This is a genomic window from Streptomyces sp. col6 (assembly GCF_008042035.1).
Taxonomy (GTDB): Bacteria; Actinomycetota; Actinomycetes; order Streptomycetales; family Streptomycetaceae; genus Streptomyces.
On the sequence record NZ_RDBL01000006.1, the window covers coordinates 1484807 to 1541867 of the forward strand.

The following is a 57061-nucleotide window of genomic DNA, read 5'->3' on the forward strand; positions in this document are numbered from 1 at the left end:
CCGCTGCTCGACCCGGGCACCCCCGCCGAACGGCTGGCCGCCGCCGAGCAGCCCGTGCGCATCGTGATGACCTGCTCCGCCAAGGCGTGCCGCACCGCGTTCGTCCCGCCCCACACCGCCGCCCCGCCCCCCGACGAGGGGTACTGCCCGGTGTGCGGGGCGCCCTACTCCTACCGCCCCGAGCTGACCAAGGACGGGCCGCCGCTCCAGGACCAGTACCGCATCCGCGGCCCCATCGCCCACGGCGGCCAGGGCTGGGTCTACCTGGCCGAGGACACCCATCTGGAGGACTTCGTCGCGGTCAAGGGCCTCCTCAACCGCTACGCCGAACGCGGCGCCGCCCAGGCCGGTGAGGAACGCCGCAGCCTGGTCGCCATCCGGCACGAACGCATCGTCCAGATCCGGGACTTCGTCTCCACCACCAACGCCGACGGCACCGTCTCCGGCGGCTACATCGTGATGGAGGACGTCGGCGACCGGACCCTGTCCGCCCTCGTCGAGTCGGTCCGGCGGGGCGCCTTCGTCCTCGACATCGAACACGTCGTCGCCTACGGCTGCCAGATCCTGGAGGCCCTGGCCCATCTGCACGGCATGGGCTTCCTGTACGGGGACATGAAGCCGTCCAACGTCATCCACCACCTCGACGGCATCAAGGTCATCGACCTCGGCGGCGTCCGCAAGGCCGGCAGCACCGACCCGCCGCCCGTGATCACCCCGTACTACGCCGCCCCCGAGACCGACGGCGACCGCCCCCTCACCGTCGCCCACGACGTGCACACGGTCGGCGTCACCCTCGGCGAACTGGCCCGCTGGGCGGTCGGCGACGACGTCCCGGGCCTCGGCATCAGCTCCTTCCGGCTCGTCGTGGCACGCGCCACCGCCGAGGACCCCGAAGAGCGGTTCGGCACCGCCGAGGACATGGCCGGGCAGCTGCGCGGGGTGCTGCGCGAGATCCGGGCCCTGCGCGGCAAGCGCGACCAGCCCGAGCCCTCGGCCGCCTTCACGCCCTCCACCGAACTGCTCGGCGCCCGCCTGGGTTCGGTGCCGGACTACGCCCACTGGCTGGGCCGCCCGCTGCCCGGCCGCCGCGCGACACCGCCCGCGCCCGCCCTCGACCCGGGCACCCCGACGCCCACCGAGATCGCCCGCCGGCTGCCGGTCCCCAGGCCCTACCCGGGCGACCCGCAGGCAGCCCGCTTCGGGGTCAGCAGCTACGACCCCGGCCAGCCGCTCGCCCAGCCGGCCGAGGGGGAGCGGTCGGTCGAGATCTGCCTGCACAACGCCCGGCTGCTGCTCGGCCAGGAGGGCGACGAGGCCCAGGCGGCGGCCCGGGAACAGGTCGAGGCGGCGGCCGCCATCCCCGGTCCGGGACCGGTGCGGCAGTGGCGGCTCAGCTGGCACCGGGGCCTGGTCGCGCTGCGCGCCGCGGATGTGCGCGAGGAGGAGCGGGTGGCGATGCTGGAGGCCGCCCACGGCCACTTCGCCGCCGTGCACCGGGCACTGCCCGGCGAGTACGCGGCGAAGCTGGCGCTCGCGTACTGCGCGGAACAACTCGGCCCGCACCGGCGGCCGGTGGCCGGTCCCTCCGCGTACGAACTCTTCCGCGCGGTGCACGCCCGCAACCCCTCGCACGTCGGCGCCGCCCTGGGCCTGGCCAGGCTCGCCCTCGCCCGCGGCGACCGGGCCGCCGCGACCGGGGTCCTGGACCTGGTCCCCGACGAGTCCCGCGACCACACCGTCGCCCGCGTCGCCGCCCTGCGCATCCGGGCGGCCCGGCTGGCGGCGGGGGAGCACCCCCTCCCCGGCGAGGCGGAGATCGACGCCGCCCTGACCGCCCTGGGCCCGGTCGTCCCCGGCGACGAGGCGGCCTGGCTGCTGCGGACGGAGCTGTACGAGTGGAAGCTCGACGCCGTACGCGCACGGGCGGGCGCCCCGCCACCGCGCCGGGGCCGCCTGCGCATGGGCCTGCCGCCCCCGCCGGTCCCGGGCGAACGGGCGGTGCGCGCGGAACTGGAACAGTGCTACCGCCGGCTGGCCCGGCAGCGCCGGCACCCGGAGGAGTACGAACACCTCATCGACCTGTCCCACGCGGTACGGCCGCAGACGAGGTTCTGACCCGTCCCCAGCCCACCCGGCCCCGCTCGTCCCGCGTCGTCCGCAGCCACGCTGCCGTACCCCTGGAGACCCGACCCATGGCCGCTTCCGCCCCGCCGCCGACCGGGCTCGCCTTCGCCGTGTCCGTCGACGTCCGGCGCGACCAGCAGCCGCACCACGACAGCCGGATCGACGCCCATGTCCGGGTCAGGGCCACCGGCACCGGGCCGCGCGACCTGCGTCCCGCCGACGAACTCGCCGTCGTCATCGCCCTGGACGTCGCCCCCGCACACCTCCGCGCCGCCGCCACCGCGCTCGCCGCCACCCTGCGCGCGCTGCCCGACGGGCTGTCCTTCGCCGTCCTCGGCGGCACGGACGGCACGGGCGACGGGAGCCCCGCCCGGTGCTACCCGCTGCGCGGGGACTGGGCGCTCGCCGGTACGGACGAGAAGCGCCGCGCCGCCTTCAGCGCGGGCCGCGTCGCGCCGACCCCCGACGACCGGCCGCGCCCCGGCTACGGGGCCTGGCTCGTCGCCGCCCGCGCGCTCTTCGCCCGACGCCCCCTGCCCGTACGCCACCTGATCCTCGTCACCGACGGCGGCGGCCACGACCCGGCCGGCGAACCGGACCGGGAGGACACGGCGCTGACGGCCGCGATCGCCGCCTGCGAAGGGGCGTTCGGCGTGGACGTGCTGGCGCTCGGCCGGGACTGGGACCCGGCCCCGCTGCTCGCGCTCACCGAGGGCCTGCACGGCACGGCCGGCACCGCGCCCGACCGGTTCGCCCCGGCCGTCACCGGGGTGCTGCGGCGGCTGCGCCGGGTCCGCAGCCCCGAACTGCCCGTCACCGTCACCGCCCGCCCCACGGTGACCGGGGTCGCGCTCGGCGAGAGCCTGCCCCGGCAGCACTCCCTCGTACCGGTGACCGCCCCGGATCATCCGCACCGCTACGACTTCGCCACCCACCAGTGGGAGCCGGGCGCCCGCGACTACCTGCTCAGCCTGCGGGCCGACGCGAGCACCGACCCGCTCGGGGTCCTGCTCCAGCTCGCCACGGTGTCCGTCGGCGGCGCCACCGCCCCGCTCGTGGTCCGCTGGCTGCCGCCCGGCGTCGCCGTCGGCGCGGGCGGCACCGGCGGCGGGGGCGGCACGCTCGACGCGATGAACGCCGCCACCCGGATGCGGACCGCCCTCGACCGGGGCTACGCCGCCCTGGACCCGATGAGCCGCGACGAGGCCGAGCGGCAGTTCGGCGTCGCGGTCCGCCTCGCCCACGAGATCGGCGCCGCCTGGGTCCTGGACGACGTGCGCAAGGTGGCCGACATCGTCGACGGGGCCAGGGGCCTGGTCCGGGTCGGCCCCACCGTCGACCGGGGGACCGTGCGCGAGGGCCGGCTGCACGTCGCGTCCGGCCACCTGCTCGACCTGCCCGCGCACACCGCGGGGCCGCCGGTGAAGTGCCCCGGCTGCCGCCACCTCGCCGGGCAGGGCGCCCGGTACTGCATCGCCTGCGGGAGGAGCCTGTGATGCCCCGGCCCACCCGGTGGCCGCGCGTCCCGCGGGCGCGGCGGCCGGCCGGCTCGCGCACCAGACGGCTGCTCGAACTGCACCTGGCCGTCATCGTGCTGGCCGCGCTCGTCTCGATGACCGCGCTGCTCGTCTCGTACCGCGAGGTGCAGAACGCGGCCGGCGAGATGCGCGCCCGCGCCGCCCCCGCCGTCCAGGGCGTCGCCGCCACCCAACTCGCCCTGCTGCGCGCCCACAAGGAGGCCGAGGCGTCGGTGAACAGCGGGATCGACGAGGTCGTGGGGGCCGGGGCGCGGTACGAAGCCCAGCTCTCCGCCGCCAACCAGGGCCTGTCCCGGCTCTCCGACGTCCAGATCGACGGCGAACGAGGCCGGGGCGTCCTGCAGACCGTCACCGGCGTGCTGACCTCGTACAGCGGCTCCATCACCCCCGGGACCGTCAAGTACGTCGACGACGAGCTGATGCAGCGTCAGAAGCTGAGCGAGGCCCGGCGCCAGCTCGTCCGGCCGGGCACCGGCGTCGTCCCGCGCCTGGACGTCCTCCAGGGCCACCAGATGCAGAGGATGAGCCGGATCAGCACCCTGGGCCCCCTCCAGCTCACCGGCTGGGCCGTCGCCGAACTGGGCCTGGCCGTCGTCGCCGTGACCACGCTCAGCGCGCTGTGGCTGCTGCGCAGCCGCTGCGGCCGGAGCCTGGACCCGTGGCTGCTGGCGGCGTTCGTGGTGGCCGTCGCCCTGGCCGTCGTACCGCTCTGGGCGACCGCCGCCACCCAGGAACGGCTGGACACCGCACGCGAGCGGCTGGGGACGATCGAACAGACGGCCCGCGAGCACCATCACCTCGCCGACGACCAGCAGGAGGTCACCCGCACCTCCACCGCCCTGCACGGCCGGCTGGAGGCCGAACGCTGGCAGAGCTGGGCCTACTACGGCGCGCTCGGCGGCGGCACGCTCGTCCTCCTGCTGCCGGTCGCCGGCCTCGGCCGCAGGCTCAACGCCGACTACTACGGGAAGGCCGGATGAGACCGCCGCCCCGGGCGCTCCTGCTCGCCCTCGTCCTGCTCCTGACCGCGTCGGGCTGCGGCCTCGCGGCGCCCGGAGGCAGTGGCACCGAACCGAAGGTGACGATTCTCGGCCCCTGGACCGACACGCAGGAACGCCGGTTCAAGGACGTCCTCGACGGCTTCGGCATCCCGTACACCTACCAGGGCACCGCGGCCACCCGCGAGGTACTGCTCGCCGAGGTCCAGGCCGGCAACCCGCCGGACATCGCGATCCTGCCCGGCGTCGGCGAACTCGTCGAGTACGCCGCCGAGGGCCGGCTCAAGTCGCTGACCGGTCTCTACGATCCCGGCGAGTACGGCACCCCCTGGCTGCCGGAGGCGGAGGGCATGAAGAAGGACCTGTGGGTCCCGCTCAAGGTCGACCTCAAGTCCATCGTCTGGTACCGCCGGGGCGAGGCCCCGCGGCCCCGCCCGGCCCCGCTCGACGCCTGGTGCACCGCCATGGGCGACGACGGCTCGTCCGGCTGGCCCGGCAGCGACTGGATCGAGGACCTCATCCTCCAGCAGGCCGGCCCGGTGCAGTACGCGCGCTGGGCGACCGGCCACCTGGACTGGACGGCCGGCCACGTCGTCACCGCCTGGACCACCTGGGCGGGCCTGCTCGCCCAGGGCTCGCGCACCCGGCGCCAGACGATCCTGGAGGGCGACCACCGGGGCCGGCCCGGCGGCCACGGGCTGCTCTTCGGCGGCGGCTGCGCCCTGGAGCACCAGGGCTCCTTCGCCCGCTCCTTCTACGGGGACCACCGGGACCGGGCCGCCCTCACCGACTCGGCGCCGTTGCTGCCCGGGGGCCCGTACACCGTGAAGGCCCACGAGGTCTCGGCCGACTTCGCCGCGCTCTTCGGGGACGGCGACCGGGCGCGTACGCTGATCCGGCGGCTCACGTCCGAGAAGGCCCAGGAGGTGTGGGGCCGCACGGGCGGGGTGTTCTCGGCCGACTCCGCGGTCCCGGCCCGGACGGGCGAGGCCGACCGGGCCATCGGCGGCCGCCTCACGGACCAGCGGGTGCCGCTCTGCCTGGACGCGTCGGACGTCATGCCGGCGGCGGTGCGGGACGCGTTCTACGAGGCGGTGCTGCTGACCGTGGCGCACCCGGACGAGCCGGTGCTCCCGCGCCTGGAGGACATCCAGAAGGTGCAGGACGCCCAGCCCGACACCGTCCGCCGGCTCAACGGCGTGTGCGGGAGGCCACAGTGAGCCTTTGTGGAGTCCTCACAAAGGAAGGCCGGTACCGGCTGGTACTTCGCCTGCATGGAGCGGGGTTTCTGTCAGGCTCCACCAGTAATCCGGGCAGGAGACTGTACGGAGTCGACGGCAGGGTTTTCTTGGCGGGGTTCGTAGGGTCGATACATGACCGTTGTGGACGAAACCCAGGGCGAGCCGAGCGACACCCGCGGCCGTGTGGCCGAACTGCTGGCGCTGCGCGAGCAGGCCCGGCGCGGACCCAGTGACCGGGCGACCGAGGCGCAGCACGCCAAGGGCAAGCTGACCGCCCGCGAGCGCATCGAGCTGCTCCTGGACCCGGATTCGTTCCACGAGGTCGAACAGCTGCGCCGGCACCGGGCGACGGGTTTCGGTCTGGAGGCGAAGAAGCCGTACACGGACGGTGTGATCACCGGCTGGGGCACGGTCGAGGGCCGGACGGTCTTCGTGTACGCGCACGACTTCCGGATCTTCGGCGGGGCGCTGGGTGAGGCCCATGCGACGAAGATCCACAAGATCATGGACATGGCCATCTCGGCCGGTGCGCCGCTGGTGTCGCTAAACGACGGCGCGGGCGCCCGTATCCAGGAGGGTGTCTCGGCGCTCGCGGGTTACGGCGGCATCTTCCAGCGCAACACCCGCGCCTCCGGTGTCATCCCGCAGATCAGCGTGATGCTCGGCCCGTGCGCGGGCGGCGCGGCCTACAGCCCCGCCCTCACCGACTTCGTGTTCATGGTCCGCGAGACCTCCCAGATGTTCATCACCGGTCCGGACGTCGTGAAGGCGGTCACAGGCGAGGAGATCACCCAGAACGGCCTGGGCGGCGCGGACGTCCACGCCGAGACCTCGGGCGTCGCGCACTTCGCGTACGACGACGAGGAGACCTGCATCGCCGAGGTCCGCTACCTCATCGGGATGCTGCCCTCCAACAACCGGGAGAACCCGCCCACCGCGGAGAGCGACGACCCGGCCGACCGGCGCGGCGAGGCCCTGCTGGACCTGGTGCCCGCCGACGGCAACCGCCCATACGACATGCACAAGGTCATCGAGGAGCTCGTCGACGACGGCGACTACCTGGAAGTCCACGAACGCTGGGCCCGCAACATCATCTGCGCGCTGGCCCGCATGGACGGCCAGGTCGTCGGCATCGTGGCCAACCAGCCGCAGGCCCTGGCCGGGGTGCTGGACATCGAGGCCTCCGAGAAGGCCGCGCGATTCGTCCAGATGTGTGACGCCTTCAACATTCCCATCATCACTCTTCTGGACGTACCCGGCTTCCTGCCCGGCGTGGATCAGGAGCACGGTGGGATCATCCGGCACGGCGCGAAGCTGCTCTACGCGTACTGCAACGCGACGGTGCCGAGGATCTCGCTGATCCTGCGCAAGGCCTACGGCGGCGCCTACATCGTCATGGACAGCCAGTCCATCGGTGCGGACCTCACCTACGCCTGGCCCACCAACGAGATCGCGGTCATGGGCGCGGAAGGTGCCGCCAACGTCATCTTCCGCCGGCAGATCGCGGAGGCCGAGGACCCCGAGGCCATGCGGACCCGCATGGTCAAGGAGTACAAGACCGAGCTGATGCACCCCTACTACGCCGCCGAGCGCGGTCTGGTCGACGACGTCATCGACCCGGCCGAGACCCGCGAGGTCCTGATCGCCTCGCTCGCCATGCTCCGCTCCAAGCACGCCGACCTGCCGGCCCGCAAGCACGGCAACCCCCCGCAGTAGAAGACGGAGACACTCATGACCACCGCCACCGCCGAGTCCGTGCTGCGCGTCGAGAAGGGCCTCGCCGACCCCGAGGAGCTGGCCGCCATCACCGCGGTCCTCCTCGCCCGCGCCGCCGCCCAGCCGACCACCGCCCCCACCCGGGTCCGCGACACCGCCGCCTGGCGCCGCCTGGAGCGGACCCCGGGCTTCCGCGCCCCGCACAGCTGGCAGGGCTGAGCACGGGCGGAATCAAGCCCGTCCGGCGATTGAGGACAAGCAAGGCCGCCAGGCCGAGCGGCAGAACGCCGAGGGCCCCGCACTCCCAGGAGTGCGGGGCCCTCGGCGTACCGGAAGCTCCTACCGCAGGCGGGCCATCAGCGCGTGCTCCACGAGCGTGATGAGCGCACTCTTCGCATCCGCGCGGTGCCGCGCGTCCGTCGTCAGAATCGGCGTGTCGGGGCCGATCTGCAGCGCCTCGCGCACCTCGTCCGGCGTGTACGGCTGGTGCCCGTCGAAGCCGTTGAGGGCGATGACGAAGGGGAGCCCGCTGTTCTCGAAGTAGTCGACCGCCGGGAAGCAGTCCGCGAGACGGCGGGTGTCGACCAGTACGACAGCGCCGATCGCGCCGCGCACCAGGTCGTCCCACATGAACCAGAAGCGGTCCTGGCCCGGCGTACCGAAGAGGTACAGGATCAGGTCCTGGTCGAGCGTGATGCGGCCGAAGTCCATCGCCACCGTCGTGGTGGTCTTGTCCCCCGTGTGCGTCAGGTCGTCGATGCCCGCCGAAGCGGACGTCATCACGGCTTCGGTGCGCAGCGGATTGATCTCCGAGACGGCACCGACAAACGTGGTCTTACCCACGCCGAAGCCCCCTGCCACCACGATCTTCGCCGAGGTAGTGGAGCGGGCCGCTCCGCCGCTAGAGCTTGCGAAGTCCACTGAGCACCCTTTCGAGCAGTGTCACATCTGGCTGGCCGCCGGCGGACTCGTCGCCGCCGGGCTGGTGGATAGCGACGAGTCCCGCCTCGGCCAGGTCGGCTACGAGGATCCGGGCCACGCCGAGGGGGATCGAGAGGAGGGCCGAGATCTCGGCCACCGACTTGATCTCGAAGCACAGCCGGCAGATCCGCTGGTGCTCGGGCAACTGCCCTTGCAGCCGGGACGGATCAGCCGTGGTACTGACCAACGCCTCAATGGCGAGTTGGTAGCGCGGTCGGGTCCGGCCACCTGTCATGGCGTACGGACGGACCAGCGGATTGTGCGCGGCAGGGGCCGCCGGCTCGGGAGCGCGCCGCGGCTGCACCGGCTGGATGCGGGGCTGTTGCGGCCCGTCGAGGCGGTGGGGACGCCGGGGGTGGTGCGGCTGCTGAGCGGGCTGCTGGGGCTCCTGCTGCGGCCAGCCGGGCCCCGACTGGCCGTACTGGCCCTGCCCGTACGGCTGATAGGGCTGCTGAGGCTGCTGAGCGCCCTGTCTGCCGGGTGTGGAGGGGAAGTTGAAACGTTCGTCCCCGTGCTCACCCGATACGTGCCGGTCACCGTCGTAATGGTGACCGCCTGGGGGTGTACCCACGATTCCTCCTCCGCCTGCCGGTCCCGATACCAGTGGGACCGCGCCACCGCACCCTATGGCGCGGTGACGCGAAACGCACTGTCTGGTTACTGGATAAGACTAGTTAAGAAGACTTCCCTGGAGCTCGGCACGGAGGTCCGGCGTCAGCACGCTGCCCGCACGGTCGACCAGAAGGGCCATTTCGTACCCGATCAGGCCGATGTCGGCGTCCGGGTGTGCGAGAACGGCCAAGGACGATCCATCGGAAACGGACATGATGAAGAGGAATCCACGCTCCATCTCCACAACCGTCTGATTCACCGCGCCGCCCTCGAAGATCCGCGAGGCACCGGCCGTCAGCGAGGTCAGCCCGGAGGCGACCGCCGCCAGCTGGTCGGCACGGTCACGCGGAAATCCCTCGGACATCGCCAGCAGGAGTCCGTCGGCGGAGACCACCACCGTGTGCGACACCCCGGGGGTGTTGTCCACGAAGTTGGTGATCAACCAGTTCAGATTCTGCGCCGCCTGGCTCATCGGGCTCACACTAACGCTCCTGGTTGTAGGTATTACTTGTGTCCGAACCCGCGTTGCGTCCCCTGAGGACACCGCGCCGCAGGTTGCTCAGCCTGCCACGCACGTCCTCCGGGGCGCGGGAGACCTGGGGGCCGCCCTGCTGGGTCTGTTCGGCGGTGCCCTCGACCAGGTTGGCCTTGGGCACGCGCCGGGGAAGACCGGAGGGGGTTATCCCGCCCGCCTTCGGCTCCCGGAGCTTCTCGGCCCGCTCCCAGCGCTCGTCGTTGGCCGAGCGCCAGTCGTCGGTGCCTTCGTCCCCGTTGTTTCCGGAGTCTTTGGCGTTCCCGTCGGGGGCCTGCTGCGCCGGGGTCGGCCGCTGCGGCAGTTCGTGCTGCTGCGGGCGCTCCTGCGCGGCGTCGGGCCGGCTGTTCCCGCGGCCCGTGGGCTGCCAGTGCTGCTGGCCGCCCCGGCGCGGGAGACCGGCTTCGGTCAGGTCGTGGCCGGCGTTCGGGACGGGGCCCGAACGGTCGAAGCCTACGCGCTCCTGCGGCTCGGCGGGAGCGCTCACGGCAGATTCCGGTTCCGGCTGCGCGACCGGCTCGAAGCCACCCTGGTACGCGCTCTGATCTGCCCACTCTCCCTGCTGGGGCGGGACGCCGTACTGCGCGTCGTAGCCCTGCTGCGGCGCCTCGGGGGCCGCGTACGCAGCCTCCGGATAGCCGCCCTGGGCGCCGTCGTAGCCGGGCTGCCCGTCGAAACCGGCGCCGGTGGCGTACGGGTCGTAGCCGCCCTCGTACCGGTTCGCGGCGTAGCCGTCCTGACCGTTTCCGGCGAACGCGTCCTGGCCGCTTCCGGCATAGGCGCCCTGGCCGTTCCCGGCGTACCCGTCCTGCCCGTACGCGCCCTCGGCGTAGGCCTGCTCAGGCTGTCCCTGCTCCGGCTGCTCCTGCTGCGGGAACTGCTGGCGCTCGCCGCCCGCCTGGGCCTCCAGCGCCGCGCGGCGCTCCTCGCGCATCAGCGAGCGGCCCACCGGGTCGAGCTGGGCGGAGTCCGCGGACGGCTCCTCGTAGCGCGAGTCGTCGAAGCCGAGTTCGGCCGCGGTACGCAGCTGCGGCTGGTGCGGCTGGGCGGCGAAGGCCTGCTGCTGCGGGATGATCGAGGAGACGGTGAAGTCGTCCTGCTCCGGGGCCTCGCCGCCGCCACCGTGGGTGATCGCGTCCGGGAGCATGACCAGCGAGGTTGTGCCGGCCTGCTCGCCCGAGGGGCGCAGCTGGACCCGGATGCCGTGCCGGTCGGAGAGCCGGCCGACCACGAACAGGCCCATGCGCTGCGAGACCGCGGCGTCCACCGTCGGCGGGTTGGCCAGCTTGTGGTTGATGTCGGCGAAGTCCTCGGCGGTGAGGCCGATGCCCTTGTCGTGGATCTCGATCATCACGCGGCCGTCGGGCAGCCGGGTCGCGGTGACGCGCACCTTGGTCTGCGGCGAGGAGAACGTCGTGGCGTTCTCCAGCAGCTCGGCCAGCAGGTGCACGAGGTCGGTGACGGACTGGCCGTGGATCTCGGTCTCCGGGACGCCGGAGAGCTCGATGCGCTCGTACGACTCCACCTCGGAGGAGGCGGCGCGCAACACGTCCACCAGCGGCACCGGCTGGTTCCAGCGGCGGCCGGGCTCCTCGCCGGCGAGGACGAGGAGGTTCTCGCCGTTGCGCCGCATACGGGTCGCCAGGTGGTCCAGCCGGAACAGGCTCTCCAGCTGGTCCGGGTCGGCCTCGTTGTTCTCCAGGTCGGTGATCAGGGTCAGCTGGCCCTCGATGAGCGACTGGTTGCGGCGCGAGAGGTTGGTGAAGATCGCGTTGACGTTGCCCCGGAGCATGGCCTGCTCGGCCGCGAGCCGCACCGCCTCCTGGTGGACCTGGTCGAAGGCGCGGGCGACCTCGCCGATCTCGTCCTGGGAGGTGATCGGGATGGGCTGGACGCGGGTGTCGACGCGGCCGGGGTCGGTGCGCGAGAGCTGGTCGACCAGCGAGGGCAGCCGCTGCTCGGCGATGGAGAAGGCGGCGGTGCGCAGCCGGCGCATCGAGCGGCTCATCTGGCGGGCCATGAGCCCGGCCAGGATGAACGCGGCCAGCAGAGCGACGATCACGATCGTGGCGTTGACGATGGCGTCGGTGCGGGCGTCGGACGAGATCTCCGCTGCCTCGGTCACGGCCTTGTCGACGAGCTCGTCCTCGACCGTGGTGTAGCCGTCGAACTTGGCGGTCGCGGCGGCCATCCAGGTGTCGGGGGTGATCCCCTTCGCCTTCAGCTGGGCGGGGCTCCGGCCGAGGCCGATCTCCTGCGCCATGCCGTCGTAGACCGAGCCGTCGATGGTGGGCGGCGCCACGAACGGCACCCCGGCCGCGTCGGCCTTCTCCTTGGCCGCCTTCAGCTCGGCGGCGCCGGCGGTGGCCTTGGCGGTCATCACCTTCCGCAGCCGGGCCGCGTCGGCCTCCGTACCGCCGGAGGTGAACTCACCGAGGGCGATCTGCTCCAGGTAGTTGTACGAGCCGAAGGCCTTGACCTGGTCGTTGAACTTGCCGTCCTCCTTGCTGGGACGGACCAGGAGGTGCATGCCGATCGAGCGCTGAAGCGATTCTGCAGCCTTGGCCAGCTCGATCGCGTAGACGGTACGGCCGTAGCTGGTGATGTTGCCGGTGCCGAGGCCCAGTTCGTTGCAGAACTCCATCAGGGAGTGCTGGACCTGGACGTAGCCCTCCTCGGTCTTCACCGGGTCCATGGCCGCGGTGTAGGCCGCCTTGCGCAGCTGCGGGAGCTTGGGCTCCTCCAGCTTGAACAGCTTGAGGCGGCGCTGGAGGCCCTGCTTGGCCGGCATGTCCTTGACGGCCTGGTCAAACTTCTCCGCGGCCGCGTCGGTGGTGGCCCGGGTCTGCGTGACGACCTCGTCGTCCCGCTTGTTCGACAGCAGCGGCTGCGCGGTGAGGTCGCGCTCGTTGAGCAGCGCCTGCCCGTACTCCGCGGCCGCGCGCACGATCAGCGCGGTCTTCTCCGCGTCCTGGGCTTCCTGCCAGGTGTCGATCGAGCCCTTCACCTGGAAGCCGCCCATGACCAGGCCGACCAGCACCGGGATCAGGAGGATCGCGTTCAGCCGGGTGGGCACCCGCCAGTTGCGCGGGGCCAGCCGGCTGGTGCTGCCACCGGCCTGTGTCCCTTCGGACACGTCGGCGGACGGCGCCGCGGCACGCGACGGCGGGGTGAAGTTGCCCCGCTCCGCCTGCGCCGTGGAGCCCTCGTTGTTACGCCTCACTCGACCAACAACCTCTCGGCGTCGGCACCTACGCTGTGCCGTGTTTGTTCAGGGCCGTACTACTCGGGAGTTGGTCGAATTGCAGCACGGCTAGCGGTCGCGTTCCAAACAGTCGGAATGAGCGATTCCGAGTGGCTCACGCCTCAGATAAATCGGGCATAAAGAGCGAGCCCCGCCAAAAGGCGAGGCTCATGTGAGCGCAGCGACACCGCGCGTGCGCATCCGGTGTCGATGGCGGGGTAATTCTCTGTCGAAACGTTATGAATGCGGGGGCGGATCGTGTCAAAGGACACAGCCCGCCCCCGTGTGACTACTGTAACTGCCGTACGCCACTTCCGACTTGCGGCTACTTGAGCCGGGCCATCAAAGCGTGCTCCACGAGCGTGATCAGACCGCTCTTCGCGTCCGCGCGGTGCCGCGCGTCCGTGGTGATGATCGGCGTGTCGGGGCCGATCTGCAGCGCCTCGCGCACCTCGTCCGGCGTGTACGGCTGGTGCCCGTCGAAGCCGTTGAGGGCGATGACGAAGGGGAGCCCGCTGTTCTCGAAGTAGTCGACCGCCGGGAAGCAGTCCGCGAGACGGCGGGTGTCGACCAGTACGACGGCGCCGATCGCGCCGCGCACCAGGTCGTCCCACATGAACCAGAAGCGGTCCTGGCCCGGCGTACCGAAGAGGTACAGGATCAGGTCCTGGTCGAGCGTGATGCGGCCGAAGTCCATCGCCACCGTGGTGGTGGTCTTGCCACCAGTGTGGGTCAGGTCGTCGATGCCCGCCGATGCGGAGGTCATCACGGCTTCGGTGCGCAGCGGATTGATCTCCGAGACGGCACCGACGAACGTGGTCTTGCCCACGCCGAACCCACCGGCCACGACGATCTTCGCCGAGGTGGTGGCCCGGGTCGCCGCACCGCCGTTAGAGCTTGCGAAGTCCACTGAGCACCCTTTCGAGCAGTGTCACATCCGGCGCGCCGCCGGCCTCTCCATTGCCCGGCTGGTGGATGGCCACCATGCCGGCTTCCGCCAGGTCCGCGACGAGAATCCGTGCCACACCGAGGGGCATCGACAGCAGGGCCGAGACCTCGGCCACGGACTTGACCTCGCGGCACAGATGGCAGATCCGCTGATGCTCGGGGAGCAGGGTCCCCAGATGCGCGGGATCGGCCGTGGTACTGACCAACGCCTCAATGGCGAGTTGGTAGCGCGGCCGGGTGCGTCCGCCTGTCATGGCGTACGGACGGACCAGCGGCTGGTCGCCCTCACCTTCGTACGACGCGTGACTGGACGCGCCGTACGGATCGGGTGAGGCGGGTGGCGGGGTCATGAGTCCTCCGGGCGTGACAGCAGGGTGTCGGCTTGCCGTCTGAAGGGGCCGGTGGGGGGCTGTAAGCGGCCGGACGGGCGAGGGTTGGGTGCGGTTCCTGGGTTGATCGTCTGTGTCACTGGTTCACGGCCGCCTAGTGGAGCAGGCTGCCCTGGAGCTCCGCACGGAGGTCCGGGGTCAGGACGGTGCCCGCCCGGTCCACCAGCAGGGCCATCTCGTAGCCGACCAGACCGATGTCGGCGTCCGGGTGGGCCAGTACGGCCAGCGAGGAGCCGTCGGAGATGGACATGAGGAACAGGAAACCCCGTTCCATCTCCACCACGGTCTGGCTGACGGCGCCGCCCTCGAAGATCCGGGAGGCACCTGCCGTCAGCGAGGTCAGTCCGGACGCGACGGCCGCCAGCTGGTCGGCGCGGTCGCGGGGGAAACCTTCGGACATCGCCAGCAGCAGGCCGTCCGCCGAGACCACCACCGTGTGCGACACCCCTGGGGTGTTGTCCACGAAGTTGGTGATCAGCCAGTTCAGATTCTGTGCGGCCTGACTCATCGGGCTCAACTAACGCTCCTGCTGGTGAGTGGGGCCGAGGGGGAAACTGCCGGTCTGACCGTTGCCCGCCTGGCGTCCCTGCTGGATGCCGCGGCGGAGGTTGGTCAGACGCCCGCGGACATCATCGGGCGCTCGGGAGACCTGCGGACCGGACTGGTTGTTCTGCTGCTGGGCGGTACCCGGCACCAGGTTGGCGCGCGGGACCCGGCGAGGCAGACCGGACGTGGTGATTCCGCCCGCTGCGGGCTTCTTCACCCGCTCCGCCTGCCGGACGATCTCGTCGTTCGGCGAGGCGCGCCAGGCGCTCGACGCACCGGTGTCGCCGAGGCTCCGCTGCGGCGCGGGAGCCACGGGCTCCTGCGCGGGCTGCTGCTGCGGGAAGCCCTGCGGCTGCGCCGGCGCGGCGGGAGGCTGCTGCGGGCCGCCCTGCTGCGGACCGTGGAACCAGTTGGTCTCCAGCGTGTCGTACAGCGGGGTACGGCCGTCGCCGGGCCCGGAGGCCGGCGGCAGCGCCTCGGGCTGCTGCGGACGGTACGGGGCCTCGGGGGCCGGGGCCGCCATGGGCGGACGCGGCGCGCCGAAGTCCTGGTTGTCGCGCCGCGGCGCCGGCTGCTGCGGGGCACCGAAGTCCGGCCGGGCGAACTGCGAGGTGCTCGTCACGTCCGGGTTCTGCGGGCCGTTGCCGTACGGGCCGTTCTGCTGGGGCCCGTTGTGCTGCGGCCCGTTCTGCTGGGGGCCGTTGCCGTACGGGCCGGTGTGACGCGGTCCGTTCTGCGCGCCGGGCGCGGGCGCCGAGAAGTCCGGGCGGGCGAACTCCGCCGTGGAGCCCGGCCCCTGACGGTCGTCCGCCGGAAGCCGCGGGACCGGCGGCTGCTGGAAGCGGCCCGTGGTCTCGGACTCCTCGTGACCGCGCGGCGCGTCGAGCGGCGAGCGCCGGGGCGCGGACGGCTCGTCGGTGCCCCAGCTCGTCGTCTGCGGACGCTGCGGGGCGGGGAAGCCGCCGTTCGGCGCCGGCGAGGCGCCGGGCAGCTCGGCACGCGGACCGCCGACGGGCGGCAGCTGACGCTCGTTGCGGGCGGGACCGCGCGGCGGCTCGAAGGCGCTGCGGCCGTCCTGACCGCCCTGGCCCTGACCCTGGCCCTGGTCGAACCGGGCCTGCTGGGGCTGCGGGACCTGCCGGGCGGGGCCGTTCTGCTCGGGGCGCCGCTGGTCGAACAGGCTGGGCCGGTTCGCGTCCGCGCCGCCGTCCTGGTCACCGCGGGCGCCGAGCCGGGCACCGCCGAACGCACCGGCCAGGCCGCCGCCGCCCTGACGCGGGGGCTCCTGCCGGGCACCGTCCTGCGGGCGGCCCTGCGGGTTCTGGAACGCCGAGTCCTGCGCGCCGGGTCCGCCCTGCGGGTTCTGCGCCCGGTTGCCGTCGCGGGCGGGCAGCGCGGCCCGGGGAGTGGAGCCGGCACCGACCTGGCCGCGCTGGGCACCGGGTCCGCCCGGAAGCCGTCCGGGCTGGCCCTGAGCGCCGCTGTTGCCGGCGAGCAGACCGCCGGGGGACTGCTGACCGGGCGCCTGCTTGGGGGCCGGCTGCTTGCCGCCGTGGGCGACGTCGACCGGGAGCATGACCAGCGCGGTCGTGCCGCCCGAGTCGGAGGGGCGCAGCTGGATGCGGATGCCGTGACGCAGGGACAGCCGGCCGACCACGAACAGGCCCATGCGGCGGGAGACCGAGACGTCCACGGTGGGCGGCGAGGCCAGCCGCTCGTTGATCGCCGCCAGGTCCTCGGGGGAGAGCCCGATGCCGGTGTCGTGGATCTCGACGAGCACCCGGCCGTCGGGCAGCGCGTGACCGGTGACCCGGACCTTCGTCTGCGGCGAGGAGAACGACGTGGCGTTCTCCAGCAGCTCGGCGAGCAGGTGCACGAGGTCGTTGACGACCCGGCCGGCGACCTCGGTGGCGGGCACGGCGGCCAGTTCGATGCGCTCGTACTGCTCCACCTCGGACGCGGCGGCGCGGAGCACGTCGACGAGCGGCACGGGGCGGGTCCACCGGCGGCCCGGCTCCTCGCCCGCGAGGACGAGGAGGTTCTCGCCGTTCCGGCGCATTCGGGTCGCGAGGTGGTCGAGCTTGAAGAGCGAGGAGAGCTGGTCCGGGTCGGCCTCGCGCGACTCCAGTTCGGAGATGAGCGAGAGCTGACGCTGGATGAGGCCCTGCGAACGGCGCGAGAGGTTGGTGAACATCGCGTTGACGTTGCCCCGCAGAAGGGCCTGCTCGGCGGCGAGACGGACCGCCTCGCGGTGCACGTCGTCGAAGGCCGCGGCCACCTTGCCGATCTCGTCGCGGGAGTGCACACCGACGGACTCGACCGAGGTGTCGACGTCCTGCGGGTCCGACTCGGAGAGCTGCTTGACCAGCTCGGGCAGACGGTCCTGCGCGACGCGCGTCGCGGTGTCCTGGAGCCGGCGCAGCGAGCGGATCATGGACCGGGCGACGACGAACGCGCCGACCAGCGAGACGCCGAGCACGAGCAGGATCAGCGCACCGGAGATGATCGCCTCGCGCTGGGACTCGTCGCGCAGCTCGCGCGCCTTGCCCTCCATGTCGCTGAGCAGGGTCTCCTCGACCCGCTTCATGGCGTTGATCTTGATGGTGTCCTGGTCGTACCAGTTCATGTACGACCGGCGGGAGGAGGAGCCGCTCATCGAGAGCGGGTTCTCCAGCATCTTCCTGGCGTACGTGTCCGCGGACTTGATGTCCGGGTGGCCCTCGTCGAGCGTCGAGGTCAGTTCCTCGGCGCTCTTGCCGGTGGTGGTGTAGATCGCCTCGAACGAGTTGCGGGCCGCGGCCTCCTTGCGCTGCGCGGCCAGACCGAACTGCTGGTCGTTACGGTTGAGGTCGGGCTTCTCGTCGTCGCTGTTGGGCAGCGCGGCGGCGATGATCGCGCGCTGGATCGACGCGTACTCCTTGGCGGAGGAGAACGCCGCGAGCGCACGGGTCCGCTTGATCATCTCGGGGCTGCTGGTCGCCTGCGCCATGTCCTGGGAAAGGCTCAGCAGCGAGGTGATCAGCTGGCTGTAGGCGTCGACCGTCTGGAGACTCGGGCTGCCCTTGACGTACGCCTGCTTGCGGATGTCACGGATGGAGCCGAGCTGCGTGGCGATCTGCTGGACACTGGCGTGGATGCTCTCCAGCGTCTCGTCGCCGGTGGTGTCGCCGATGTCCGCCGTGCCGGTGAGGAACGCCTTCTTGGCCCGGTCGGTCTTGTCCCGAGGCGTGGTGACCTTGAAGTCGCTGGCGGGCACGCCGTTGGAGAGCGGTCCGGCCGACTGGTCGCGCTCCTCCTGGAGCGCCTGCGCCAGCGAGGTCGCCTGCTTCGTCATCTCCGTCAGCAGCTGCATGTGCTCCAGCTGTTGGATGTCGTTCATGGAGTCGTTGATGCGCAGACCGCCCAGGGTGGTCGCGGCGACCACGGGGAGGGCGAGCAGGGAGACCAGTCGCGTGCTGATGCGCCAGTTGCGGAGCGCTACGCGCGAGCCCGTGTTGACGGGGCCGCGCGGCCTCGGCGCGGAGGCCTGCTCGGAATCGCCACCGGCCGGTGCGGCACCGGGGCGCCGGTCGCGGTCGCCGTGGTCACCGGCAGCGGCCGGCCCGGGGTTCTGGGCGTGCTGGGGCGAGGAACCGCGGTCGGTCCCGCCGCGCGGCTCCTGTTCCGCCGCAGCGCTGCCATCCCTCTTGAAACGTCCCTGCACTAGCGTCGCAACCTCTGGACCAGGCGTTCCTCCGTCGTGAACGGAGAAAACGGTGTCGGCGTGGTGGGGCGTTGTCGCGCCCCATGGTGGTCGTGAGTGACCGGCGCTCTTCCCCTTCCCGCCGCCACTCGGCGCTGCGTTGCGCCCCCTGCGCGCCGGCTTGAAACCCGCGGCGGTGCGTGGAATTTCAGCACAGTGCCGGATCTCCAACAAGGGCCAGGTACCGGGCTGTGACCTGCGTGACACCGTGTGATGACTGCGTAACAAGCGGTGCGGGGTGTTCAGTGACATAACGGACGATTGGGTGTGAGTCCGATCGGGATGGAGGGTGTCCCAGTCGCGATGATCAGGAGCGGAATGGCTGATTCAGGGATGACATGTCCGTTTCCGGGGTGCGGATCGCCCGCCCGGATTGGGGTGATTGTCCGGCTCTTCGTGAGCAAACTCACATGAAGATCGCCGTCTCTTCCGGGTCCCCGGGGGGAATCGCATGTTTAGCCTGACGCTTTACTGGGATGGCAGAACCGACAGCCGGCGCCCCCTCGCACGGGCGGCGCCCCGACGACAGGGCCCGTACGGCAGATGAACACCACGACGTCCCGCAACATCGCCAACCCCCGCCGCACCACGCTGGCGCACCTCGAGGACGCCGCGGCGCTGGGGACCGCGGAACTCCCGGAGCACGCGCTCCAGCTGCCGACGCAGACCGCCAACCCGCGCCGCACGATCCTCATGACGGTCCCCGCCGCCGCGGAGTGAACCCGCGCGAAGGCGCCCCTCACCCGCGCTAGCCTGGAGTGTCAGTCTTCATCCAGGCACCCAGCAAGCAGTGAGGGGCGACAGCAACCCGTGCGCATCGCCAGGTTCTCCATCGACGGCAATGTCGCCTTCGGCGCGGTCGAGGGCGACGGGCCCGACGGTCTCGTCCTCGACATCATCAAGGGCATCCCGTACGCCGAGTTCGAGCTCTCCGGGACCAAGGTCCCGCTGAACAAGGTGCGGCTGCTGCCGCCCGTGCTCCCCAACAAGGTCGTGGCCATCGGCCGCAACTACGCGGAGCACGCCGCCGAACTCGGCAACGAGGTCCCCGACGTCCCCGTCGCCTTCTTCAAGCCCACCACCTCGGTGATCGGCTCCGGCGACGCCATCGAGTACCCCTCCTTCTCCGACGAGGTCCACCACGAGGCCGAGCTGGCCGTAGTCATCGGCCGGATGTGCCGCGAAGTGCCGCGCGAGCGGGTCAAGGACGTCATCTTCGGCTACACCTGCGCCAACGACGTCACCGCACGCGACGCCCAGAAGCGGGAGAAGCAGTGGGCGCGGGCCAAGGGCTTCGACACCTCCTGCCCCCTCGGCCCCTGGGTGGAGACCGACCTGGACCCCAGTGACCTCGCCATCCAGGCCACGGTCAACGGCGAGCAACGCCAGCTCGGCCGGACGAGCGACATGATCCGGTCCATCGAGGACCTGGTCGTGCACATCACGGAAGCCATGACGCTGCTTCCGGGCGACGTGATCCTCACCGGCACTCCCGCAGGGGTCGGACCCCTCCATGTCGGCGACGAGGTCGCCGTCACCATCGAAGGCATCGGCACTCTCACCAACAAGGTGATCAAGCGTGGCTAACGCACCAGTACGTGTACGTTTCTGTCCCTCCCCGACCGGCAACCCGCACGTCGGCCTGGTCCGGACGGCCCTCTTCAACTGGGCCTTCGCCCGGCACCACCAGGGCACCCTGGTCTTCCGCATCGAGGACACCGACGCGGCGCGCGACTCCGAGGAGTCCTACGAGCAGCTCCTCGACGCGATGCGCTGGCTCGGCCTGGACTGGGACGAGGGCCCCGAGGTCGGCGGCCCGCACGCCCCGTACCGCCAGTCGCAGCGGATGGACATCTACAAGGACGTCGCCGAGAAGCTCCTCGCCGGCGGCTACGCGTACCCCTGCTACTGCACCACGGAGGAGCTGGACACCCGCCGCGACGCCGCCCGCGCCGCCGGCCGCCCGTCCGGCTACGACGGCCACTGCCGCGAGCTGACCGACGAGCAGAAGGCCGCGTACGAGGCCGAGGGGCGCGCGTCGATCGTCCGCTTCCGGATGCCCGACGAGGCGATCACCTTCACCGACCTGGTCCGCGGCGACATCACCGTCCAGCCGGAGAACGTCCCGGACTACGGCATCGTCCGCGCCAACGGCGCCCCGCTCTACACGCTGGTCAACCCGGTGGACGACGCGCTGATGGAGATCACCCACGTCCTGCGCGGCGAGGACCTGCTCTCCTCCACCCCGCGCCAGATCGCCCTGTACCGGGCGCTCATCGAGCTGGGCATCGCCAAGGACACCCCCGCCTTCGGGCACCTGCCATACGTGATGGGCGAGGGCAACAAGAAGCTCTCCAAGCGCGACCCGCAGTCCTCGCTCAACCTCTACCGCGAGCGCGGCTTCCTCCGCGAGGGGCTGCTCAACTACCTCTCGCTGCTGGGCTGGTCGATCGCCGAGGACCGGGACATCTTCGACATCGACGAGATGGTCGCCGCGTTCGACATCAAGGATGTCAACGCCAACCCGGCCCGCTTCGACCTCAAGAAGTGCGAGCACGTCAACGCGGAGCACATCCGCCGCCTCGACGTGAAGACGTTCACCGAGGCGTGCGGCCCGTGGCTCCAGGCTCCGTTCGCCCCCTGGGCCCCGGAGTCCTTCGACGCGGAGGTCTTCGCCGAGATCGCCCCGCACGCCCAGACCCGGGTCACGGTGCTCTCCGAGATCACCGCCAACGTGGACTTCCTGTTCCTGGACGAGCCGGTGCACGACGAGGCGTCCTGGGCCAAGGCGATGAAGGAGGGCTCCGACGCCCTCCTCGTCACCGCCCGCGCCGAGCTGATCGCCGCCGATTGGAACGCCGAGGCTCTCAAGGCCGCCGTCCTCGCCGCCGGCGAGCAGCACGGCCTCAAGCTCGGCAAGGCCCAGGCGCCGGTCCGCGTGGCCGTCACCGGCCGCACGATCGGCCTTCCGCTCTTCGAGTCCCTGGAGATCCTGGGCCGCGAGAAGACGATCGCCCGCATCGACGCGGCCCTGGCCAGGCTGACCGCGTAACGCGACGCACCACCACGGGCCCGGCAGCCGCACCGCGCGGCCGCCGGGCCCGTCCGTCTGTGCGGTGGCGCACTACAGTCGGAGACATGCCCATCAGAGCCGTCCTCTGGGACATCGACGACACGCTCTTCGATCACACGGCGGCCGCCGCCACCGGTATGGCCCGGCACATCGCGGCGGAGGGGCTGCCCCCGGGGCACGCCACGGCCGAGGAGGCCGTCGGGACGTGGCAGCGGCTCACGCGGCGGCACTGGGCGCGCTTCTCCGCCGGGGAGACCGACTGGCAGGGGCAGCGGCGGGACCGGGCCAGGGAGTTCCTGGGCCAGGCGCTGGACGACGCCGAGGCCGACGCCTGGTTCGAGCGCCACATCTCCCACTACGAGTCCGCCTGGGCGCTCTTCCCGGACGCCGTGCCCGTACTCGACGCGCTGGCGGGGACGTACCGGCACGCCGTGCTGTCCAACTCGGCCCTCGAACAGCAGCACCGCAAGCTGACGGTGCTCGGCGTGCGCGACCGGTTCGAATCCCTGCTCTGCGCGGCCGAGCTGGGCGTCTCCAAGCCCGCCGCCGGCGCCTTCCTGGCCTCCTGCGAGGCGCTGGGGCTCGATACGCGTGAGGTGCTGTACGTCGGGGACGAACCCGACATCGACGCCGCGGGTGCCACGGCCGCCGGTCTGGCCGGCGTCTGGCTGGACCGGCGCGACCGCGGCGGGCGGCCCGAGCTCGTCCGGATCACGGACCTCGGCCAGCTCCCCGGGCTGCTCGCGGGCGATACCCGTTTTGGAGCGTCGGACACCTTCGGGTAATGTTCTTCCTGCGCCGCCCGAGCGGGCCGAGAGATCCGGCCGGGAAGCGCAGACAGGAACAAGGCCCCCAGGGGTTGCGTTTCAGTGGGCTATGGTGTAATTGGCAACACTACGGTTTCTGGTACCGTCATTCTAGGTTCGAGTCCTGGTAGCCCAGCGCAGTACAGAGCACGTCGAAGTAACAAGCCCCCGTTGTGTAGCGGCCTAGCACGCTGCCCTCTCACGGCAGTAGCGCCGGTTCGAATCCGGTCGGGGGTACAGATCCTTCCCGCGAGATCACCTGGGTCGCACCCACGGTCTCGATGCAGGATCGCTAGGGCCCCCGTTGTGTAGCGGCCTAGCACGCTGCCCTCTCACGGCAGTAGCGCCGGTTCGAATCCGGTCGGGGGTACTTGCAACACCATGGGCTATGGTGTAATTGGCAACACTACGGTTTCTGGTACCGTCATTCTAGGTTCGAGTCCTGGTAGCCCAGCGCAGTACAGAGCACGTCGAAGTAACAAGCCCCCGTTGTGTAGCGGCCTAGCACGCTGCCCTCTCACGGCAGTAGCGCCGGTTCGAATCCGGTCGGGGGTACAACAGAGCGCGAAACGAAGGCCCTTCACTCCGGTGAGGGGCCTTTCGTCCGTACGCGGTGAGGTCGCCCGCTTCGCGCTCAGTACCCGTACCGCCGGGCCGACTCCTCCTCCTGGGCCAGTCTCCGCAGGGACGTCAGCAGCGGCTCGTACAGCACCGCCGAGGCCACCGCCATCTCCACCTGCTGGGAGGGGGCCGGATAGGTCTCCATCTGGTCCAGGTCGCGGACGGCGACCTGGTGCATCAGCCGTGCATGCTCCTCCAGATGGACACTCTCGTACGGGTAGCCGAGGCGGACGAGCGTGGCCAGGGCGGCGACGAGGGAGCGGTGCACCGGGGAGAGCGCGCCGATCTCCCGCGCGTGCGTCCAGCCCAACCGGTCGAGAAGGGCGTCGACTTCCGCCCGCGCCGTCACCGTCTCCGGGGCCTCCTCGTCCGGCTCCGGCCCGTGCGGAAGCGCCCAGAGCGCCGCGCCCAGCCGGATCGTACGGCCCAGTGAGTCGTCGTCGACATGGGCCAGCACCTCGCGGGCCGTGGCCACGGGCAGGCGGCCGACCTGGAGCAGCGCCCGGACGAGGCGCAGCCGGCGCAGATGGCTCTCGTCGTACTCGGCCTGCGTCGCGCTCACCCGCTCGCCCGGCGGCAACAGCCCCTCGCGCAGGTAGTACTTGATCGTCGCGGTCGCGATGCCGCTGCGCTCGCTCAGTTCCGAGAGTCGCATGCCGTCCTTCCCTTGCGCCCACCCTTGGGCAGTGCCACTATCCAACCATTGGATAGCGACACTCTCCAACAACGCCAGGGGGCCCGTATGTTCGCGAAAGTCACGCCGGGGCGGACGACCGCCGCAGCCGAGGGCGATGTCGTCGTCCTGCTGATCGGCATGCGCATCAACCACTTCAGGGGCGTGCACCACTGGCTCCCGGTCATGCTGGCGATGCTGCGCATGCTGCGGGAGTTGGGGGCGGACAGGTCCAGGGGGCTGCTCGGCCACACGCTGCTGTCCGGCTCACCGAGGACGTACTACGTCGTCCAGTACTGGGAGTCGAAGGAGAAGCTGTACGCGTACGCCTCGGCGCCCGACATGTTCCACCGCAAGGCGTGGGCGCTGCTCAACCGAAAGGAGAAGAAGTCCCGGCAGCACGTGGGGCTGTGGCACGAGACCTACATCGTGCCCGAGGGCGGCTACGAGTCCATCTACGCCGACATGCCGGCGTACGGACTGGCCGCGGCGACGGGGTCGCTGCCGATCGAGGGGCGGGGCCGCCGGGCGGCGGACCGGCTCGCGCATCGTTCCGGCGCGAAGTGAAGCGGTGAGGGGCTGAGATGGGGGCCGCCACGACGCTGGGGCGGCCACGGGGGAGAGGAAGGCGCGTCCGGGGGCTCAGCCGGTGCGGCGCAGCGCCTCGCTCAGCCGTGCGGCCGAGTCGATGACGGCCTGGGCGTGCATCCGGCCCGGGTGGCGGGTCAGCCGCTCGATCGGTCCGGAGACCGAGACGGCGGCGACCACGCGGTTCGACGGGCCGCGCACCGGGGCGGAGACCGAGGCCACGCCCGGCTCGCGCTCGCCGATCGACTGGGCCCAGCCGCGCCGCCGTACGCCGGAGAGCGCCGTCGCCGTGAAGCGGGCGCCCTGGAGCCCCCGGTGCAGGCGCTCCGGCTCCTCCCAGGCCATCAGGATCTGTGCCGAGGAGCCCGCCTTCATGGTGAGCGTCGAGCCGACCGGCACGGTGTCCCGCAGACCGGACAGCCGCTCCGCCGCCGCCACGCAGATACGCATGTCGCCCTGGCGCCGGTAGAGCTGCGCGCTCTCCCCGGTGATGTCACGCAGATGCGTGAGCACCGGTCCGGCCGTGGCCAGCAGGCGGTCCTCGCCGGCCGCGGCGGCCAGCTCGGAGAGCCGGGGGCCGAGAATGAACCGGCCCTGCATGTCCCTCGCCACCATCCGGTGGTGTTCCAGTGCCACGGCCAGCCGGTGGGCCGTGGGTCGTGCGAGCCCGGTCGCCGCGACCAGCCCGGCGAGGGTGGCCGGCCCGGACTCCAGGGCGCTCAATACCAGAGCCGCCTTGTCGAGAACGCCGACGCCGCTAGAGTTGTCCATACGACGATACTCGCGTCTCACTCTGTGAAACGCAAGTTCAATTTTCCCAGGAAGTTGCGAACCTGTACCAGCGGCCCCACAACGGCCCGTAGCCACCGCCCCGCTCGGGGGTCCGGACGGGGGCGCACCGAATCTCTAGTTGGGCCGGCGATGACGCCGGCCGGAGGGAAAGCGATGGGTAGGACACTCGCGGAGAAGGTTTGGGACGACCATGTCGTCCGGCGCGCCGAGGGCGAGCCCGACCTCCTCTTCATCGATCTGCACCTGCTGCACGAGGTGACCAGCCCGCAGGCCTTCGACGGTCTGCGGCAGGCCGGACGCCCGGTGCGGCGCCTCGACCTCACCATCGCCACCGAGGACCACAACACCCCGACCCTCGACATCGACAAGCCGATCGCCGACCCCGTCTCGCGCGCCCAGCTGGAGACGCTGCGCAAGAACTGCGCGGAGTTCGGCGTCCGGCTGCACCCGCTGGGCGACGTCGAGCAGGGCGTCGTGCACGTGGTGGGCCCCCAGCTGGGCCTGACCCAGCCCGGCACCACCGTGGTCTGCGGCGACTCCCACACCTCCACGCACGGTGCGTTCGGCGCCCTCGCGTTCGGCATCGGCACCAGCCAGGTCGAGCACGTGCTGGCCACCCAGACGCTGCCGATGGCCCGCCCGAAGACGATGGCGATCACCGTCGACGGCGAACTGCCCGACGGCGTCACCGCCAAGGACCTGATCCTGGCGATCATCGCCCGGATCGGCACCGGCGGCGGCCAGGGCTACATCCTCGAATACCGCGGTTCCGCCATCGAGAAGCTCTCGATGGAGGCCCGGATGACCATCTGCAACATGTCGATCGAGGCCGGCGCGCGGGCGGGCATGATCGCCCCCGACGAGACCACCTTCGACTACCTCAAGGGCCGCGACCACGCCCCGCAGGGCGAGGACTGGGACGCCGCCGTCGCGTACTGGAAGACGCTGCGCACCGACGACGACGCGGTCTTCGACGCCGAGGTGGTCATCGAAGCCGCCGAGCTGGCGCCGTTCGTCACCTGGGGCACCAACCCCGGCCAAGGCGCGCCCCTGTCGGCCAACGTCCCCGATCCCGCTTCGTACGAGGACGCCTCGGAGCGCAACGCCGCCGAAAAGGCCCTGGAGTACATGGGGTTGACCGCCGGGCAGCCGCTGCGCGAGATCAGCGTGGACACCGTCTTCGTAGGCTCCTGCACCAACGGCCGCATCGAGGACCTGCGCAACGCCGCCGCGATCCTGGACGGCCGCAAAGTCGCCGACGGCGTACGGATGCTGGTCGTCCCGGGCTCCGTCCGGGTCGCCCTCCAGGCCGTCGACGAGGGCCTGGACAAGGTCTTCACCGCCGCCGGCGCCGAATGGCGGCACGCGGGCTGCTCGATGTGCCTCGGTATGAACCCCGACCAGCTGGCCCCCGGCGAGCGCTCCGCCTCCACCTCGAACCGCAACTTCGAGGGTCGGCAGGGCAAGGGCGGCCGTACGCACCTGGTCTCCCCGCAGGTCGCCGCCGCCACCGCCGTGCTGGGCCATCTGGCCTCGCCCGCCGACCTGTCCGACGACCGCACGCCCGCCGGAGTCTGAGAATCATGGAAGCTTTCACCACGCACACCGGCCGGGCCGTCCCGCTGCGCCGCAGCAACGTCGACACCGACCAGATCATCCCCGCCCACTGGCTGAAGAAGGTCACCCGGGACGGCTTCGAGGACGGGCTCTTCGAGGCCTGGCGCAAGGACGAGACCTTCGTCCTCAACCGCCCCGAGCGCGAGGGCGCCTCGGTCCTGGTGGCCGGCCCCGACTTCGGCACCGGCTCCTCCCGCGAGCACGCCGTCTGGGCGCTGCAGAACTACGGGTTCAAGGCCGTCGTCTCCTCCCGGTTCGCCGACATCTTCCGCGGCAACTCGCTGAAGAACGGTCTGCTGACCGTGGTCCTGGACCAGAAGACCGTCGACGCCCTCTGGGAGCTGACGGAGGCCGACCCGACGGCCGAGGTGACCGTCGACCTGGAGGCCCGGCAGGTCCGCGCCGAGGGCATCACGGCCGACTTCGAGCTCGACGAGAACGCCCGCTGGCGGCTGCTGAACGGCCTGGACGACATCAGCCTCACCCTTCAGAACGAAGCCGACATCGCGGCTTACGAGGCGGCCCGGCCGGCCTACAAGCCACGCACAATTCACGCCTGATCAGCGCGTTTTCAGGACTGCGCCCCCTGCCTTCTGGTAGGGGGCGCAGTCGTTTGTTGGGACCCCGTCGGGCGACAACTCGCCCCAGATGGCACAATCGGTGCATGGAACGCGACAGCCAACTCAAGCTTTACGGCCAAGTCGCCGACCAATTGAAGGAAGCGCACTCCCGGGTGCGCGCACTGCAAGTCCCGGACGGCGTAAGGATGGCGTTGAACCGGAAGCTGATGGTCGTGACGGCCACGGCGAAGCACGATCTCCCGGGCGCGGCAAGGCGTCTGGACCGGTTGATGAAGGACCTCGACGAGGGCCGATTCCCCGAAGGTGACTGACTCCGCAGAACTGCGCAGCGGTCGACTTCGTTGCGGCACTAGGGTGATTAGCCCGTTTCGTGTTTGATTTGCGGTATATATCTGCCTAACGTGCGAAAAAGCCTGAACAGATTCGTTCCGGCAATGTCTCCGAAGGGGAAGACGTGAACAAGGCGCAGCTCGTAGAAGCGATTGCCGACAAGGTCGGCGGCCGGCAGCAGGCCGCGGACGCCGTCGACGCGGTGCTCGACGCGATCGTCCGTGCGGTTGTCGCGGGGGACCGGGTCTCGGTCACCGGCTTCGGCTCGTTCGAGAAGGTCGACCGCCCCGCCCGCTACGCCCGCAACCCGCAGACGGGTGAGCGCGTGCGGGTCAAGAAGACCTCGGTGCCCCGTTTCCGCGCGGGCCAGGGCTTCAAGGACCTGGTCAGCGGCTCCAAGAAGCTCCCCAAGAACGACGTGGCCGTGAAGAAGGCCCCCAAGGGCAGCCTCTCGGGCGGTTCTTCCACCCGTACGACGGCCAAGGCCGCCGCCAAGAAGGCCACCGCGAAGAAGGCCGTGGCGAAGAAGGCCACCGCCAAGAAGGCGACCCCGGCGAAGAAGACCACCGCCGCCGCCAAGAAGACCACCGCGAAGAAGACGTCGCCGGCGAAGAAGACGACGACGGCCGCCGCGAAGAAGGCCACCCCGGCGGCGTCGAAGTCGGCGGCGAAGAAGACCACCGCCGCCAAGACCGCGCCCGCCAAGAAGACCACGGCGAAGAAGGCGCCCGCGAAGAAGACCACCGCGCGCAAGACCACGGCCAAGAAGGCCACCGCGCGCAAGAAGTGAGACCGGGCCACAGGGCCCCCACACGCGCCGGGCCGGGCTCCCCTCGGGGAGCCCGGCCCGCGGGCTGTCCGGGGGCATCCCCCTCGGACGGGCTCAGAACGTCTGCAGCGTCACCAGGGTGATCCGCAGCGCGGCCCCCTCGCCCTCGCCCTCGATCCGCACCCGTTGACCCGGACGCAGCAGCCGCAGGCCGCCGGCGTCGAAGGCCGCCGCGCCGAAGTCCACCGGGGTGCCGTCGTCGAGCAGCACACTGCCGCTGCGGGTCACGGGGTCGTACGTGTACGAGGTCGCCTGCATGGAGGCAGACTATCGGTCCCGGGAGGAGGCCCCGGCGGCCCAGCGGCCCGCCGTGAACGGGCCGACGCCCAGCACCAGCGCCGCCCGCAGATCCTCGCCGGTGTCCACGTCCCGGCGCACCGAATCGATCCCCGGCAGCGTGATTTCCACCGCCCCCGACGCCAGGTGCCGCGCCCGCGACGGGCCACCGAAAGCGGGCCGCAATTCCACCCCCGGACCGGCCGACAGAAATGTCGTCCCGATTCCCGCCGCATCGGGAACAAATGCGCGGGGAAAAGCGGCAGAGAATTCGAGGACCCGGGACAATTCCGCCGGGCGCAGTGCGGGCAGATCCGCGTTGAGCGCGGCGACCGGCGCCCCCGGCCGGGCCGTCCGGGCCACGCGCTCACCGTGCGCGAGGGCCGCGTTGAGCCCCGCCGCCGGCGAGTCGGGCACGACCAGGGCGCCGAGCGCGGCCAGCGCCGCCCCCGCCGCCGTGTCGTCCGTGACGACCACCACATCCGCCACGTCCGGGCAGGACAGCGCGGCGGCCACCGTGTCACGGGCGAAGGCGAGGGCCAGCCGGGGCCGCAACAGGGCGCCGGAGGCGGGCGCCAGCCTGCTCTTGGCCCGCGCCAGGGGCTTCAACGGGACGACCAGCGACCAGCGGCCGGCCGGTCCGGTGTTCGTGGCGGTCCCTGACTCGATACGCATCGCCGCCTATTCTCGCCTGCCGGTGCGCCGACCCGGAGGGGCGCTCCCGGGGGCGAGGCGTACGGTGTTCTCGACAGAGCAGGGGCCTGGGGCGAGACTTGACCCTCGGTAGTCAGGCAGCACAACAGCTCCATAGTCCCGTTCACAGAGGAAAGGTGTCCGAGTGTCCCGCCGCAGAATCGGCTTCTGGTACCGCCTGGCGGCGGTCATCGCGAAACCGCCGCTGGTGGTTCTGTTCAAGCGCGACTGGCGGGGAATGGACCACATTCCGGCCGAGGGCGGATTCATCACCGCGGTCAACCACAACTCGTACCTGGACCCGCTCTCGTACGGGCACTTCCAGTACAACACCGGCCGCGTGCCGCGGTTCCTGGCCAAGGCGGGGCTCTTCAAGGCCCCCTTCGTCGGCATGATGCTGCGCGGCACCGGCCAGATCCCCGTCTACCGCGAGACCACCAACGCGCTGGACGCCTTCCGGGCCGCCGTGAACGCCATCGAGAGCGGCGAGTGCGTCTGCTTCTACCCCGAGGGCACCCTCACCCGGGACCCCGGCATGTGGCCGATGGCAGGCAAGACCGGCGCCGCCCGCGTCGCGTTGATGACCAGGGCCCCCGTCATCCCGGTCGCGCAGTGGGGCGCCAACGAGGCGATGCCCCCCTACGCCACGGAGAAGAAGGTGCGCCTCCTGCCCCGCAAGACCCTCCGGGTCCAGGCGGGGCCGGCCGTCGACCTCTCCCGGTTCTACGACAAGGAACCGACGCCCGAGCTGCTGCGCGAGGCCACCGAGGTGATCATGCGGGCGGTCACCGCGCAACTGGAGGAGATCCGGGGGCAGCAGGCACCCGCCGAGCCCTACGATCACCGCAAGGCCCGCGCCGAACAGCGGCGCAGGGCCCAAGGAGAGGGACTCACGTGACGCACCCCGCGAAGGCCGCCGTCTTCGGAACCGGCTCATGGGGTACGGCCTTCGCCATCGTCCTCGCGGACGCCGGCTGCGAGGTGACGCTCTGGGGCCGCCGGGCCGAGGTCGCCGAGGCCGTCAACACCACCCGCACCAACCCCGACTACCTGCCGGGCATCGAGCTGCCCGCCTCGGTCCGGGCCACCACGGACGCCGCCGAGGCGCTGCGCGGCGCCGACTTCGCGGTCCTCGTGGTGCCCTCCCAGACCCTGCGCGCCAACCTCGCCGACTGGGCCCCGCACCTGGAGCCGCAGACGGTGCTGGTCTCCCTGATGAAGGGCGTCGAACTCGGCACCGCCAAGCGGATGAGCGAGGTCATCGAGGACGTCACCGGGGTGTCCCCGGACCGCGTCGCCGTCGTCACCGGCCCCAACCTCGCCAAGGAGATCGCCGAACGCCGCCCCGCCGCGGCCGTCGTCGCCTGCCGGGACGAGTCCGTCGCCCAGCGCCTCCAGGCCGCCTGCCACACCCCGTACTTCCGCCCGTACACCAGCACCGACGTGGTCGGCTGCGAGCTCGGCGGGGCCGTCAAGAACGTCATCGGTCTCGCCGTCGGCATCGCGGACGGCATGGGGCTCGGCGACAACGCCAAGGGCTCGCTCATCACCCGGGGCCTCGCCGAGACGATCCGGCTGGGCGCGGCCATGGGCGCCGACCCGCTGACCTTCTCCGGACTCGCCGGTCTCGGCGACCTGGTGGCCACCTGCTCCTCGCCGCTCTCGCGCAACCACACCTTCGGCACCAACCTCGGCCGGGGCATGACGCTCCAGGAGACCATCGCGGTCACCAAGCAGACCGCCGAGGGCGTCAAGTCCTGCGAGTCGGTGCTCGACCTGGCCCGCAGGCACGGCGTCGAGATGCCGCTGACCGAGACGGTCGTCGGCATCGTCCACGAGGGCAAGCCGCCGATGGTCGCCCTCAAGGAGCTGATGTCGCGCAGCGCCAAGGCCGAACGGCACTGACCCCGTTCGGCCCCGGGCGGCCCGTGCCACGCTGACGCGACCGGTACCAGCAGGTACGCTCATCGCGATATGAGCAGCGAGAACCTCCCCCAGAGCACGGAGCAGCAGCTCCGCAAGCCGCGCGTGGCCGTCGTGTTCGGCGGCCGCAGCTCCGAACACGGCATTTCGGTGGTCACGGCCGGTGCCGTCCTGAACGCCATCGACCGGACCACGTACGACGTCCTGCCGATCGGCATCACGACGGACGGCCGCTGGGCGCTCACCGCCGACGAACCGGACCGCATGGCCATCGCGGACCGGCGGATGCCGGACGTGGACCAGCTGGCCGAGTCCGACGAGGGCGGCGTCGTACTCTCCGTCGACCCCGGCAGCCGCGAAGTGGTCTATACCGAGCCCGGGGCGGTACCCAAGGCGCTCGGCGAGGTCGACGTCGTCTTCCCCGTCCTGCACGGCCCGTACGGCGAGGACGGCACCCTCCAGGGCCTCCTGGAGCTGTCCGGCGTGCCCTACGTGGGCGCCGGCGTCCTCGCCTCGGCGGTCGGCCAGGACAAGGAGTACATGAAGCGGGTCTTCACCTCCTTCGGCCTCCCCGTCGGCCCGTACGTGGTGGTGCGCCCCCGCGAGTGGGACAACGACCCCGCCGGCGCCCGCGAGCGCATCACCGGCTTCGCCGCCGAGCACGGCTGGCCGCTCTTCATCAAGCCCGCACGGGCCGGCTCGTCCATCGGCATCACCAAGGTCGACGACGTCTCCGGCCTGGACGCGGCCATCGAGGAGGCCCGCCGCCACGACCCCAAGTTCCTCGTCGAGTCGCTGCTGCGGGGCCGCGAGATCGAGTGCGGCGTCCTGGAGTTCGAGGACGGGCCGCGCGCCAGCGTGCCCGCCGAGATCCCGCCCGTCACCGCGCACGACTTCTACGACTTCGAGGCCAAGTACATCGACGCGGCCTCCGGGATCGTGCCGGCGCCTCTCACCGAGGAGCAGACCGCGGAGGTCCAGCGGCTCGCCGTCGAGGCCTTCGAGGCGTGCTCGTGCGAGGGCCTGGTGCGCGCCGACTTCTTCCTCACCGAGGACGGCACCTTCGTCATCAACGAGATCAACACCCTGCCGGGCTTCACCCCGATCTCCATGTACCCGCGCATGTGGCAGGAGAGCGGCGTCAGCTACCCGCAGCTGGTGGACCGCCTCCTGCAGGCGGCGCTGACCCGGCCGACCGGGCTGCGCTGACCCACCGCACACGGCGTAGGGCGTGCGCTCGCAGCGAGCGCACGCCCTACAGCCGGTTCGGCACCGTCTTCTTCACCGCCGGGGCGAAAGCCGCGAGCGGGGTCGTGTCGTGTGCGTACGCCTCCGAGAGCGAGACCTCGACGTACGCCTTGCGCGAGGTGGTCGTCAGCCGGGGGCCGTCGTCCTCCCGCTGCTCCAGCATCCAGTTCACACCGTCCGCGGTGATCCCCTTCGACTGGTCGTCGTCCATCTCGGCGGGGCGCTCCACACCGCAGCGCAGTACGATCGCCCCGTCCCCCCACCCGGCGGTCAGCTCCGAACCGGGTTCCGGATCACCGCGCTCCAGACCGGCGACGGTATCCGGCAGTTCCCTGTCCAGCGCGCGGCAGTAGGCTGCGGCTTCCGGGGGCGGGGAGGGCACCGCGACCGACGCCGTCGCGTCGCCCGCGGAACAGCCCGCCGCGGCCAGCAACAGCAGGGCGGCGGACGGACCGAGGAGCACGGGGTGGGGGAGCCGGCGGCTGGAGGACGTCACCGGCCCAGCGTAGACGGGGGCTACAGGTGAACGACCGGGCAGGTCAGGGTTCGGGTGATGCCGTCCACTTGCTGGACCCGTGCCACCACCATGCGTCCGAGTTCGTCGACCGTGTCGGCCTGGGCGCGCACGATCACGTCGTAGGGGCCGGTGACGTCTTCTGCCTGGATCACTCCCGGGATCTTGGAGATGGTCTCGGCGACGATCGACGCCTTGCCCACCTCGGTCTGAATGAGGATGTACGCCTGTACCACGGAACCTCCAGGGCGGCCACGAGGATCATGTGGGGGAAAGGGACGCCACGTTATCGCGTCGCCACGCGCAGCGGGGAGACCCACGGGCCGGATGACGTCCTCAGCGTGGCGTACAGAACGCACAAGTTGACGTATCTCTTGACAGTACCGACAGCAGTGACGGCACGCGACCGCGAGTGGGGCGGCGCGGACGGGGGACAGGCCGGAGCGTCCGGCCCGACAGATGAGAGGTGACACTCGGTGAAGGCAACCGTGGGCGAGTTGGGGGAGTTCGGGCTCATCAGAGAGCTCACGTCCCGGCTCACCACCACTCCGGCGGTCCGGCTCGGACCGGGCGACGACGCCGCGGTCGTGACCGCCCCCGACCGCAGGGTCGTGGCCAGCACGGACATCCTGCTGGAGGGACGGCACTTCCGGCGCGACTGGTCGACGGCGTACGACGTGGGCCGCAAGGCCGCCGCGCAGAACCTCGCCGACATCGCCGCCATGGGCGCCGTGCCCACCGCGCTGCTCCTCGGGCTCGTCGTCCCCGCCGAACTCCCGGTCACCTGGGCCGCGGAGCTGATGGACGGCCTGCGCGACGAGTGCCAGGTCGCGGGGGCGGCCGTGGTCGGCGGCGACGTGGTGCGCGGTGACATCATCACCGTCTCGATCACCGCGCTCGGCGACCTGCGCAACCACGAACCCGTCACCCGGGCCGGCGCCCAGCCCGGGGACGTCGTCGCGGTCACCGGCTGGCTCGGCTGGTCCGCCGCCGGGTACGCCGTGCTCTCCCGGGGCTTCCGCTCGCCGCGCGCCTTCGTGGAGGCGCACCGCCGCCCCGAACCGCCGTACCACGCGGGCCCCGCGGCCGCCGGGCTCGGCGCCACCGCCATGACCGACGTCAGCGACGGGCTCGTCGCCGACCTCGGGCACATCGCCGAGGCCAGCAAGGTCCGCATCGACCTGCGCTCCGGGCTCATCGACGTACCGTCCCAGATGTCGGACATCGGGCAGGCCGTCGGCGTCGACCCGCTCCAGTGGGTCCTCACCGGGGGCGAGGACCACGCGATCGTCGCCACCTTCCCGGCCGATGTGAAGCTGCCGGCCCGCTGGAAGGTGATCGGCGAGGTCCTCAACCCCTCGGCGCTGCCCCAGGTGACGGTCGACGGGGCGCCCTGGACCAGCAAGAACGGCTGGGACCACTTCGGCGACATCGAGGACGCCCAGTAGATTGCGGCGTATGCCGACAACCGACTCCGTACCTCCCCGTGTGCTCACCGTCGCCGGATCCGACTCCGGCGGCGGTGCGGGCATCCAGGCCGACCTCAAGACGATGCTGGCGCTCGGCACGCACGGAATGAGCGTGCTGACCGCCGTCACCGCGCAGAACTCCCTCGGCGTCCAGGGATCCTGGGAACTGCCCGCCGAAGCGGTCCGCGCCCAGTACCGCAGCGTCGTCGACGACATAGGCGTCGACGCGGTCAAGACCGGGATGCTCGCGTCCGCGCCCCTCGTGGAGACCGTCGCGGAACTCCTGGCGGGGACCGGGGCGCCCGTCGTCGTCGACCCGGTCGGCGTCTCCAAGCACGGCGACCCGCTCCTGGCCGCCGACGCCCTGGAATCGGTCCGCACGAAGCTGCTGCCCGTGGCGACCGTGGCGACCCCGAACCTCGACGAGGTGGCACAGCTCACGGGGATCACCGTCACCGACGAGGCCGGGATGCTCCGGGCCGCCGCCGCACTGCTCGGATTCGGGCCCCGCTGGGTCGTGGTCAAGGGCGGCCACCTGCCCGGCGAGCCCGTCGACCTGCTCACCGACGGCAGCGAGGAGCACTGGCTGCGCGCCCCCCGTCACGACAACCGCCACACCCACGGCACCGGCTGCACCCTCGCCTCGGCCATCGCGAGCCACCTGGCGCTCGGCGCCGAGGTGCCGGCGGCGGTCCGGGCCGCGAAGGCGTACGTCACCGGGGCGATCGAGGCGGGCTTCGCGCTGGGCACGGGCATCGGCCCGGTCCGCCACGGCTGGCGGCTGCGCGACGCGGGCTGACCGCACGGCCCGGCCGGGGAGCGGGCGACCGCCCCCGGCGTCCGGGCCCCCGTCCGGGCACAGCAAAAAGCCGGTCCACCGAGATGGACCGGCTTTTTGGGCAACCGGTAGGGCTGCGCTACGACGGGAACGTCAGCGCGCGACCTTGCCGGCCTTGATGCACGAGGTGCAGACGTTGAGCCGCTTCGGCGTCCGACCGACCACGGCACGCACGCGCTGGATGTTGGGGTTCCAGCGTCGGGACGTACGGCGGTGCGAGTGCGAAATGCTGTTGCCGAAGCTCGGCCCCTTGCCGCAAACGTCGCAGTTGGCAGCCACGGGTCACTCCAAAGACTTCAGGTGCACTTACAGTGAATTCCGGTACGCCGGATTCAAGGACTGAAGTGGCGGTACCGGGGGAATGTCCCGACTCTCGTCGGGCAACCGAAGCAGCATACAACGCCTGCTCCGGAGATACGAAACTACCATGGCTTCCACCCCCGCCCGCCCCGCCCCCGGACGTATGTGACCGGCCCGCCGCCCGCCAGGGCTACGCCGCGCCGGTCACATACGCCCGCACCGACTCCGCCTCCGCCCGCCGCGCGTCCGCCGTCTCGTCCGTCCCCTCCGGCACCCCCTCGTACGCGTCGAGCACCGAACGCGCCCGCGACAACGCCCCCGGCCCCCGCCCGAGGTCCGCCTCCAGCCACGCGCCCATCAGCATCGCGGCCGTGCCGAGGGCGAGATGGCCGGCCTCGCGGAACGTCTCCGCCGCCCGGTCCGCGTACCCGAGCGCCTCCTCGTACGCCACCCGCACCGGCTCGTCCGCCGCCTCGCCCGGCTCGCCCTCGCAGGCCTGGACGATCAGGTCGGCCGTCTGCCGGTACGTGCTCGCCAGCTCCGCGCCCAGCTCCGGACGCGCCGCGCACTCCCGCTCCGCCTCGGCCATGAACGTCCGGGCCTCGGGCAGCCGTTCCTCCCGCAGCGCGATCCAGGCCCGTACGCGCAGCGTCCGTACCAGACCCGACGTCTCGTCCAGCGAGCGCCACAGCTCCCCGGCCCGTGCGTAGGCCCGCTCGGCCTCCGCGTTCAGTTCGGCCCGGTACAGGGCCTCACCGGCGAGCTGGGCGAGCATCGCGTGATCGTGCTGCTCCGGCCACTCGCGCGCGAGGTCCGCCGCCCGCAGCCGGTGCTCCGCCGCGGCCCTCGGCTCGTCGAGCGCCATCAGCCCGTCGCCGAGCCACCACAGCGTCTGGACGAGCATGCCGTCGCCGTGGTGCTCGGCCGAGATGTCGGGCAGGACGGCCTCCAGCACGGCCGCCGCCTCCGCCGCCCGGCCCAGCCGCAGCAGCCAGCCGCCGAGCTGGTGCCGGGCGTAGACGCCCAGCGTGTCGCCCTCGCCGGACTCGTCCGCCCAGTGCGAGGCGTCCAGGCCCCGGTCCGCCGCCTCGGCCAGCTGCCCGGTCGCCGCCAGCACCTCGGCCAGCCGCAGATGCAGCCGGGCCAGCCCCGACGGGCCGACGAACGACTCCCCGTGCTCCAGCGCCGCCCGCGCGGCCCGCTCCGCCGTCGCGAAATCCTCCAGACCGGCCGCGATCCGCGCCGTCCCGGACTCGTACTCCACCGCCGCCCAGGGCAGCCCGGCCTCGTACACCTCGGCACAGGCCCGCTCGTACAGCCCGAGGGCGGCCGGGCCGTCGCCCCGGTGCGCGGCGACGTCCCCGAGGAAGGCCAGCGCCTCGGCGGTCCGGGTGGCGATCCGGTCCTCGCCGCACCGGGGCTCGGTGAACGCCAGCACCTCGCGGGCCGCCTCTTCGAGGTCCGCGAGGGCGGCCTCATGACCCTTCTCGTCCTGGGCCCGCAGCATCCGCTGTTCGGTGATCCGGGCCCGGCAGACCAGGACCCCGGACGCCTGCCGGGCGGTGGCCCCGCCGTCGGCGTGCAGCGCGAGGCCCTGCTCCACGAGCGGCGCGATCAGGGCCGCGGCCTCATCGGTCTCCCCGTCCAGCGACCGTGCGAACGCGCTCCTGGCCCGCGCCGCGACGGCCTCGCCCGCGTCGCCCCCGGCCTCGTACAGCCCGGCCGCCCTCGCGAACGCCTCCGCGGCCTCGGCGGGCGGCAGACTGCCGTCCATCGCGAGGTGGTCCTCCAGGTTCGCCCGGTCCAGCGGCGCGAGCTCCGTCCCCTCGTCCGCCGCCCGCTCGGCCACCGCCCGCCAGGCGTCGCGGGCCCCGGGCCGCTGGGCCTCGGACAGCCGGTACGCCTCCGCGAGCAGCGCGGCCAGGTCCGGCGCCTCCGCCTCGGGGGCCACGGCCGCCGGACGTACGGGGGCGGGCGCCGCGCTCACCGGCCGCACCGCCCGTACACCCAGCGGCAGCCGGTCGAGCAGCGGAACCCGGGCCAGGCGTTCGCGCACCTCCTGGCTCACGTACGCGTTGCCGTTGCGCTCGTCGAAGCGGGCGGCCAGGGCGAAGGCCTGGGTCCGGGCCTCGGCGGCCAGCGCCGCGGCCGTCCACTCCGTGCCGGCCGGGCCGGGCACGGACTGCCCGCCGTGGCCGAGCGCGACGAGCCGGTCCATCAGCAGAGCGGTCACGGTCAGGAAGCTCATCAGGCTGCCCGGGTTCCCGCTGTCGGTGAAGTACGCCGGCCGCTCCGCCAGGATCTCCAGACCCCGGGCCTCGTTACCGGTCAGCGCGCAGAACTCGATGTGCAGGGCGGCCGAGTAGCGCATGCTCTCCATCGGCCGGACCATCCGGTACCCGCGCAGATGATGCGCCCGCGCCTGCTCCGCGCGGCCCGTCCGCAGCAGCGGCAGCAGGGAGCCCGCCAGCACGGCGTGCGGCTCGTGCGCACAGACGTGCTCGCCCTCCAGCACCGGCGCCCAGGTCTTCAGCGCCTCCTCGTCCCGGCCGTTCCATACGTGCCAGGAACCCTGCCCGTGCAGCTCGCAGGCGTGGCAGTTGGCCATCCGGTCCCGGTCGGCGGCCAGCCAGGCGGTGAACGCCCGCTCGCCCCGCTCCCGGTCGCCCAGGTGCCGGGCGATCTCCAGCTCGCCCTGGCGCACGGCCCGCTCCGAGTGGCCGGCGAGCCGGTAGCGGTGCGCCATCTCCGCCTGCCACTTCTCGATCGAGGCGAGCGGGATGTGCGGCTGGTCGGTCATCGAGCTGGAGACCCACTTGAACATCCAGAACAGATGGTGGGTCATGAAGTCGCTGAACTCGCCCGGCTGTTCCTCCCACATGCGCAGCAGCCGCGCGAAGGGGACGAACATCTTGTCCTTCTCGGAGCTGTAGTTGTAGACCTGCAGCTGATGGACGAGGGCCTCGATCAGCAGCCCGGTGTCCCCGGTCTGCTCCGCCTCGGTCAGCAGCCGCTCCGAGCGGGCGTTGCGCGCGGGCCCCTCCGGCTCGTCCTGGTTCTCCCGCAGGGCCTGGCGGATCGTCGCGGCGTCGGCGCTCATCGGCCGTCCTCCTCGGGGTTCACGGGCGGGGTACGGTCGGTGCCGGGCGGTGCGGACGGCGGTGCGGACGGCGGTGCGGCCGGGGGCGCGGCCCACTCCAGGAGCCCCAGGAACGCGCGGTTCAGCAGCGCCGAGTCGGCGGGCCGCAGTGGCCGCTGGGCCATCAGCAGCGCCTGCCCGTACAGCGCCTCCGTCGCGGTGGCGGCCAGCTCGGGGGTGTCCAGCGCACCGATGCGGCGGATCAGCGGGTTGAGCTGGTTCAGGACCAGCCGGGCGCGCGGCGCGCTGCCGCGCAACGAGCCCAGGATGCCCGCCCACAGGTCGTCCGCCTGCTCCTCGGCCTCCGCCCTGGCCTGCTCGTGGCGGACCGACCGGTCGTCCAGGTGCAGCGCGGGCGTGGTCACCGGGTGGTAGGCGCGCAGCACCACGTCGCAGCCCAGCGCGTCGAGCCGGGCGCGCGCCGCCGCGAGGAACGGGCCGAGCGCCAGCTCCTCGCGCGGGTCCGCGGCGTCCAGATGCGCGGTCACCGTGTCCGCGTCCAGCTCCGCGACCACCGTCCCCGGCCGGGCCGCGGGCAGCCGCTCGACCAGCTCGGTGTCGTACGTGTAGCCGCCGTTGACCACCCCGATGCCCTGCGCGGACGCGATCGGCGCGACCTGCCGGAACTCCTCCACGGACCGGGTGAAGTGCACGACGGGGTGACGCCGGGCGAACTCCTCCAGCGACAGCCGCCCGTCCGTCGTCTCGAACGGCAGCCACGGCAGCATCGTGCGCCACATCGCGTCGTCGTGCCGGGCCAGCGACTTCACGCCCAGGTGGTGCACCGCCAGGAACTGCGCCAGCCGCTCCGGATCGCCCGCCGCGAGCCCTGTCAGCCACTCCCTGATCCGGTCGCCGAGCGCGTCGCGTACGGCGGCCAGCGTCTCGTCCGCGTACAGCGCCTCCCGCGAGGCCGTGGGCCGCAGGCTGTCCGTGTCGATCACGCACCGCACGAAGAACGCCCACTCGGGCAGCAGTTCCTCCGCCCGGTCCGTCAGCAGCATGCCCTTGAGATGGACCCGGTGGCCCGCCCGCTGCGCCGGGCTGACCGCAGACGGCAGGACGTGCGCCACCCCGCGTATCCCGGCGAGCGGCAGCGCGAGGTCGATCGTGTCGAGCGGGGTGAAGCCGAACTGCTCGTGGCAGTGGCGCGCCAGCGCCACCCGCCGCGCGGCCGGGCTCGGATACGCCCGGTCCCACGGGGCCGGCAGCGAGGTGACGGCCGCCTCGCCGACCCGGACGTCGTACGGCAGCAACGAACCGAAGTCACGGGCCAGCGACAGCACCCGCTCCTCCTCCAGCCACTCGGCGCTCCCCGGCCGGGCCGTCAGATGCACGGTGGTCCCGGGCTCCGGGCGCGCGCTGTCGGGCAGCGTACGGACGGTGTACGAACCGTCGTCCCGCGCGCACCACTCCACGGGCGGCTGTCCGGGCGTCCGGGCGGACCGGCTCACCACCCGGATCTCGGCCGCCACCACGAAGCACGCCAGCAGCCCGATCCCGAACTGGCCGAGGAACCCGGCGCGTGCCGATGCGAGGCCGTCGGCTCCGTCCCGCTTGGAGCTGCGGCCGATCGTGGCGAGGAGGTTGTGCACATCGGCCTCGGTCAGACCGATGCCGCTGTCCTCCACTCGCAGCCGGCCGTCCTCCACGGACAGCCGCACCAGCGCGGGCGCGTCCGGCTGTTCGGCCCGGCGGGCGGTGATGGCGTCGACGGCGTTCTGCAGCAGCTCGCGCAGATAGACGCGCGGCGAGGAGTAGAGGTGGTGGGAGAGGAGGTCGACCAGTCCGCGCAGATCCACCTGGAAGGTGTGCGGTTCCCTGGCGGCGGGGTCGGGTGCTGAAGTCTCAGATGTCATCGTCGCAGCGCCGGTGGGGGGTCTTGCGACAGCGCGGGTCGGGCGATCCCGGGAGGTGATCGCGGAGGGGAGGCGTGGGGAGCCGATCCTAGGGTCGCATCACGATTCCCACCAGGAGTTTCCGGGGTCCGGCGGCGCCCGGCGGACAACTGTCACTGCCGTGGTGTGCAATGGATCGCGTGTCTGCGTTCGACGAACCCCTGAAGAAGCTGCTCGGCGGTCCCACCGCGAAGGTGATGGCCGAGCACCTCGACCTGCACACGGTCGGTGATCTCCTGCATCACTACCCGCGCCGGTACGAGGAGCGCGGCCGGCTCACGGCGCTGACCGACCTCCCGCTCGACGAGCACGTCACCGTCGTCGCCCAGGTCGCCGACGCCCGCGTGCTCACGTTCAACGGCGGACGCGGCAAGCGCCTCGAAGTGACCCTCACCGACGGCCACGGCAGGCTCCAGCTCGTCTTCTTCGGCCACGGCGTCCACAAACCGCACAAGGACCTGCTGCCCGGCCGGCGCGCCATGTTCGCCGGCAAGGTCTCCGTCTTCAACCGGAAGATGCAGCTCGCCCACCCGACCTACCAGCTGCTCGACGCCGCGGACACCGACGAGGCGAGCGAGGCCGTCGACGCCTTCGCGGGCAAGCTGCTGCCGATCTACCCCGCCTGCAAGCAGCTCGACTCCTGGCGGATCGCCAAGGCGGTCGACGCGGTGCTGCCCAGCGCCCAGGAGGCCGTCGATCCCCTGCCCGAGGCCCTGCGCGAGGGCCGCGGTTTCACCTCGCTGCCCGAGGCCCTGCTGAAGATCCACCGCCCGGCCACCAAGGCCGACGTGGCGGCGGCCCGCGACCGGCTCAAGTGGGACGAGGCCTTCGTCCTCCAGGTCGCCCTGGCCCGCCGCAGGTACGCCGACACCCAGCTCCCGGCCGTCGCCCGCAGGCCCGCCCCGGGCGGTCTCCTCGACGCGTTCGACGCGAAGCTGCCGTTCACGCTCACCGACGGCCAGCAGAAGGTCTCCAAGGAGATCTTCGACGACCTCGCCACCGAGCACCCGATGCACCGCCTCCTCCAGGGCGAAGTCGGTTCCGGGAAGACCATGGTGGCCCTGCGCGCCATGCTCGCCGTGGTCGACGCGGGCGGCCAGGCCGCCATGCTCGCGCCCACCGAGGTCCTCGCCCAGCAGCACCACCGCTCCATCACCGAGATGATGGGGGAGCTGGCCGAGGGCGGCATGCTCGGTGGGTCCGACCAGGGCACCAAGGTCGTCCTGCTCACCGGGTCCATGGGCACCGCCGCCCGCCGGCAGGCCCTGCTCGACCTGGTCACCGGTGAGGCCGGCGTCGTCATCGGGACGCACGCCCTGATCGAGGACAAGGTCAAGTTCCACGACCTGGGCCTGGTCGTCGTGGACGAGCAGCACCGCTTCGGGGTCGAGCAGCGCGACGCCCTCAGGTCGAAGGCGAACTCCCAGGGGGAAAAGAGGTCGCCGCACCTGCTCGTCATGACCGCCACCCCCATCCCGCGCACGGTCGCCATGACCGTCTTCGGCGACCTGGAGACCTCCGTCCTCGACCAGCTCCCGGCCGGCCGCTCGCCCATCGCCAGCCACGTCGTCCCCGCCAAGGACAAGCCGCACTTCCTCAGCCGCGCCTGGGAACGGGTCCGCGAGGAGGTGGAGAACGGCCACCAGGCGTACGTCGTCTGCCCCCGCATCGGGGACGACGAGGACGACCCCGGCAAGAAGAAGGGGAAGAAGAAGACCGCCGAGGAGGAGGCGACGGCCGACAAGCGCCCGCCTCTCGCCGTCCTGGAGATCGCCGAACAGCTCGCCAAGGGCCCCCTGAACGGTCTGCGTGTCGAGGTGCTGCACGGCAGGATGCAGCCCGACGACAAGGACGACGTGATGCGCCGCTTCGCCGCCGGCGACGTGGACGTCCTGGTCGCCACCACCGTCATCGAGGTCGGCGTCAACGTCCCCAACGCCACCGCCATGGTCATCATGGACGCCGACCGCTTCGGCGTCTCCCAGCTGCACCAGCTGCGCGGCCGGGTCGGCCGTGGTTCCGCCCCCGGCCTCTGCCTGCTCGTCACCGAGGCCCACGAGGCGAGCCCCGCCCGCGCCCGCCTCGGCGCCGTCGCCGCCACGCTGGACGGCTTCGAGCTCTCCCGTATCGACCTCGAACAGCGCCGCGAGGGCGATGTGCTCGGCCAGGCCCAGTCCGGGGTCCGCTCCTCGCTGCGGGTCCTGAACGTCATCGACGACGAGGAGGTCATCGCCGCCGCCCGCCAGGAGGCCGTCGCCGTCGTCGCCGCCGACCCCGAGCTGGAACACCTGCCCGAGCTGCGCACCGCCCTGGACGCCCTGCTCGACAAGGAGCGCGAGGAGTACCTGGACAAGGGATGAGCCGGCCGGGCCGCCCGCGCCCGCCCCGGGGAGCCCGGCCCTCCCCGACGCCATATCGTGGGAGGTACGGCGCTTACGGCACCCCGCGCGCCGCCCCGACCCGAGGACCAGTCACCCATGACCCGCGTGATCGCAGGCGTGGCCGGCGGACGCCGCCTGGCCGTCCCGCCCGGCACCGGCACCCGGCCCACATCCGACCGCGCGCGCGAGGGCCTGTTCTCCACCTGGCAGGCGCTCCTCGGCACCCTGGACGGCATCCGCGTCGCCGACCTCTACGCCGGATCCGGCGCCGTCGGCCTCGAAGCGCTGTCCCGGGGCGCGGCCCACGCCCTGCTCGTGGAGGCCGAGGCCAAGGCCCTGCGCACCGTCAAGGACAACGCCCGCACCCTCGGCCTGCCCGGCGCCGAGGTCCGTGGCGGCAAAGCCGAACAGATCGTGACAGGTCCGGCGCCGGCCGAGCCGTACGACGTGGTCTTCCTGGACCCGCCGTACGCCGTCACCGACGACGATCTTGCCGAGATACTGCTCACACTCCGTGCCCAGGGGTGGCTCACGGACGAAGCACTCGTCACCGTGGAACGCAGCACCAGAGGCGGAGAATTCAGCTGGCCCAAGGGTTTCGAGCCATTGCGGGCCCGTCGCTACGGCGAGGGAACGCTTTGGTACGGTCGCGCCGCCGCTACGTGCGAAGACGCACGATGACCGGACCGGAGAGCGAGGGAATCAAGTTGCGCCGCGCCGTATGCCCGGGGTCGTTCGACCCCATCACCAACGGACATCTCGACATCATCGGCCGAGCCTCGAAGCTGTACGACGTCGTGCACGTCGCGGTGATGATCAACCAGTCCAAGAAGGGCCTGTTCACGGTCGACGAGCGGATCGACCTCATCCGCCAGGTCACCGCCGAGTTCGGCAACGTCGAGGTCGAGGCCTTCCACGGCCTCCTCGTCGACTTCTGCAAGCAGCGCGACATCCCGGCGATCGTGAAGGGCCTGCGGGCCGTCAGCGACTTCGACTACGAACTCCAGATGGCCCAGATGAACAACGGGCTCTCCGGCGTCGAAACGCTCTTCGTGCCGACCAACCCCACCTACAGCTTCCTGTCGTCCTCCCTGGTCAAGGAGGTCGCGACCTGGGGCGGCGACGTCTCCCACCTGCTGCCGCCGGTGGTCCAGGAGGCCCTGGCCGAACGCCTCGCGCAGTCCTGAGCCACTGACTGCACGTCAGCCCTGCGCACCGCAGGTGTCGGACGGGAGCCGACTGGCCGTACAGTCGTCCCGTCCGTCTCCAACCGGCAGTAGAGAGTGGCGAGCACACGGTGGACGTGCAGAAGAAGCTCGACGAGATCGTCGAGACGGTCGGGAACGCCCGGTCCATGCCCATGTCGGCGTCCTGCGTGGTCAACCGCGCCGAACTGCTCGCCATGCTCGAAGAGGTGCGCGAGGCCCTGCCCGGCTCGCTCGCCCAGGCCGCGGAGGTCATCGGCGGCCACGAGCAGCTCGTCGAACAGGCCCGCCAGGAGGCCGGCCGCATCATCGAGAGCGCCCACGCCGAGCGCACCGCCCTGGTCTCCGGCACCGAGATCGCCCAGCGCTCCCAGGCCGAGGCCGACCGGATCCTCACCGAGGCCCGCAAGGAGGCCGACGAGGTCCGCGCCGAGGCCGACGAGTACGTCGACAGCAAGCTCGCCAACTTCGAGGTCGTCCTCACCAAGACCATCGGCTCCGTCGACCGGGGCCGCGAGAAGCTCCTCGGGCGCGGCCAGGGCTTCGACGAGCAGGGCTACGAGGACCCGGACTTCGCCGAGGCCCCCGAGCGCAGCACCGACCCGGCCACGCTCCAGCGCCGGGCCGACGAGTACGTGGACACCAAGCTCGGCGCCTTCGAGGCGGTGCTCGCCAAGACCCTGGAGGCGGTCGGCCGGGGCCGGCAGAAGCTGCACGGCCGGGTCGCCACGGACGAGCTGGGCGCGCACATCGCCGCCCAGGACGCGGCCGGCGACCAGGGCCACACCAGCGACGAGGACCACTGGGCCGGACTGGCCGAGGTCGCCACCCCGCAGCCGCTCCGGATCCCGCACCAGGCCGAGCCGCAGTACGGCCAGCCGGAACCGCAGTACGCCCAGGGCTACGGCTACCAGGACCAGCAGGTCCAGCAGCAGGACGGCTACCAGGACCAGCCGCAGCAGGACGCGTACCAGGACCAGCACGCCCAGCACCCCCAGCAGGACGTCTACGGCTACCAGCAGCAGCCCGACCCGTACGCCGCCTACCAACAGCAGGGCTACGACCAGGGCCAGGCGCAGAACGGGATGCAGGCGCAGGGCGGCTACGACGCCTGGCAGCAGCCGGTCCAGCCCCCGCAGCCCCACCAGCAGCACGGCGAGGGCGCCCTGGACGAGACCAGCCTGTTCGACACCAGCATGATCGACCTGGAGCAGCTGCGCCGCTACGAACAGGAACGCTGACCGGCCGGCCGGGGGTCCGCCCGGGGCCGGATTGGGAGCTGGGCGGTGTGTCCAGTATCCTGGCTCTTCGGTCGCGCGTATGTCCGCGATCCCGGCTGCCCGCTTCGACTCCGGACCGGTCGGCCCTTCCCCACCACGCGTGACGCGTTCGATCCGAAAGCAGGAAAAGCCCTGAACGGCCACCTCGACCACCGAAACCCCCTCGTGTTCGACACGCACGAGCTGGGCCGGCGTCCGGGTGCCATGAAGCGGCTGACCCGCACGGCGGACGCTCCCGCCGACCTCGGTATCGGCGACGTCATCGGAGTGCCGCAGGGCGCGCCGGTGAAGCTGGACCTCCGTCTCGAATCCGTCATGGAGGGCGTGCTCGTGACCGGGACCGCCCGTGCGACGGTCGAGGGGGAGTGCGTAAGGTGTCTGGAGCCGCTGAGCCGCGAGGTCGAGGCGGACTTCCAGGAGATGTTCTCGTACCCTGACGCCGATGACCGGAACCACGGCAAGCCCGCGGACCCGGTCGACGACGCCGAGGACGACGAGGACAGGCTTTTTCTCGAGGACGGCCTGTTCGACCTCGAGCCGGTGCTGCGTGATGCGGTGGTGCTCGCACTGCCGATGCAGCCGGTGTGCAAGGAATCCTGTGCCGGTCTGTGCTCCGAGTGCGGAGTCAGGCTGGACGAGAATCCCGGCCACCACCACGATGCCGTCGACGCTCGTTGGGCGGCACTGCAAGGACTCGCCGAGACCATTCAGGACGGCGAGAAGGACAACATGGGCGGCGCCGCACCCGGCGTCGACAAGAAGCAGGAGAAGTAGCCGTGGCTGTTCCGAAGCGGAAGATGTCGCGCAGCAACACGCGCCACCGCCGGTCGCAGTGGAAGGCTGCGGTCCCCACCCTGGTTTCGTGCGAGCGCTGCCAGGAGCCGAAGCTGCAGCACATCGCGTGCCCCAGCTGCGGCACGTACAACAAGCGCCAGGTCCTCGAGGTCTGAGCGGCTGGTGAGAGGCCCGATGTCTGAGTTGTCCCACGCCAAGAAGCAGGCAGACAACGTCAACACAGCCTCGTCCCACACGCTTCTGGAAGGGCGGCTCGGGTACCAACTCGAGTCCGCCCTTCTGGTGCGTGCGCTGACCCACCGTTCGTACGCGTACGAGAACGGCGGTCTGCCCACCAACGAGCGGCTGGAGTTCCTCGGGGACTCCGTGCTCGGCCTGGTGGTCACGGACACGCTGTACCGCACCCACCCCGACCTGCCCGAAGGCCAGCTGGCCAAGCTGCGGGCCGCGGTGGTCAACTCGCGTGCGCTTGCGGAAGTGGGCCGCGGCCTCGAACTCGGCTCCTTCATCCGGCTCGGCCGCGGTGAAGAGGGCACGGGTGGCCGGGACAAGGCCTCCATCCTCGCCGACACCCTGGAAGCGGTGATCGGCGCGGTCTATCTCGATCAGGGCCTCGACGCGGCGTCCGAGCTGGTCCACCGGCTCTTCGACCCGCTGATCGACAGGTCCTCGAACCTCGGCGCCGGCCTGGACTGGAAGACCAGCCTCCAGGAGCTCACCGCGAGCGAGAGCCTCGGAGTCCCCGAGTATCTCGTCACGGAGACCGGCCCGGACCACGAGAAGACCTTCACTGCTGCCGCCCGCGTCGGTGGTGTCTCGTACGGCACCGGCACCGGCCGTAGCAAGAAGGAAGCGGAGCAACAGGCGGCCGAGTCCGCCTGGCGCGAGATCAGCGCCGCCGCGGAGGCGCGGGAGGCAGCGGCGAAGGCCGGTGCCGACGGAGGGGCCGCCGACACCCCTGCCGACCCGTCGCCGTCCACGGACGTCGCTCCGGCCTGACCTGCGAGAACCCCTCGGTGCCGCCGTGCACCGGGGGGTTCTCCGTGTCCGTGTACCCCGTCGCGTCCCCCCAGGAGCCGTCCATGCCCGAACTGCCCGAGGTCGAAGTCGTCCGCCGCGGACTGGAGCGCTGGGTCGCCGGGCGGACCGCCGGTGAGGTCGAGGTCCTGCACCCGCGCGCGGTCCGCCGCCATCTCGCGGGCGGCGTGGACTTCGCGGCCCGGCTCACGGGGACGCGGTTCGGGACCGCGATGCGCCGGGGCAAGTACCTGTGGGTGCCGCTCGACGACGCGGCCGGCTCGCTCCTCGGCCACCTCGGCATGAGCGGCCAGCTGCTCGTCCAGCCCGAGGGGGCGCCCGACGAGAAGCATCTGCGGATCAGGGTCAGGTTCGCCGACGCGGTGGGCACCGAACTCCGCTTCGTGGACCAGCGCACCTTCGGCGGGCTCTCGCTCCACGAGAACACCCTCGACGGGCTGCCCGACGTCATCGCGCACATCGCCCGCGACCCCCTGGACCCGGCCTTCGACGACGCCGCCTTCCACACGGCGCTGCGGCTGCGCCGCACCACGGTCAAGCGCGCCCTGCTCGACCAGTCGCTGATCAGCGGGGTCGGCAACATCTACGCGGACGAGGCGCTCTGGCGTGCCCGGCTGCACTACGACCGCCCGACCGCGACCCTGACCCGCCCCAAGTCGGCCGAGCTGCTCGGCCACATCCGCGACGTGATGAACGCGGCGCTGGCCCAGGGCGGCACGAGCTTCGACAGCCTGTATGTGAACGTGAACGGCGAGTCGGGCTACTTCGACCGGTCACTGGACGCCTACGGCCGCGAGGGCGAGCCCTGCCACCGCTGCGGTACGGCGATGGCGCGGCGCCCCTGGATGAACCGGTCCAGCTACTACTGCCCCCGCTGCCAGCGTCCGCCGCGCGTCAGACCTTAGGGCCTGTCCGCGCGCGCCTCGTCGTAACGGGCCCTGGCCTCCAGGACGTCGGGCATCCGGCCCTCGACGAAGTGGATCAGGGAGAGCAGCCGCTCCGCGACCTCGCGGCCGAGCGGGGTCAGCTCGTAGTCGACGCGCGGCGGATTGACGAGCTGGGCCTCGCGGTGCACCAGTCCGTCCCGCTCCAGGGCGTGCAGGGTCTGGGACAGCATCTTCTCGCTCACCCCGTCGACCCGGCGGCGCAGCGCGTTGAAGCGCAGGCTCTCCTCGTACAGCGCGCCGAGCGTGAGGGCACCCCAGCGGCCGGTGGCGTGTTCCAGCAGGCCGCGCGAGGGGCACTGCTTGGAGAACACGTCGAAGGGCAGGTCGTCCGTCGCCGACGTCTCCGGTGCGGTGCTCTGGTCCATGAAACCAGCGTACGCCCGCACAGCGCTTTCCCTGAGTCAGTGCGATCCGGGGGAGAGCGAGTGGGGCGTACGAGGGGTGTGTGCCGCGGTGAGACGGGTCAGAAACCGAAGTCCTGGGTCCACCAGGGGCCGCCGGCCCCGAAGTGGACGCCCACGCCGAGCGTCTTGTAATCGCAATTGAGAATGTTTGCCCGGTGGCCGTCGCTGTTCATCCAGGCGTCCATCACGGCCTCCGCGTCGGCCTGGCCGCGGGCGATGTTCTCGCCGCCGAGCCCGGAGACACCGGCCGCGTCCGCCCGGTCCCAGGGGCTCTTGCCATCGGGGTCCGTGTGGTCGAAGAAGCCGCGCGCCGCCATGTCGTCGCTGAAGTTCTGGGCGAGCGAGGTCAGCGACGAGCTCGCCGTGACCGGGCTGCAGCCGACCTTGCCGCGCTCCTCGTTGACGAGGGCCAGGATCGCGGCCTGGGCCGAGGCGGCGGTGGCGCTCGGGGTGCTGCTCTTCGACGGGGCCGGCGCGGAGGACGAGGACTTCGGGGCGGCGGGCGCCGAGCTCCTGGCGGCCTGGCTGGCCGGGGCCTTCGAGGAGGAGGAGGGCTTGGCCTTCTCCTTCTTCTTGGGCGGCGTCGTCTTCGCGGCGGTGGACTTCTTGCCGGCCGGGGACTTGGACGGCGTGGCGGTCTTCGAGGGCGAGGCGGAAGCGGAAGCCGACGGGGACGCCGAGTCCGAGGCGCTGGGGGAGGCCGACTTCGACCGGTCCGGCGTGGCGGAATGCGACTTCTTCGGAGCCGCCGGGCGGTCGGTGCCACGGCTGGCGGTGGCCGAAGCGGAGGAGCGGTCGGCGGACGGGGTGGTGGCGCCGCCCTGGGTGAGCAGGTCCGGCGCCGCGTGCGAGCGCACCTGGTCGGCGACCGGACCGCCGCCGACGGTGTAGCTGTCGCCGCCGGGCAACAGCCCCGAGGCCACGGCGACGGCTCCGACGGCCAGGGCCGCCGAGACGCCTATCAGTCCGGTGCGCACAGGGATCGCGGACCGCTTTCTGCGGCCCGCCTCCCGGTGCCGGCCCGCGGCCCCGTCCACCTGTTCCTCAGCGGCGGGAGCTGCGGCGCTGCGTCGATGGCGTCCCATCTGCTGTGCCCTTCTGACGACCAGGACGTCGTTTTCGACGCCACCATGCTCACCCGAACGGGTGAAGCTTTTGCGAGGGGACTGTACGCCATGGTGTTTCGCCGACAAGTACGACGAATGCAATTGGCCGGTTAGCGTTCGGGCATGAACGAAGATGTACGACTCACCGCTTGGGTACGCGGCCGAGTACAGCAAGTAGGGTTCCGCTGGTTCACCAGGGCAAACGCTTTGGAGATCGGGGGCCTCACCGGTTTCGCCCTCAATCTCGACGACGGCAGGGTGCAGGTCGTGGCCGAGGGCCGGCGTGAGAATTGCCACCGTCTTCTGGACTGGCTGCGGTCCGACGACACTCCCGGCCGCGTCGACGGTGTCACTGAGATCTGGGACACGCCGCGCGGGGGATACGAGGGATTCGCGATCCGCTGAGACCGCCCGTGAAGGGGCTCTCGAAAAGGTTCGTGTTCGGGCCGTGTTCGATGTGCGGCGGGGGGTGACGGTCCGCGCTCCCGTCGCACGTACACATGAAATGACCTGCGGAATGTTCTGATGGTTGCCAAGATTCGGCCGGCATGCGAGGCTTCGGCCCTGAGGATGATCTCGGTACCCCGAGGGGCCCGTTGGAGAGTCGCGCCGCATGATCGTTCTGCCGCGCGCCCCCGGGACGCCCGCGACTGCGGGGTGTGATCGTGTTGACCGTCAAACTTTTTGGTGAGACTCTGAAATCCCCGCGCACCTTAGCTGTTCGGCAGAGCTGGTAGGCAGCAGGACGCAGTGACACAGAGGCACTGCCGAGCACCGCGGGTGCGATCCCTCACGACCCACACCGCATCGGTCGGTCACTCATTGTGGAGGACCATCCATCATGGCAAAGGCGCTTCTCGGTTACGTCGGCGGTTCCGACCCGCGACTCCTCGCCGAGATGCGACGGCTCCAGCAGCGCGTCCAGGACCTGGAATCCGAGCTCGTACGGATCCAGGACGAGAACGACGCGCTCAACGCCGCCGCCCAGCACCAAGAGTCGCTGCTCGACAGCATCGACATCGACGTACCCCAGGCGGAGCCGGCGCTCACCTGACCCGGCCTGAAGGCCCTCAGGGGCCGGTCGGGCCCACGCGCCAACCGCACGGGCACATCGACGGATCATCACCGGATCATTGAGGATCAGGACCGCAGGCCGGGTCATTGCCGGATTGCGTCGATCCGCTTCTCCTCGGCCTCGTCATTGATCCGGTCACGCATGTCCGCACGAGCACCTGTGCGCGACATCCGATGATCCGCAGAATTACAGGGGACGCTTCGGCGTCCCTTCTTTCTTTTCCCCCGCCTCGCGCAGGTCCCGCCCCCGGCGTACACCTCTTCCCTTACCGTCTGATGTGCCCTGCACCTTCATCAGCGAAACCGAGAGCGAAAGGTAGAGTCCGGCGGCGTGCACCTCAAGGCCCTGACCCTGCGCGGTTTCAAATCGTTCGCCTCCGCCACGACGCTGCGGTTCGAACCCGGTATCACCTGTGTCGTCGGCCCCAACGGGTCAGGCAAGTCCAATGTGGTGGACGCGCTTTCCTGGGTCATGGGCGAACAGGGCGCGAAATCCCTGCGCGGCGGCAAGATGGAGGACGTGATCTTCGCCGGGACCACCGGCCGGCCGCCGCTGGGCCGGGCCGAGGTCTCGCTGACCATCGACAATTCCGACGGCGCCCTGCCCATCGAGTACGCCGAAGTCACGATCACGCGGATCATGTTCCGCAACGGCGGCAGCGAATACCAGATCAACGGCGACACCTGCCGGCTGCTCGACATCCAGGAACTCCTCTCCGACTCCGGCATCGGCCGCGAGATGCACGTCATCGTCGGCCAGGGCCAGCTGGACTCCGTGCTCCACGCCGATCCGATGGGGCGCCGCGCCTTCATCGAGGAGGCGGCGGGGGTCCTCAAGCACCGCAAGCGCAAGGAGAAGGCGCTGCGGAAGCTGGACGCGATGGGGACGAACCTGGCCAGGGTCCAGGACCTCACCGACGAGCTGCGGCGGCAGCTGAAACCGCTCGGCCGGCAGGCGGCAGTGGCCCGCCGTGCCGCCGTCATCCAGGCCGACCTGCGCGACGCCCGGCTGCGGCTCCTCGCCGACGACCTGGTGACGCTGCGCACCGCCCTGCGCAGCGAGATCGCCGACGAGGCCGCGCTCCGGCAGCGCCGGGAGGCGGCCGAGGCCGAACTCAAGGCAGCCCTCGCCCGCGAGGCCGAACTGGAGGACGAGGTACGCCGGCTGACCCCCCGGCTCCAGCGCGCCCAGCAGACCTGGCACGAGCTGTCGCAGCTGGCCGAACGGGTACGCGGCACGATCTCGCTGGCCGACGCCCGGGTGAAGAGCGCCACCGCGCCGCCCGAGGAGGAGCGCCGGGGCCGAGACCCCGAGGACATGGAGCGCGAGGCCGCCCGCATCCGCGAGCAGGAGGCCGAGCTGACCGCCGCCCTGGAGGCGGCCGAGCACGCGCTCGACGACACCGCCTCCCACCGCCACGAGCTGGAGCGCGAGTTGGCCGCCGAGGAGCGCCGGCTCAAGGACGCCGCCCGCGCCCTGGCCGACCGCCGCGAAGGGCTCGCCCGGCTGCACGGCCAGGTCAACGCCGCCCGCAGCCGCGCGGGTTCGGCCCAGGCGGAGATCGACCGGCTGTCCGCCTCGCGCGACGAGGCGCGGGAGCGGGCCGTCGCGGCCCAGGAGGAGTACGAGGAGCTGAAGGCCGAGGTCGACGGTCTGGACGCCGGCGACACGGAACTCGGTGAGCGGCACGACACCGCCCGGCGCGAGCTGAGGGAGGCCGAGGCCGCGCTCTCCCGGGCCCGCGAGGAGGCCACCGCCGCCGAGCGGCAGCGCGCCGCCGTCGCGGCCCGGCACGACGCGCTGGCCCTCGGGCTGCGGCGCAAGGACGGTACGGGAGCACTGCTCGGGGCCCGCGACCGGCTCACCGGCCTCCTCGGCCCCGCCGCCGAACTGTTGACGGTGGCCCCGGGCCACGAGATCGCGGTGGCGGCGGCACTGGGCGCGGCGGCGGACGCGGTCGCGGTCACGGACCCGGCCACGGCGGCGGAGGCGATCCGGCTGCTGCGCAAACAGGACGCGGGGCGTGCGGCCCTGCTGCTGGGGGCCGCCGGGCACGTACCGGGACAGGGCGGTCCGGCGCACCCGCCGCACCCCGAAGGCGCCGCCCATGTGGCGCTTCCCGGCCAGAGCACGGAGCCCGTACACGGGGCGGTGGCACCCGAGCCCGCCGCACAGGTGCTGGCCCCGGCCACCGGCCGGCAGACCCCCGTCGCCGATCTCGTCAGCGGACCCGTCGAACTGGTGGCCGCCGTCCGCAGGCTGGTGCGGGACATGGTCGTCGTCGCCACCCTGGAGGACGCCGAGGACCTGGTCGCCGCGCATCCCGTGCTGACGGCGGTGACCGGCGAGGGCGATCTGCTCTCCGCCCACTTCGCGCACGGCGGTTCCGCCGGCGCGCCCAGCCTGCTCGAAGTGCAGGCGTCCGTGGACGAGGCCGCCGCCGAGCTCGCCGGACTCGCAGTGCGGTGTGCCGAACTGGCCGAGGCGCAGCGGGTGGCGGCCGAGCGGCGGACCGCTTCGGCGGCGCTCGTCGAGGAGCTGGGGGAGCGGCGGCGGGCCGTCGAGCGGGAGCGGTCCGGGGTCGCCCAGCAGCTCGGCCGGCTGGCCGGCCAGGCGCGGGGCGCCGCAGGGGAGGCCGAGCGCATGGACGCCTCCGCCGCGCGGGCCCAGGAGGCGCTGGAACGGGCCACCGAGGAGGCCGAGGAGCTGGCCGAGCGGCTGCTCGTCGCCGAGGAGGCGGCCGGTGACGGAGCCGACGACGAGCCGGACACCGGGGTGCGCGACCGGCTCGCGGCCGACGGCGCCAACGCCCGGCAGACCGAGATGGAGGCCCGCCTCCAGGTCCGTACGCACGAGGAGCGCGTCAAGGCGCTCGCCGGGCGCGCCGACTCGCTGGACCGGGCAGCCCGGACCGAGCGCGAGGCGCGGGACCGGGCCGAGCGGCGTCGCGCCCGGCTGCGCCACGAGGCGGAGGTGGCCGCGGCCGTGGCCTCGGGCGCCCGGCAGCTGCTGGCCCACGTCGAGGTGTCCGTCGTACGGGCGGAGCAGGAGCGGGTGGCGGCCGAGGCGTCGAAGGGTGAGCGGGAGCGGGAGCTCGGGGCCGAGCGGCTGCGGGGCCGCGACCTCAAGGGGGAGCTCGACAAGCTGACGGACTCGGTTCACCGGGGCGAGGTCCTGGGTGCCGAGAAGCGCCTGCGGATGGAGCAGCTGGAGACGAAGGCGCTGGAGGAGCTGGGCGTCGAGCCGGCCGGTCTGACGGCGGAGTACGGCCCCGACCAGCCGGTGCCGCCGTCCCCGCCCGCCGAGGGCGAGGAGCTTCCGGAGGACCCGGAGCATCCGCGTAACCAGCCCCGGCCGTTCGTCAGGGCCGAGCAGGAGAAGCGGCTCAGGTCGGCCGAACGGGCGTACCAGCAACTCGGGAAGGTGAATCCGCTCGCCCTTGAGGAGTTCTCCGCGCTGGAGGAGCGGCACAAGTTCCTCTCCGAGCAGCTGGAGGACCTGAAGAAGACCCGGGCCGATCTGCTCCAGGTCGTCAAGGAGGTCGACGAGCGGGTGGAGCAGGTGTTCACGGAGGCGTACCGGGACACCGCGCGCGAGTTCGAGGGCGTCTTCTCGCGGCTCTTCCCGGGCGGCGAGGGGCGGCTGATCCTGACCGATCCGGACAACATGCTGGCCACCGGCGTGGACGTCGAGGCCCGGCCGCCGGGCAAGAAGGTGAAGCGGCTCTCCCTGCTCTCCGGCGGGGAAAGGTCCCTGACGGCAGTGGCGTTGCTGGTCTCGATCTTCAAGGCCCGGCCGAGCCCGTTCTATGTGATGGACGAGGTCGAGGCGGCCCTGGACGACACCAATCTCCAGCGGCTGATCCGGATCATGGAGGAGCTCCAGGAGAGTTCTCAGCTCATCGTGATCACGCATCAGAAGCGGACGATGGAGGTCGCCGACGCGCTGTACGGCGTCTCGATGCAGGGCGACGGCGTCTCCAAGGTGATCAGTCAGCGTCTTCGCTGAACGCGGGGGTACCCGAGTGGTGGCGGGGCCGAAGATGTGCGCCACTTGAGACCAGCTCACCCATGTCCGATGCCGCGGCCCCGCCCCAGGGAGGCCTTACGTGACCAGTCCATCGCCAGGATCCGGACCGGAGTCCGGGGCCCGTTCGGCCCACCCGGACCACCTCGGCCATGTCATCTTCATCACCGCCGCGGCCGCGATGGGCGGCTTCCTGTTCGGCTACGACAGCTCCGTGATCAACGGGGCCGTCGAGGCGATCCGCCACCGCTACGACATCGGCTCCGGCACGCTCGCCCAGGTGATCGCCATCGCGCTGATCGGCTGCGCGATCGGCGCCGCCACGGCCGGCCGCATCGCCGACCGCATCGGGCGCATCCGCTGCATGCAGATCGCCGCCGTCCTGTTCACCGTCAGCGCCGTGGGCTCCGCGCTCCCGTTCGCGCTCTGGGACCTGGCGATGTGGCGCATCATCGGCGGTTTCGCGATCGGCATGGCCTCGGTGATCGGCCCCGCCTACATCGCCGAGGTCTCGCCGCCCGCCTACCGCGGCCGGCTCGGCTCGTTCCAGCAGGCCGCGATCGTCATCGGCATCGCCATCTCCCAGCTCGTCAACTACGGCATCCTGCAGATCGCCGACGGCGACCAGCGCGGCAAGATCGGCGGGCTGGAGGCCTGGCAGTGGATGCTCGGCGTGATGGTCGTGCCCGCGGTGCTCTACGGGCTGCTCTCGTTCGCGATCCCGGAGTCGCCGCGCTTCCTGCTCTCCATCGGCAAGCGGGAGCGGGCCCGGAAGATCCTCGAAGAGGTCGAGGGCAAGAACGTCGACCTCGACGCGCGCGTCGACGAGATCGAGACAGCGATGCGCCGCGAGCACAAGTCGTCCTTCAGGGATCTGCTCGGCAGCCGCTTCGGCTTCCTGCCGATCGTCTGGGTCGGCATCGGCCTCTCGGTGTTCCAGCAGCTCGTCGGTATCAACGTGGCGTTCTACTACTCCGCGACGCTGTGGCAGTCCGTCGGCATCGACCCGACCGACTCCTTCTTCTGGTCGTTCACCACATCGATCGTCAACATCATCGGTACCGTCATCGCGATGATCCTGGTGGACCGGGTCGGCCGCCGTCCGCTCGCCCTCGTCGGCTCCTGCGGTATGGCCGTCGCCCTGGCCTTCGAGGCGTGGGCCTTCTCCGCCGACCTGGTCAACGGCAAGCTGCCGACCGCCCAGGGCGCGGTCGCGCTCGCCGCCGCCCACATCTTCGTGCTCTTCTTCGCCCTGTCGTGGGGTGTCGTGGTCTGGGTCTTCCTCGGCGAGATGTTCCCGAACCGCATCCGTGCCGCCGCGCTCGGTGTCGCCGCCTCGGCGCAGTGGATCGCCAACTGGGCGATCACCGCGAGCTTCCCGAGCCTCGCCGACTGGAACCTCTCGGGCACGTACATCATCTACGCCTGCTTCGCCACGCTCTCGATCCCCTTCGTCATCAAGTTCGTGAAGGAGACCAAGGGCAAGGCGCTGGAGGAGATGGGCTGACTCCCGCCGGCCCTTCTCGAAACCGTACGGCCCCGTTCGCGCCCGCGAGCGGGGCCGTACGCGGTTCGGCCCGCGGATCGTCAGAAGTGGGCGGCCGGGTCCCGGCGTCCCGGGCGCGGCAGCACCGCGTACAGACCGCCCGAGACGAGCACCGTGGCCGCCCAGCCCAGACCGCTGCGGCCCGGCCAGGTGCCGGCGAGCGGGCCGGTGAACCACTCGACTCCGGTGAACAGGAGTCCGACGGCGAGGCCCGCGGCCCAGGCGACGACGGCGGAGCACGCGACGCCTCCCGTGTACCAGTAGGCGCCGGACGGGGTGGGGTCCATGAGCGCCACCGGGTCGTAGCGGCGGCCGCGCAGCATGTCCGTGGCGAACACCCCGATCCAGGCGGAGAACGCCACCGCGAGCAGACGCAGGAAGGAGACGAACGCGTCGACGAAACTGCTCGCCACCATCATCAGGAGCGAGCCCAGGAACA

Annotated in this window: 52 protein-coding genes and 5 tRNA genes (1 of these 57 only partly in view); 37 read left to right on the top strand and 20 right to left on the bottom strand. The window is 71.7% G+C overall.

The features are described from left to right. The 6 genes from EAO73_RS10640 to EAO73_RS10665 all read left to right on the top strand — a co-directional run. Positions 1–2115 (top strand): serine/threonine protein kinase (locus EAO73_RS10640; protein WP_224756228.1); only part of this gene is annotated, 2115 nt, incomplete at its 5' end. A gap of 77 nt (positions 2116–2192) precedes the next feature. After that, a complete protein-coding gene (locus EAO73_RS10645) occupies positions 2193–3620 on the top strand; it encodes a hypothetical protein (RefSeq protein ID WP_147971136.1) in 1428 nt (475 codons plus the stop codon). Next, complete coding sequence (locus EAO73_RS10650) at positions 3620–4642, top strand: hypothetical protein (protein WP_224756229.1); 1023 nt, start codon at positions 3620–3622, stop codon at positions 4640–4642. Before EAO73_RS10645 ends, EAO73_RS10650 begins: the two co-directional genes overlap by 1 nt. Next, on the top strand, positions 4639–5880 hold the full coding sequence (locus tag EAO73_RS10655; RefSeq protein WP_147971138.1) for a carbohydrate ABC transporter substrate-binding protein: 1242 nt from the start codon (positions 4639–4641) through the stop codon (positions 5878–5880). Before EAO73_RS10650 ends, EAO73_RS10655 begins: the two co-directional genes overlap by 4 nt. A gap of 153 nt (positions 5881–6033) precedes the next feature. Next, the gene (locus EAO73_RS10660; protein WP_147971139.1) at positions 6034–7617 is read left to right on the top strand and encodes an acyl-CoA carboxylase subunit beta; all 1584 of its coding nucleotides are present in this window, start codon (positions 6034–6036) and stop codon (positions 7615–7617) included. Positions 7618–7632: 15 nt separating this feature from the next. Beyond that, positions 7633–7836, top strand: a complete 204-nt coding sequence (locus tag EAO73_RS10665) for an acyl-CoA carboxylase subunit epsilon (protein WP_147971140.1) — start codon at positions 7633–7635, stop codon at positions 7834–7836. A 120-nt stretch (positions 7837–7956) separates the two neighbouring features. Here the strand turns inward: EAO73_RS10665 and EAO73_RS10670 are convergent, their stop codons facing one another. The 8 genes from EAO73_RS10670 to EAO73_RS10705 form a co-directional block, all read right to left on the bottom strand. After that, a complete protein-coding gene (locus tag EAO73_RS10670; RefSeq protein WP_014048542.1) occupies positions 7957–8538 on the bottom strand; it encodes a GTP-binding protein in 582 nt (193 codons plus the stop codon). Then, a complete protein-coding gene (locus tag EAO73_RS10675; protein ID WP_147971141.1) occupies positions 8519–9169 on the bottom strand; it encodes a DUF742 domain-containing protein in 651 nt (216 codons plus the stop codon). The genes EAO73_RS10670 and EAO73_RS10675 overlap by 20 nt, the downstream gene beginning before the upstream one ends. A gap of 99 nt (positions 9170–9268) precedes the next feature. Beyond that, complete coding sequence (locus EAO73_RS10680; RefSeq protein WP_018102439.1) at positions 9269–9682, bottom strand: roadblock/LC7 domain-containing protein; 414 nt, start codon at positions 9680–9682, stop codon at positions 9269–9271. A 10-nt stretch (positions 9683–9692) separates the two neighbouring features. Continuing rightward, positions 9693–12965 carry a nitrate- and nitrite sensing domain-containing protein gene (locus EAO73_RS10685; protein ID WP_147971142.1) on the bottom strand — a complete coding sequence of 1091 codons (3273 nt, stop codon included), beginning with the start codon at positions 12963–12965 and terminating at the stop codon, positions 9693–9695. A 346-nt stretch (positions 12966–13311) separates the two neighbouring features. Next, positions 13312–13896 (bottom strand): GTP-binding protein, encoded by a 585-nt coding sequence (locus EAO73_RS10690; RefSeq protein ID WP_028444348.1) that lies wholly within the window; start codon positions 13894–13896, stop codon positions 13312–13314. Next, positions 13877–14284: a DUF742 domain-containing protein gene (locus EAO73_RS10695; protein ID WP_018521347.1), complete on the bottom strand. Its 408-nt coding sequence runs from the start codon at positions 14282–14284 to the stop codon at positions 13877–13879. Before EAO73_RS10695 ends, EAO73_RS10690 begins: the two co-directional genes overlap by 20 nt. A gap of 133 nt (positions 14285–14417) precedes the next feature. Next, complete coding sequence (locus EAO73_RS10700; protein ID WP_006127850.1) at positions 14418–14831, bottom strand: roadblock/LC7 domain-containing protein; 414 nt, start codon at positions 14829–14831, stop codon at positions 14418–14420. A gap of 9 nt (positions 14832–14840) precedes the next feature. Continuing rightward, positions 14841–18572: a nitrate- and nitrite sensing domain-containing protein gene (locus EAO73_RS10705; RefSeq protein ID WP_147971143.1), complete on the bottom strand. Its 3732-nt coding sequence runs from the start codon at positions 18570–18572 to the stop codon at positions 14841–14843. 582 nt (positions 18573–19154) lie between these two features. Here EAO73_RS10705 and EAO73_RS35870 point away from each other — a divergent pair. The 9 genes from EAO73_RS35870 (at position 19155) to EAO73_RS10745 (ending at position 23045) form a co-directional block, all read left to right on the top strand. Next, positions 19155–19331: a hypothetical protein gene (locus EAO73_RS35870; protein WP_191133984.1), complete on the top strand. Its 177-nt coding sequence runs from the start codon at positions 19155–19157 to the stop codon at positions 19329–19331. Positions 19332–19421: 90 nt separating this feature from the next. After that, positions 19422–20198 carry a fumarylacetoacetate hydrolase family protein gene (locus tag EAO73_RS10710; protein WP_147971144.1) on the top strand — a complete coding sequence of 259 codons (777 nt, stop codon included), beginning with the start codon at positions 19422–19424 and terminating at the stop codon, positions 20196–20198. After that, the gene (gene gltX / locus EAO73_RS10715) at positions 20191–21663 is read left to right on the top strand and encodes a glutamate--tRNA ligase (protein WP_147971145.1); all 1473 of its coding nucleotides are present in this window, start codon (positions 20191–20193) and stop codon (positions 21661–21663) included. The genes EAO73_RS10710 and gltX overlap by 8 nt, the downstream gene beginning before the upstream one ends. Positions 21664–21749: 86 nt before the next feature. After that, positions 21750–22469, top strand: coding sequence for an HAD family hydrolase (locus EAO73_RS10720; protein WP_147971146.1), 720 nt, complete (start codon positions 21750–21752; stop codon positions 22467–22469). An 85-nt stretch (positions 22470–22554) separates the two neighbouring features. After that, positions 22555–22626, top strand: a tRNA-Gln gene (locus tag EAO73_RS10725). 28 nt (positions 22627–22654) lie between these two features. After that, positions 22655–22727, top strand: a tRNA-Glu gene (locus EAO73_RS10730). A gap of 60 nt (positions 22728–22787) precedes the next feature. Next, positions 22788–22860: transfer RNA gene (locus EAO73_RS10735), tRNA-Glu, on the top strand. A 12-nt stretch (positions 22861–22872) separates the two neighbouring features. Continuing rightward, a tRNA-Gln gene (locus EAO73_RS10740) sits at positions 22873–22944 on the top strand. A 28-nt stretch (positions 22945–22972) separates the two neighbouring features. Then, a tRNA-Glu gene (locus tag EAO73_RS10745) sits at positions 22973–23045 on the top strand. 79 nt (positions 23046–23124) lie between these two features. On the opposite strand, the gene EAO73_RS10750 is transcribed toward EAO73_RS10745, so the two are convergent. Continuing rightward, positions 23125–23766, bottom strand: a complete 642-nt coding sequence (locus EAO73_RS10750) for a MerR family transcriptional regulator (RefSeq protein ID WP_147971147.1) — start codon at positions 23764–23766, stop codon at positions 23125–23127. A gap of 87 nt (positions 23767–23853) precedes the next feature. Between EAO73_RS10750 and EAO73_RS10755 the strand changes: the two genes are divergently transcribed. Then, the gene (locus EAO73_RS10755; protein ID WP_147971148.1) at positions 23854–24351 is read left to right on the top strand and encodes a DUF4188 domain-containing protein; all 498 of its coding nucleotides are present in this window, start codon (positions 23854–23856) and stop codon (positions 24349–24351) included. 75 nt (positions 24352–24426) lie between these two features. On the opposite strand, the gene ndgR is transcribed toward EAO73_RS10755, so the two are convergent. Beyond that, positions 24427–25143, bottom strand: a complete 717-nt coding sequence (ndgR, locus tag EAO73_RS10760; protein ID WP_003966003.1) for an IclR family transcriptional regulator NdgR — start codon at positions 25141–25143, stop codon at positions 24427–24429. 174 nt (positions 25144–25317) lie between these two features. On the opposite strand from ndgR, the gene leuC reads away from it, so the two are divergent. The 4 genes from leuC to EAO73_RS10780 all read left to right on the top strand — a co-directional run bounded on the left by leuC (position 25318) and on the right by EAO73_RS10780 (position 28482). Next, positions 25318–26742, top strand: a complete 1425-nt coding sequence (leuC, locus tag EAO73_RS10765; RefSeq protein ID WP_147971149.1) for a 3-isopropylmalate dehydratase large subunit — start codon at positions 25318–25320, stop codon at positions 26740–26742. 5 nt (positions 26743–26747) lie between these two features. Next, positions 26748–27341 carry a 3-isopropylmalate dehydratase small subunit gene (gene leuD, locus EAO73_RS10770; RefSeq protein ID WP_147971150.1) on the top strand — a complete coding sequence of 198 codons (594 nt, stop codon included), beginning with the start codon at positions 26748–26750 and terminating at the stop codon, positions 27339–27341. A 104-nt stretch (positions 27342–27445) separates the two neighbouring features. Then, positions 27446–27673, top strand: a complete 228-nt coding sequence (locus EAO73_RS10775; RefSeq protein ID WP_026242491.1) for a hypothetical protein — start codon at positions 27446–27448, stop codon at positions 27671–27673. Positions 27674–27816: 143 nt separating this feature from the next. After that, positions 27817–28482 carry an HU family DNA-binding protein gene (locus tag EAO73_RS10780; RefSeq protein WP_147971151.1) on the top strand — a complete coding sequence of 222 codons (666 nt, stop codon included), beginning with the start codon at positions 27817–27819 and terminating at the stop codon, positions 28480–28482. A 93-nt stretch (positions 28483–28575) separates the two neighbouring features. Here the strand turns inward: EAO73_RS10780 and EAO73_RS10785 are convergent, their stop codons facing one another. Further along, the gene (locus EAO73_RS10785) at positions 28576–28779 is read right to left on the bottom strand and encodes a hypothetical protein (RefSeq protein WP_147971152.1); all 204 of its coding nucleotides are present in this window, start codon (positions 28777–28779) and stop codon (positions 28576–28578) included. Between the two features lie 9 nt (positions 28780–28788). Next, a complete protein-coding gene (cofC, locus tag EAO73_RS10790) occupies positions 28789–29472 on the bottom strand; it encodes a 2-phospho-L-lactate guanylyltransferase (RefSeq protein ID WP_147971153.1) in 684 nt (227 codons plus the stop codon). A gap of 163 nt (positions 29473–29635) precedes the next feature. Between cofC and EAO73_RS10795 the strand changes: the two genes are divergently transcribed. The 3 genes from EAO73_RS10795 (at position 29636) to EAO73_RS10805 (ending at position 32622) form a co-directional block, all read left to right on the top strand. Then, complete coding sequence (locus EAO73_RS10795; protein ID WP_147971154.1) at positions 29636–30388, top strand: lysophospholipid acyltransferase family protein; 753 nt, start codon at positions 29636–29638, stop codon at positions 30386–30388. After that, positions 30385–31395: an NAD(P)H-dependent glycerol-3-phosphate dehydrogenase gene (locus tag EAO73_RS10800; RefSeq protein ID WP_147971155.1), complete on the top strand. Its 1011-nt coding sequence runs from the start codon at positions 30385–30387 to the stop codon at positions 31393–31395. The genes EAO73_RS10795 and EAO73_RS10800 overlap by 4 nt, the downstream gene beginning before the upstream one ends. A gap of 69 nt (positions 31396–31464) precedes the next feature. After that, positions 31465–32622: a D-alanine--D-alanine ligase family protein gene (locus tag EAO73_RS10805; RefSeq protein ID WP_147971156.1), complete on the top strand. Its 1158-nt coding sequence runs from the start codon at positions 31465–31467 to the stop codon at positions 32620–32622. 46 nt (positions 32623–32668) lie between these two features. Here the strand turns inward: EAO73_RS10805 and EAO73_RS10810 are convergent, their stop codons facing one another. Together EAO73_RS10810 and EAO73_RS10815 are read right to left on the bottom strand one after the other, a co-directional pair. Continuing rightward, on the bottom strand, positions 32669–33157 hold the full coding sequence (locus EAO73_RS10810) for a DUF3515 domain-containing protein (RefSeq protein ID WP_224756230.1): 489 nt from the start codon (positions 33155–33157) through the stop codon (positions 32669–32671). A 20-nt stretch (positions 33158–33177) separates the two neighbouring features. Beyond that, the gene (locus EAO73_RS10815) at positions 33178–33411 is read right to left on the bottom strand and encodes an Lrp/AsnC family transcriptional regulator (RefSeq protein ID WP_147971157.1); all 234 of its coding nucleotides are present in this window, start codon (positions 33409–33411) and stop codon (positions 33178–33180) included. A gap of 240 nt (positions 33412–33651) precedes the next feature. Between EAO73_RS10815 and EAO73_RS10820 the strand changes: the two genes are divergently transcribed. Beyond that, the gene (locus tag EAO73_RS10820) at positions 33652–34623 is read left to right on the top strand and encodes a thiamine-phosphate kinase (protein ID WP_147971158.1); all 972 of its coding nucleotides are present in this window, start codon (positions 33652–33654) and stop codon (positions 34621–34623) included. Positions 34624–34633: 10 nt separating this feature from the next. Beyond that, positions 34634–35443 carry a bifunctional hydroxymethylpyrimidine kinase/phosphomethylpyrimidine kinase gene (thiD, locus tag EAO73_RS10825; RefSeq protein ID WP_147971159.1) on the top strand — a complete coding sequence of 270 codons (810 nt, stop codon included), beginning with the start codon at positions 34634–34636 and terminating at the stop codon, positions 35441–35443. Between the two features lie 132 nt (positions 35444–35575). On the opposite strand, the gene rpmB is transcribed toward thiD, so the two are convergent. The 3 genes from rpmB to EAO73_RS10840 all read right to left on the bottom strand — a co-directional run bounded on the left by rpmB (position 35576) and on the right by EAO73_RS10840 (position 40780). Further along, positions 35576–35761 carry a 50S ribosomal protein L28 gene (rpmB, locus tag EAO73_RS10830; RefSeq protein ID WP_003965989.1) on the bottom strand — a complete coding sequence of 62 codons (186 nt, stop codon included), beginning with the start codon at positions 35759–35761 and terminating at the stop codon, positions 35576–35578. Between the two features lie 211 nt (positions 35762–35972). Further along, on the bottom strand, positions 35973–38882 hold the full coding sequence (locus EAO73_RS10835) for a tetratricopeptide repeat protein (protein WP_147971160.1): 2910 nt from the start codon (positions 38880–38882) through the stop codon (positions 35973–35975). Then, positions 38879–40780 (bottom strand): HSP90 family protein, encoded by a 1902-nt coding sequence (locus tag EAO73_RS10840; protein WP_147971161.1) that lies wholly within the window; start codon positions 40778–40780, stop codon positions 38879–38881. The genes EAO73_RS10835 and EAO73_RS10840 overlap by 4 nt, the downstream gene beginning before the upstream one ends. A gap of 170 nt (positions 40781–40950) precedes the next feature. Here EAO73_RS10840 and recG point away from each other — a divergent pair, with 170 nt between their 5' ends. The 8 genes from recG (at position 40951) to mutM (ending at position 48423) form a co-directional block, all read left to right on the top strand. After that, positions 40951–43179 (top strand): ATP-dependent DNA helicase RecG, encoded by a 2229-nt coding sequence (gene recG / locus EAO73_RS10845; protein WP_191133985.1) that lies wholly within the window; start codon positions 40951–40953, stop codon positions 43177–43179. Between the two features lie 117 nt (positions 43180–43296). After that, a complete protein-coding gene (rsmD, locus tag EAO73_RS10850) occupies positions 43297–43881 on the top strand; it encodes a 16S rRNA (guanine(966)-N(2))-methyltransferase RsmD (RefSeq protein WP_147971163.1) in 585 nt (194 codons plus the stop codon). Positions 43882–43907: 26 nt separating this feature from the next. Further along, positions 43908–44387, top strand: a complete 480-nt coding sequence (gene coaD / locus EAO73_RS10855) for a pantetheine-phosphate adenylyltransferase (RefSeq protein ID WP_191134025.1) — start codon at positions 43908–43910, stop codon at positions 44385–44387. A gap of 110 nt (positions 44388–44497) precedes the next feature. Continuing rightward, positions 44498–45646 carry a cell division initiation protein gene (locus EAO73_RS10860; RefSeq protein WP_147971165.1) on the top strand — a complete coding sequence of 383 codons (1149 nt, stop codon included), beginning with the start codon at positions 44498–44500 and terminating at the stop codon, positions 45644–45646. 204 nt (positions 45647–45850) lie between these two features. Further along, complete coding sequence (locus EAO73_RS10865; protein WP_147971166.1) at positions 45851–46459, top strand: YceD family protein; 609 nt, start codon at positions 45851–45853, stop codon at positions 46457–46459. 2 nt (positions 46460–46461) lie between these two features. Continuing rightward, on the top strand, positions 46462–46635 hold the full coding sequence (rpmF, locus tag EAO73_RS10870; protein WP_003965982.1) for a 50S ribosomal protein L32: 174 nt from the start codon (positions 46462–46464) through the stop codon (positions 46633–46635). A gap of 19 nt (positions 46636–46654) precedes the next feature. Beyond that, positions 46655–47479, top strand: a complete 825-nt coding sequence (rnc, locus tag EAO73_RS10875; RefSeq protein ID WP_147971167.1) for a ribonuclease III — start codon at positions 46655–46657, stop codon at positions 47477–47479. Positions 47480–47562: 83 nt separating this feature from the next. Then, positions 47563–48423 carry a bifunctional DNA-formamidopyrimidine glycosylase/DNA-(apurinic or apyrimidinic site) lyase gene (gene mutM, locus EAO73_RS10880; RefSeq protein WP_147971168.1) on the top strand — a complete coding sequence of 287 codons (861 nt, stop codon included), beginning with the start codon at positions 47563–47565 and terminating at the stop codon, positions 48421–48423. Here mutM and EAO73_RS10885 read toward each other — a convergent pair. Together EAO73_RS10885 and EAO73_RS10890 are read right to left on the bottom strand one after the other, a co-directional pair. Then, positions 48420–48830 carry a winged helix-turn-helix transcriptional regulator gene (locus tag EAO73_RS10885; RefSeq protein WP_147971169.1) on the bottom strand — a complete coding sequence of 137 codons (411 nt, stop codon included), beginning with the start codon at positions 48828–48830 and terminating at the stop codon, positions 48420–48422. The genes mutM and EAO73_RS10885 overlap by 4 nt on opposite strands. A 98-nt stretch (positions 48831–48928) precedes the next feature. Then, positions 48929–49954: a CAP domain-containing protein gene (locus EAO73_RS10890; RefSeq protein ID WP_191133986.1), complete on the bottom strand. Its 1026-nt coding sequence runs from the start codon at positions 49952–49954 to the stop codon at positions 48929–48931. A 144-nt stretch (positions 49955–50098) separates the two neighbouring features. Here EAO73_RS10890 and EAO73_RS10895 point away from each other — a divergent pair, with 144 nt between their 5' ends. The 4 genes from EAO73_RS10895 to EAO73_RS10915 all read left to right on the top strand — a co-directional run bounded on the left by EAO73_RS10895 (position 50099) and on the right by EAO73_RS10915 (position 56583). After that, complete coding sequence (locus tag EAO73_RS10895) at positions 50099–50380, top strand: acylphosphatase (RefSeq protein ID WP_026242487.1); 282 nt, start codon at positions 50099–50101, stop codon at positions 50378–50380. A gap of 436 nt (positions 50381–50816) precedes the next feature. After that, on the top strand, positions 50817–51029 hold the full coding sequence (locus EAO73_RS10905) for a hypothetical protein (RefSeq protein ID WP_018551753.1): 213 nt from the start codon (positions 50817–50819) through the stop codon (positions 51027–51029). A 351-nt stretch (positions 51030–51380) separates the two neighbouring features. After that, entirely contained in the window at positions 51381–55058 is a 3678-nt protein-coding gene (locus EAO73_RS10910) for an AAA family ATPase (protein ID WP_147971170.1), read from the top strand. Between the two features lie 100 nt (positions 55059–55158). Beyond that, on the top strand, positions 55159–56583 hold the full coding sequence (locus EAO73_RS10915) for a sugar porter family MFS transporter (protein ID WP_147971171.1): 1425 nt from the start codon (positions 55159–55161) through the stop codon (positions 56581–56583). An 80-nt stretch (positions 56584–56663) separates the two neighbouring features. On the opposite strand, the gene EAO73_RS10920 is transcribed toward EAO73_RS10915, so the two are convergent. Further along, positions 56664–57061 carry the 3' portion of a purine-cytosine permease family protein gene (locus tag EAO73_RS10920; protein ID WP_147971172.1) on the bottom strand. It continues 988 nt past the right edge of the window, so only the last 398 of its 1386 coding nucleotides appear in the window; its start codon lies off the right edge, out of view; it ends in the stop codon at positions 56664–56666.

What these genes read in the sequence shown, in the direction of transcription:
- EAO73_RS10645 (WP_147971136.1), top strand. Translation starts at nt 2,193, where the DNA reads ATGGCCGCTTCCGCCCCGCCGCCGACCGGGCTCGCCTTCGCCGTGTCC.
- EAO73_RS10650 (WP_224756229.1), top strand. Translation starts at nt 3,620, where the DNA reads ATGCCCCGGCCCACCCGGTGGCCGCGCGTCCCGCGGGCGCGGCGGCCG.
- EAO73_RS10655 (WP_147971138.1), top strand. Translation starts at nt 4,639, where the DNA reads ATGAGACCGCCGCCCCGGGCGCTCCTGCTCGCCCTCGTCCTGCTCCTG.
- EAO73_RS10660 (WP_147971139.1), top strand. Translation starts at nt 6,034, where the DNA reads ATGACCGTTGTGGACGAAACCCAGGGCGAGCCGAGCGACACCCGCGGC.
- EAO73_RS10665 (WP_147971140.1), top strand. Translation starts at nt 7,633, where the DNA reads ATGACCACCGCCACCGCCGAGTCCGTGCTGCGCGTCGAGAAGGGCCTC.
- EAO73_RS10680 (WP_018102439.1), bottom strand. Translation starts at nt 9,682, where the DNA reads ATGAGCCAGGCGGCGCAGAATCTGAACTGGTTGATCACCAACTTCGTG.
- EAO73_RS10695 (WP_018521347.1), bottom strand. Translation starts at nt 14,284, where the DNA reads ATGACCCCGCCACCCGCCTCACCCGATCCGTACGGCGCGTCCAGTCAC.
- EAO73_RS10700 (WP_006127850.1), bottom strand. Translation starts at nt 14,831, where the DNA reads ATGAGTCAGGCCGCACAGAATCTGAACTGGCTGATCACCAACTTCGTG.
- EAO73_RS35870 (WP_191133984.1), top strand. Translation starts at nt 19,155, where the DNA reads ATGAACACCACGACGTCCCGCAACATCGCCAACCCCCGCCGCACCACG.
- EAO73_RS10720 (WP_147971146.1), top strand. Translation starts at nt 21,750, where the DNA reads ATGCCCATCAGAGCCGTCCTCTGGGACATCGACGACACGCTCTTCGAT.
- EAO73_RS10750 (WP_147971147.1), bottom strand. Translation starts at nt 23,766, where the DNA reads ATGCGACTCTCGGAACTGAGCGAGCGCAGCGGCATCGCGACCGCGACG.
- EAO73_RS10755 (WP_147971148.1), top strand. Translation starts at nt 23,854, where the DNA reads ATGTTCGCGAAAGTCACGCCGGGGCGGACGACCGCCGCAGCCGAGGGC.
- ndgR (WP_003966003.1), bottom strand. Translation starts at nt 25,143, where the DNA reads ATGGACAACTCTAGCGGCGTCGGCGTTCTCGACAAGGCGGCTCTGGTA.
- leuC (WP_147971149.1), top strand. Translation starts at nt 25,318, where the DNA reads ATGGGTAGGACACTCGCGGAGAAGGTTTGGGACGACCATGTCGTCCGG.
- leuD (WP_147971150.1), top strand. Translation starts at nt 26,748, where the DNA reads ATGGAAGCTTTCACCACGCACACCGGCCGGGCCGTCCCGCTGCGCCGC.
- EAO73_RS10775 (WP_026242491.1), top strand. Translation starts at nt 27,446, where the DNA reads ATGGAACGCGACAGCCAACTCAAGCTTTACGGCCAAGTCGCCGACCAA.
- EAO73_RS10785 (WP_147971152.1), bottom strand. Translation starts at nt 28,779, where the DNA reads ATGCAGGCGACCTCGTACACGTACGACCCCGTGACCCGCAGCGGCAGT.
- cofC (WP_147971153.1), bottom strand. Translation starts at nt 29,472, where the DNA reads ATGCGTATCGAGTCAGGGACCGCCACGAACACCGGACCGGCCGGCCGC.
- EAO73_RS10805 (WP_147971156.1), top strand. Translation starts at nt 31,465, where the DNA reads ATGAGCAGCGAGAACCTCCCCCAGAGCACGGAGCAGCAGCTCCGCAAG.
- thiD (WP_147971159.1), top strand. Translation starts at nt 34,634, where the DNA reads ATGCCGACAACCGACTCCGTACCTCCCCGTGTGCTCACCGTCGCCGGA.
- EAO73_RS10835 (WP_147971160.1), bottom strand. Translation starts at nt 38,882, where the DNA reads ATGAGCGCCGACGCCGCGACGATCCGCCAGGCCCTGCGGGAGAACCAG.
- EAO73_RS10840 (WP_147971161.1), bottom strand. Translation starts at nt 40,780, where the DNA reads ATGACATCTGAGACTTCAGCACCCGACCCCGCCGCCAGGGAACCGCAC.
- recG (WP_191133985.1), top strand. Translation starts at nt 40,951, where the DNA reads ATGGATCGCGTGTCTGCGTTCGACGAACCCCTGAAGAAGCTGCTCGGC.
- rsmD (WP_147971163.1), top strand. Translation starts at nt 43,297, where the DNA reads ATGACCCGCGTGATCGCAGGCGTGGCCGGCGGACGCCGCCTGGCCGTC.
- rnc (WP_147971167.1), top strand. Translation starts at nt 46,655, where the DNA reads ATGTCTGAGTTGTCCCACGCCAAGAAGCAGGCAGACAACGTCAACACA.
- mutM (WP_147971168.1), top strand. Translation starts at nt 47,563, where the DNA reads ATGCCCGAACTGCCCGAGGTCGAAGTCGTCCGCCGCGGACTGGAGCGC.
- EAO73_RS10885 (WP_147971169.1), bottom strand. Translation starts at nt 48,830, where the DNA reads ATGGACCAGAGCACCGCACCGGAGACGTCGGCGACGGACGACCTGCCC.
- EAO73_RS10890 (WP_191133986.1), bottom strand. Translation starts at nt 49,954, where the DNA reads ATGGGACGCCATCGACGCAGCGCCGCAGCTCCCGCCGCTGAGGAACAG.
- EAO73_RS10895 (WP_026242487.1), top strand. Translation starts at nt 50,099, where the DNA reads ATGAACGAAGATGTACGACTCACCGCTTGGGTACGCGGCCGAGTACAG.
- EAO73_RS10905 (WP_018551753.1), top strand. Translation starts at nt 50,817, where the DNA reads ATGGCAAAGGCGCTTCTCGGTTACGTCGGCGGTTCCGACCCGCGACTC.